Origin of the sequence: Streptomyces sp. NBC_01298 (assembly GCF_035978755.1) — a bacterium.
Lineage (GTDB): Bacteria > Actinomycetota > Actinomycetes > Streptomycetales > Streptomycetaceae > Streptomyces.
Genome location: NZ_CP108414.1, coordinates 3,879,139 through 3,936,809 on the forward strand (window position 1 = coordinate 3,879,139; position 57,671 = coordinate 3,936,809).

At 70.6% G+C, this 57,671-nt stretch carries 50 protein-coding genes and 4 tRNA genes (2 of these 54 only partly in view); 14 read left to right on the plus strand and 40 right to left on the minus strand.

Annotated features, from left to right (window positions below):
* The 3 genes in view from fusA to rpsL are tightly spaced (at most 39 nt apart) and all read right to left on the minus strand, a layout consistent with a single transcriptional unit that may run on beyond the window.
* Window positions 1–493: the start of an elongation factor G gene (gene fusA, locus OG730_RS17385; protein WP_327305095.1), read on the minus strand. 1,637 nt of this gene lie to the left of the window's left edge; only the first 493 of its 2,130 coding nucleotides appear in the window; its start codon is at window positions 491–493; its stop codon lies beyond the left edge, outside the window.
* A gap of 39 nt (window positions 494–532) precedes the next feature.
* Window positions 533–1,003, minus strand: a complete 471-nt coding sequence (rpsG, locus tag OG730_RS17390) for a 30S ribosomal protein S7 (RefSeq protein WP_215023410.1) — start codon at window positions 1,001–1,003, stop codon at window positions 533–535.
* 3 nt (window positions 1,004–1,006) lie between these two features.
* The gene (gene rpsL / locus OG730_RS17395) at window positions 1,007–1,378 is read right to left on the minus strand and encodes a 30S ribosomal protein S12 (RefSeq protein ID WP_007265893.1); all 372 of its coding nucleotides are present in this window, start codon (window positions 1,376–1,378) and stop codon (window positions 1,007–1,009) included.
* Between the two features lie 933 nt (window positions 1,379–2,311).
* On the opposite strand from rpsL, the gene OG730_RS17400 reads away from it, so the two are divergent.
* Window positions 2,312–4,777, plus strand: a complete 2,466-nt coding sequence (locus OG730_RS17400) for a YfhO family protein (RefSeq protein ID WP_327305096.1) — start codon at window positions 2,312–2,314, stop codon at window positions 4,775–4,777.
* Between the two features lie 72 nt (window positions 4,778–4,849).
* On the opposite strand, the gene OG730_RS17405 is transcribed toward OG730_RS17400, so the two are convergent.
* The 10 genes from OG730_RS17405 to OG730_RS17450 all read right to left on the minus strand — a co-directional run bounded on the left by OG730_RS17405 (window position 4,850) and on the right by OG730_RS17450 (window position 18,189).
* The gene (locus OG730_RS17405) at window positions 4,850–8,749 is read right to left on the minus strand and encodes a DNA-directed RNA polymerase subunit beta' (protein WP_327305097.1); all 3,900 of its coding nucleotides are present in this window, start codon (window positions 8,747–8,749) and stop codon (window positions 4,850–4,852) included.
* 97 nt (window positions 8,750–8,846) lie between these two features.
* A complete protein-coding gene (gene rpoB, locus OG730_RS17410) occupies window positions 8,847–12,329 on the minus strand; it encodes a DNA-directed RNA polymerase subunit beta (protein ID WP_327305098.1) in 3,483 nt (1,160 codons plus the stop codon).
* Window positions 12,330–12,918: 589 nt separating this feature from the next.
* Entirely contained in the window at window positions 12,919–13,302 is a 384-nt protein-coding gene (gene rplL, locus OG730_RS17415; protein WP_327305099.1) for a 50S ribosomal protein L7/L12, read from the minus strand.
* A gap of 110 nt (window positions 13,303–13,412) precedes the next feature.
* A complete protein-coding gene (gene rplJ / locus OG730_RS17420) occupies window positions 13,413–13,943 on the minus strand; it encodes a 50S ribosomal protein L10 (protein WP_215023401.1) in 531 nt (176 codons plus the stop codon).
* 281 nt (window positions 13,944–14,224) lie between these two features.
* Window positions 14,225–15,103, minus strand: coding sequence for an SCO4651 family lipoprotein (locus OG730_RS17425; RefSeq protein ID WP_327305100.1), 879 nt, complete (start codon window positions 15,101–15,103; stop codon window positions 14,225–14,227).
* Between the two features lie 166 nt (window positions 15,104–15,269).
* Complete coding sequence (gene rplA / locus OG730_RS17430) at window positions 15,270–15,998, minus strand: 50S ribosomal protein L1 (RefSeq protein ID WP_266905482.1); 729 nt, start codon at window positions 15,996–15,998, stop codon at window positions 15,270–15,272.
* A gap of 83 nt (window positions 15,999–16,081) precedes the next feature.
* Window positions 16,082–16,516 (minus strand): 50S ribosomal protein L11, encoded by a 435-nt coding sequence (rplK, locus tag OG730_RS17435; RefSeq protein ID WP_266905484.1) that lies wholly within the window; start codon window positions 16,514–16,516, stop codon window positions 16,082–16,084.
* 170 nt (window positions 16,517–16,686) lie between these two features.
* The gene (gene nusG / locus OG730_RS17440) at window positions 16,687–17,643 is read right to left on the minus strand and encodes a transcription termination/antitermination protein NusG (RefSeq protein WP_327305101.1); all 957 of its coding nucleotides are present in this window, start codon (window positions 17,641–17,643) and stop codon (window positions 16,687–16,689) included.
* An 84-nt stretch (window positions 17,644–17,727) separates the two neighbouring features.
* Window positions 17,728–18,009 (minus strand): preprotein translocase subunit SecE, encoded by a 282-nt coding sequence (secE, locus tag OG730_RS17445; RefSeq protein WP_030298162.1) that lies wholly within the window; start codon window positions 18,007–18,009, stop codon window positions 17,728–17,730.
* A gap of 107 nt (window positions 18,010–18,116) precedes the next feature.
* Window positions 18,117–18,189: transfer RNA gene (locus OG730_RS17450), tRNA-Trp, on the minus strand.
* A 191-nt stretch (window positions 18,190–18,380) separates the two neighbouring features.
* Between OG730_RS17450 and OG730_RS17455 the strand changes: the two genes are divergently transcribed.
* Both OG730_RS17455 and OG730_RS17460 read left to right on the plus strand, forming a co-directional pair.
* Window positions 18,381–19,607: a pyridoxal phosphate-dependent aminotransferase gene (locus OG730_RS17455; RefSeq protein WP_327305102.1), complete on the plus strand. Its 1,227-nt coding sequence runs from the start codon at window positions 18,381–18,383 to the stop codon at window positions 19,605–19,607.
* 259 nt (window positions 19,608–19,866) lie between these two features.
* A complete protein-coding gene (locus OG730_RS17460; protein ID WP_327305103.1) occupies window positions 19,867–20,886 on the plus strand; it encodes an adenosine deaminase in 1,020 nt (339 codons plus the stop codon).
* A gap of 56 nt (window positions 20,887–20,942) precedes the next feature.
* Here the strand turns inward: OG730_RS17460 and OG730_RS17465 are convergent, their stop codons facing one another.
* The 10 genes from OG730_RS17465 to OG730_RS17510 form a co-directional block, all read right to left on the minus strand.
* The gene (locus OG730_RS17465) at window positions 20,943–21,359 is read right to left on the minus strand and encodes a hypothetical protein (RefSeq protein ID WP_327305104.1); all 417 of its coding nucleotides are present in this window, start codon (window positions 21,357–21,359) and stop codon (window positions 20,943–20,945) included.
* A gap of 17 nt (window positions 21,360–21,376) precedes the next feature.
* A complete protein-coding gene (locus tag OG730_RS17470) occupies window positions 21,377–22,432 on the minus strand; it encodes a UDP-N-acetylmuramate dehydrogenase (protein ID WP_327305105.1) in 1,056 nt (351 codons plus the stop codon).
* Between the two features lie 92 nt (window positions 22,433–22,524).
* Window positions 22,525–22,995, minus strand: a complete 471-nt coding sequence (locus tag OG730_RS17475; protein WP_327305106.1) for a DUF3291 domain-containing protein — start codon at window positions 22,993–22,995, stop codon at window positions 22,525–22,527.
* 108 nt (window positions 22,996–23,103) lie between these two features.
* Window positions 23,104–24,582 carry a DHA2 family efflux MFS transporter permease subunit gene (locus tag OG730_RS17480; RefSeq protein WP_327305107.1) on the minus strand — a complete coding sequence of 493 codons (1,479 nt, stop codon included), beginning with the start codon at window positions 24,580–24,582 and terminating at the stop codon, window positions 23,104–23,106.
* A gap of 157 nt (window positions 24,583–24,739) precedes the next feature.
* Window positions 24,740–25,300, minus strand: a complete 561-nt coding sequence (locus OG730_RS17485) for a TetR/AcrR family transcriptional regulator (RefSeq protein WP_327305108.1) — start codon at window positions 25,298–25,300, stop codon at window positions 24,740–24,742.
* Between the two features lie 266 nt (window positions 25,301–25,566).
* The gene (locus OG730_RS17490; protein ID WP_327305109.1) at window positions 25,567–25,995 is read right to left on the minus strand and encodes a MaoC family dehydratase; all 429 of its coding nucleotides are present in this window, start codon (window positions 25,993–25,995) and stop codon (window positions 25,567–25,569) included.
* 1 nt (window position 25,996) lies between these two features.
* Window positions 25,997–26,473 (minus strand): FAS1-like dehydratase domain-containing protein, encoded by a 477-nt coding sequence (locus tag OG730_RS17495; RefSeq protein WP_327305110.1) that lies wholly within the window; start codon window positions 26,471–26,473, stop codon window positions 25,997–25,999.
* 116 nt (window positions 26,474–26,589) lie between these two features.
* Window positions 26,590–26,754: a 50S ribosomal protein L33 gene (rpmG, locus tag OG730_RS17500; RefSeq protein WP_003956487.1), complete on the minus strand. Its 165-nt coding sequence runs from the start codon at window positions 26,752–26,754 to the stop codon at window positions 26,590–26,592.
* 88 nt (window positions 26,755–26,842) lie between these two features.
* A tRNA-Met gene (locus OG730_RS17505) sits at window positions 26,843–26,915 on the minus strand.
* Between the two features lie 48 nt (window positions 26,916–26,963).
* A tRNA-Thr gene (locus OG730_RS17510) sits at window positions 26,964–27,036 on the minus strand.
* Between the two features lie 921 nt (window positions 27,037–27,957).
* Here OG730_RS17510 and OG730_RS17515 point away from each other — a divergent pair.
* Together OG730_RS17515 and OG730_RS17520 are read left to right on the plus strand one after the other, a co-directional pair.
* Window positions 27,958–29,280, plus strand: a complete 1,323-nt coding sequence (locus OG730_RS17515) for an amidohydrolase family protein (protein WP_327305111.1) — start codon at window positions 27,958–27,960, stop codon at window positions 29,278–29,280.
* Window positions 29,281–29,334: 54 nt separating this feature from the next.
* Window positions 29,335–29,991 carry an SDR family oxidoreductase gene (locus tag OG730_RS17520; RefSeq protein WP_327305112.1) on the plus strand — a complete coding sequence of 219 codons (657 nt, stop codon included), beginning with the start codon at window positions 29,335–29,337 and terminating at the stop codon, window positions 29,989–29,991.
* A gap of 324 nt (window positions 29,992–30,315) precedes the next feature.
* On the opposite strand, the gene OG730_RS17525 is transcribed toward OG730_RS17520, so the two are convergent.
* Window positions 30,316–30,711 (minus strand): DUF3574 domain-containing protein, encoded by a 396-nt coding sequence (locus OG730_RS17525; RefSeq protein WP_327305113.1) that lies wholly within the window; start codon window positions 30,709–30,711, stop codon window positions 30,316–30,318.
* A gap of 191 nt (window positions 30,712–30,902) precedes the next feature.
* Window positions 30,903–30,984: transfer RNA gene (locus OG730_RS17530), tRNA-Tyr, on the minus strand.
* A 198-nt stretch (window positions 30,985–31,182) separates the two neighbouring features.
* On the opposite strand from OG730_RS17530, the gene OG730_RS17535 reads away from it, so the two are divergent.
* The 3 genes from OG730_RS17535 (at window position 31,183) to OG730_RS17545 (ending at window position 34,785) form a co-directional block, all read left to right on the plus strand.
* Window positions 31,183–31,671, plus strand: coding sequence for a YajQ family cyclic di-GMP-binding protein (locus OG730_RS17535; protein ID WP_327305114.1), 489 nt, complete (start codon window positions 31,183–31,185; stop codon window positions 31,669–31,671).
* Window positions 31,672–31,985: 314 nt separating this feature from the next.
* On the plus strand, window positions 31,986–33,413 hold the full coding sequence (locus OG730_RS17540; RefSeq protein ID WP_327305115.1) for a SulP family inorganic anion transporter: 1,428 nt from the start codon (window positions 31,986–31,988) through the stop codon (window positions 33,411–33,413).
* 148 nt (window positions 33,414–33,561) lie between these two features.
* On the plus strand, window positions 33,562–34,785 hold the full coding sequence (locus OG730_RS17545) for an APC family permease (RefSeq protein ID WP_327309306.1): 1,224 nt from the start codon (window positions 33,562–33,564) through the stop codon (window positions 34,783–34,785).
* On the opposite strand, the gene OG730_RS17550 is transcribed toward OG730_RS17545, so the two are convergent.
* From OG730_RS17550 to OG730_RS17615, 14 genes are all read right to left on the minus strand, one after another.
* Window positions 34,769–35,143, minus strand: coding sequence for a hypothetical protein (locus tag OG730_RS17550; protein WP_327305116.1), 375 nt, complete (start codon window positions 35,141–35,143; stop codon window positions 34,769–34,771). The two genes, OG730_RS17545 and OG730_RS17550, sit on opposite strands and share 17 nt — an antisense overlap.
* 68 nt (window positions 35,144–35,211) lie before the next feature.
* On the minus strand, window positions 35,212–36,165 hold the full coding sequence (locus tag OG730_RS17555; RefSeq protein ID WP_327309307.1) for a glycosyltransferase family 2 protein: 954 nt from the start codon (window positions 36,163–36,165) through the stop codon (window positions 35,212–35,214).
* A gap of 183 nt (window positions 36,166–36,348) precedes the next feature.
* Entirely contained in the window at window positions 36,349–36,741 is a 393-nt protein-coding gene (locus OG730_RS17560; RefSeq protein WP_327305117.1) for a YccF domain-containing protein, read from the minus strand.
* A complete protein-coding gene (gene htpX / locus OG730_RS17565) occupies window positions 36,738–37,601 on the minus strand; it encodes a zinc metalloprotease HtpX (RefSeq protein WP_250740894.1) in 864 nt (287 codons plus the stop codon). Before htpX ends, OG730_RS17560 begins: the two co-directional genes overlap by 4 nt.
* A gap of 290 nt (window positions 37,602–37,891) precedes the next feature.
* The gene (locus OG730_RS17570; protein ID WP_327305118.1) at window positions 37,892–39,520 is read right to left on the minus strand and encodes an NADH-quinone oxidoreductase subunit N; all 1,629 of its coding nucleotides are present in this window, start codon (window positions 39,518–39,520) and stop codon (window positions 37,892–37,894) included.
* Window positions 39,517–41,085 (minus strand): complex I subunit 4 family protein, encoded by a 1,569-nt coding sequence (locus OG730_RS17575; RefSeq protein ID WP_327309308.1) that lies wholly within the window; start codon window positions 41,083–41,085, stop codon window positions 39,517–39,519. Before OG730_RS17575 ends, OG730_RS17570 begins: the two co-directional genes overlap by 4 nt.
* Before the next feature lie 38 nt (window positions 41,086–41,123).
* Complete coding sequence (locus tag OG730_RS17580; RefSeq protein ID WP_327305119.1) at window positions 41,124–43,169, minus strand: NADH-quinone oxidoreductase subunit 5 family protein; 2,046 nt, start codon at window positions 43,167–43,169, stop codon at window positions 41,124–41,126.
* Window positions 43,166–43,549, minus strand: a complete 384-nt coding sequence (gene nuoK, locus OG730_RS17585) for an NADH-quinone oxidoreductase subunit NuoK (RefSeq protein WP_327305120.1) — start codon at window positions 43,547–43,549, stop codon at window positions 43,166–43,168. The genes OG730_RS17580 and nuoK overlap by 4 nt, the downstream gene beginning before the upstream one ends.
* Window positions 43,549–44,136 (minus strand): NADH-quinone oxidoreductase subunit J family protein, encoded by a 588-nt coding sequence (locus OG730_RS17590; protein WP_327305121.1) that lies wholly within the window; start codon window positions 44,134–44,136, stop codon window positions 43,549–43,551. Before OG730_RS17590 ends, nuoK begins: the two co-directional genes overlap by 1 nt.
* On the minus strand, window positions 44,133–44,759 hold the full coding sequence (locus OG730_RS17595) for a NuoI/complex I 23 kDa subunit family protein (protein ID WP_327305122.1): 627 nt from the start codon (window positions 44,757–44,759) through the stop codon (window positions 44,133–44,135). The genes OG730_RS17590 and OG730_RS17595 overlap by 4 nt, the downstream gene beginning before the upstream one ends.
* Window positions 44,760–45,722, minus strand: coding sequence for a complex I subunit 1/NuoH family protein (locus OG730_RS17600; protein ID WP_327305123.1), 963 nt, complete (start codon window positions 45,720–45,722; stop codon window positions 44,760–44,762). It abuts the gene before it with no gap.
* Window positions 45,719–47,230, minus strand: coding sequence for an NADH-quinone oxidoreductase subunit C (locus OG730_RS17605; RefSeq protein ID WP_327305124.1), 1,512 nt, complete (start codon window positions 47,228–47,230; stop codon window positions 45,719–45,721). The genes OG730_RS17600 and OG730_RS17605 overlap by 4 nt, the downstream gene beginning before the upstream one ends.
* Window positions 47,227–47,844: an NADH-quinone oxidoreductase subunit B gene (locus OG730_RS17610; protein WP_327305125.1), complete on the minus strand. Its 618-nt coding sequence runs from the start codon at window positions 47,842–47,844 to the stop codon at window positions 47,227–47,229. The genes OG730_RS17605 and OG730_RS17610 overlap by 4 nt, the downstream gene beginning before the upstream one ends.
* Window positions 47,835–48,242 (minus strand): NADH-quinone oxidoreductase subunit A, encoded by a 408-nt coding sequence (locus OG730_RS17615; protein WP_250740903.1) that lies wholly within the window; start codon window positions 48,240–48,242, stop codon window positions 47,835–47,837. The genes OG730_RS17610 and OG730_RS17615 overlap by 10 nt, the downstream gene beginning before the upstream one ends.
* Window positions 48,243–48,398: 156 nt before the next feature.
* Here OG730_RS17615 and OG730_RS17620 point away from each other — a divergent pair, with 156 nt between their 5' ends.
* The 6 genes from OG730_RS17620 (at window position 48,399) to rarD (ending at window position 57,298) form a co-directional block, all read left to right on the plus strand.
* Window positions 48,399–49,592 carry a sensor histidine kinase gene (locus tag OG730_RS17620; RefSeq protein WP_327305126.1) on the plus strand — a complete coding sequence of 398 codons (1,194 nt, stop codon included), beginning with the start codon at window positions 48,399–48,401 and terminating at the stop codon, window positions 49,590–49,592.
* Between the two features lie 932 nt (window positions 49,593–50,524).
* On the plus strand, window positions 50,525–51,895 hold the full coding sequence (locus OG730_RS17625; protein WP_327305127.1) for a sensor histidine kinase: 1,371 nt from the start codon (window positions 50,525–50,527) through the stop codon (window positions 51,893–51,895).
* A 318-nt stretch (window positions 51,896–52,213) separates the two neighbouring features.
* Window positions 52,214–52,873, plus strand: coding sequence for a response regulator transcription factor (locus tag OG730_RS17630; RefSeq protein ID WP_308313410.1), 660 nt, complete (start codon window positions 52,214–52,216; stop codon window positions 52,871–52,873).
* A gap of 144 nt (window positions 52,874–53,017) precedes the next feature.
* Window positions 53,018–55,036, plus strand: a complete 2,019-nt coding sequence (locus OG730_RS17635; RefSeq protein WP_327305128.1) for a 2-oxoacid:acceptor oxidoreductase subunit alpha — start codon at window positions 53,018–53,020, stop codon at window positions 55,034–55,036.
* A complete protein-coding gene (locus OG730_RS17640) occupies window positions 55,029–56,096 on the plus strand; it encodes a 2-oxoacid:ferredoxin oxidoreductase subunit beta (protein ID WP_327305129.1) in 1,068 nt (355 codons plus the stop codon). The genes OG730_RS17635 and OG730_RS17640 overlap by 8 nt, the downstream gene beginning before the upstream one ends.
* Window positions 56,097–56,320: 224 nt before the next feature.
* The gene (rarD, locus tag OG730_RS17645) at window positions 56,321–57,298 is read left to right on the plus strand and encodes an EamA family transporter RarD (protein WP_327305130.1); all 978 of its coding nucleotides are present in this window, start codon (window positions 56,321–56,323) and stop codon (window positions 57,296–57,298) included.
* Window positions 57,299–57,410: 112 nt separating this feature from the next.
* On the opposite strand, the gene OG730_RS17650 is transcribed toward rarD, so the two are convergent.
* Window positions 57,411–57,671, minus strand: the 3' portion of a protein-coding gene (locus OG730_RS17650) for a DUF6193 family natural product biosynthesis protein (protein ID WP_327305131.1). It continues 138 nt past the right edge of the window; 261 of the gene's 399 nt are visible here — the last part of the coding sequence; its start codon lies off the right edge, out of view — the gene reads right to left on this strand; its stop codon occupies window positions 57,411–57,413.

Below are 57,671 nucleotides of genomic sequence, written 5' to 3' on the forward strand. Positions count from 1 at the left end.
TCGGAACCGCACCGAGGCGGTCCTTGATCATGTCGACACAGCGGTGGAACTCGGCGCCGGTGCGGTCCAGCTTGTTGACGAAGCAGATGCGCGGGACGCCGTAGCGGTCCGCCTGACGCCAGACGGTCTCGGACTGCGGCTCGACGCCGGCCACACCGTCGAAGACGGTGACGGCGCCGTCGAGGACGCGGAGCGAACGCTCCACCTCGACGGTGAAGTCGACGTGACCCGGGGTGTCGATGATGTTGATGGTGTGGTCAACATCTTCGAGCGGCCAGTGGCAGGTGGTAGCGGCAGACGTGATGGTGATACCACGCTCCTGCTCCTGCTCCATCCAGTCCATCGTGGCAGCGCCGTCGTGGACCTCACCGATCTTGTAAGACACACCGGTGTAGAACAGGATGCGCTCGGTGGTGGTCGTCTTGCCCGCGTCGATGTGGGCCATGATGCCGATGTTGCGCACCTTGGCCAGGTCAAGCGAAGTGGTAGCCATATCGGCTCAGTCTTCTCTCGGTCTCGATGTGGGTTCGGACTACCAGCGGTAGTGCGCGAAGGCCTTGTTGGACTCGGCCATCTTGTGCGTGTCTTCGCGCTTCTTGACAGCGGCGCCAAGACCGTTCGACGCGTCGAGCAGCTCGTTCATGAGGCGCTCGGTCATCGTCTTCTCGCGGCGGGCGCGGGAGTAACCCACGAGCCAGCGCAGCGCGAGGGTCGACTGACGACCCGGCTTGACCTCGATCGGCACCTGGTAGGTGGCGCCACCGACACGGCGGGACTTGACCTCGAGCGACGGCTTGACGTTCTCCAGCGCGCGCTTCAGCGTGATGACCGGGTCGTTGCCGGTCTTCTCGCGGAGGCCTTCCATGGCGCCGTAGACGATGCGCTCGGCGGTGGAGCGCTTGCCGTTCAGGAGGATCTTGTTGATGAGCGACGTCACCAGAGGAGATGCATAGACCGGGTCGATGATGACCGGGCGCTTCGGGGCGGGGCCCTTACGAGGCATTTTTTACTTCTCCTTCTTGGCGCCGTAGCGGCTGCGGGCCTGCTTGCGGTTCTTGACAGCCTGGGTGTCAAGCGCACCACGGATGATCTTGTAACGAACACCCGGCAGGTCCTTCACACGGCCACCACGCACGAGCACGATCGAGTGCTCCTGCAGGTTGTGTCCCTCACCCGGAATGTAGGCCGTGACCTCGATGCCAGAGGTCAGACGCACACGCGCGACCTTACGCAGCGCCGAGTTCGGCTTCTTCGGGGTGGTCGTGAACACACGCGTGCAGACGCCGCGACGCTGGGGCGAAGCCTCAAGCGCGGGGGTCTTGGTCTTCTCGACCTTGTCCTGCCGGCCCTTACGGACCAGCTGCTGGATCGTAGGCACTACTTCTCCGGTTTCTGTGTGCCGTGTAGTGAAGCTAACCTGGAACATTTGCCGACCCACGCGGTCGGGTGTGTCGGATCCGGCGGACCTCCACGCAAGCGTGGAAACGCATGAATCGCGGTGGCTTGTACGACTCGAGTGCGGTTGATGGACACGCACAGGAGCCCAGGCACACCCCAGGCACAAGGTCTGAGCGTACCCACCGCATCCACTCCGGTCAAAACAAAAGCCCCTGACCCGGAAGCCCGAAGGGCCCTGCGGTCAGTCGCCACAAGGCCGAGGCCGGGATGCAGTCCCTCCGATGTGCGGCCGTGGTGCACATGTGCTACGTGGAGCGCGCCGCCCCTCCCCGGCCCGCGGCGGCTCCCGCGCCCGCGCGGGGCCGTTCCCGCCCGGTGCGACGCCCCCTCGGAGGGCCGCCCGGGAGCTGCGGGAGCGGCGGGAGCTGCGGGAGCGGCACCCCGCGGCTCCGCCGAAGGGGGGAAGCCCCGTACCCGGAGCCGGGGAACGCACCCTGCGCACACGCGTCCGGGAGGCCCCGGCGGCAGCCGCCCCGACGAACGCCCCGCCACCCGCCCCGGCCGGCGCGTCCGGCCCCCCAGCAGCCCGTCCCGGGCCTCCGGCGGCCGGACCCCGCACCCCCGAGGCCGAGCCCGCGCGCCGGACCCGTACACCGCCGACCCGCGCACCCCGGGGCCGCGCTCCGCCGCCGCCGAACCGGAGCGGCCGCGCGGCACCATGAAGGCGGCTGCCGCCCAAGGCCCAACGGCCCTGCGGACGAGGCCCGATGGACCCACGGGCTCGGGCAAAAAACCGGCGCAACACCCCAACGCCGCAACGCCGGGCGGGCCCGCCTCCGACCTAAACTGACGAGTCAGACAAACCAGCCATATGCACCAGTAGTCGGACAGTAGACCAGCAGGGAGCAGACCCTTGGGGACCTTGGCCGTCGAGCACGCGACGCAGAGCAGCCCACCCCCCGACCGGGGCCGGCCCGCACCACGCCGCGCCACCCGCTCCTACGGCCCGCTCCTCGCGTTCCTCATCGCCTCGGGCGCCTTCTGCGCGTCCTGGGCGGCCCGGGGCACCTTCCCCTTCGGTACCACCGGCCGGGCCATCAACGACCAGGCCAACCAGTACGTCCCGTTCCACCGGGCCCTGTGGGACCTGGTCCACGGCCAGTCCGCCGGCGACCTCCTCTTCACCTGGCGCGGCGGCTTCGGCCAGCAGTTCCTGTCCGACTACTCCACCTACCTCGGCAACCCCTTCTCCTGGCTGGCCGTCCTGGTCCCCCGCGCCCACGTGGACCTCGCCGTCTTCGCGATCACCCCGGTCACGATGGGCACCGCCGCCGCCCTGATGGCCGTCTACCTCGGCAAGCTGCAGCCCGGCCCGTGGTGGCAGCGCGGCGTGCTCGGAGCCGCCTACGGGCTGTGTGGCTGGGCCCTCAGCGACGCCTCGTACATCCCCATGTGGATGTGGGGCCTGGTCGCGCTCCCGCTCCTGGGCATCGCCGTCGAGTGGTGCCTGGAGGAGCGTCACTGGCCGGGTGCCGCGCTGCTGGTCGCCCTCGCCTGGTTCGGGAACTTCTACACCGCGATGATGGCGACGATCGCCGCCTGCGTGCTGCTCGCCGTCCGCCTGATCGTCCTCGACCTGACCCGGGCCCAGCGGCTGCGCGCCGTAGGGCGGGCCGGGACCGCCGCCGTGACCGGCGTCCTGCTCACGCTCCCCGTCCTGCTGCCCTCGTTCCTCTCCAGCGGAGCCTCCCAGCCCACCCGGGCGGCCGCCTTCGATCCCGTCCGGATCGAGGTCTTCCTGACCGGCATGCTCCCCGGCACCCACCTGTGGGGCGGCCGCCCGCGCCTGTACGTGGCCTCGCTCGGGCTGATCCTGGCCGGGTCCTTCCTCCTCAACAAGGCCGTCGCCCGCAGGACCCGCCTGGTGTGGGCGGCGGCGGCCCTGCTCGTCGTCCTCTCCTTCCAGTTCCCGCCCACCCAGTACGTGTGGCACGGGCTGGCGGTGCCGAACGGCAACCCCTACCGCGAGACCTTCGTCTTCAGCGGCATCCTCGTGATCATCGCCTGGCTCTCGCTGGCCAACCGGCCCCGCCCGGCGCACCTGGCGCTGACCGCCGGCCTGCTGGTCGCCGCGACCTTCGCGCTCCGCCACACCAACGACTTCGGCGGCGCCACCTGGCCGGCCGTTCTGGGCGGCGGCGCGGTGTCGCTCCTCGCCCTGGTCCTGCTGGCGCTGGGCGAGAAGCGCCGGGCACTGATCCCCGTGGCCGCGGTCCTCATGGTCGGCGTCGTCTTCGCCGAATCCACCGCCGCCGCGGTCAACGCGGACGCCCGCCGCGCCCGCGAACGCTGGGCGAAGCCGATCGCCACCTCCAGCAGGTCGATCACGAACCACTTCGACGCGGTCCGCTCGGTCGACGGCTGGCCCGCCTACCGGACCGACTCCGGCGCCCCGTGGACCTCGTACAACGACCCGCTCTCCCTCCAGGCCGAGGGCCCGCAGTACTACAGCAGCTACCTCCCCGAGAGCACGTACAAGGCCCTCGAACCCCTCGGCTACGGCTACACGAACGACGGCCGCACCTTCTTCGGCGCCGACAACCCCGTCCTGGACGCGATCTTCTCGATCGGCGCCCGAGCCGAACCGGGTCCGGAGAAGAACAGCTGGACGGCCCACAGCTTCCCCGCCCCGCCCCTGGTCACCGTCCGCAGCGCCCCGTACGCCTCCCCCAACCCCCCGGCCAGCGTCTACGCCCACCAGGAGCAGGTCCTCGGCGCCACCGTCTACCAGGTCCCGCCCGTCACCCGGGGCGGCACCGCCTCGAAGCAGCGGTACACCGCCACGTGCACCCCCGGCTCCGAAGCCTTCTGGTACTCGCCGCAGCTGTACGGCACCCTCGGCTTCGCCGGCACCGAGAGGCCCCTGGCGGACCGCGCGGCCGGGGTCCTCCGCCTCGGCGAGGTCCCCGCCTCCGGCCGGGTCGACGTCACCGTACGGACCCGGACCCGGGGCGGCACCGCGGGCGCTCACCCCGTCGGCTGCCTGGACCGGGCCGCGCTCGCCACGACGGTCGGCCGCCTCACGGTCACGGGCGCCGGCCACGTCACCGCGGGCGGCCACAGCATCGAGGCCACCCTCCCGAAGGGAGCCTCCGGCACCGCCGTCTTCGCGATGACCGCCGTCCCCGGCTGGCAGTGCTCGGCCCCGATGAAGAGCTTCCACGGCCTGGTCGCCCTGGACATCCCCCGGAACACGAACAAGCTCTCCTGCACCTTCACCCCCCGGGGCCTCACCCCCGGCCTGGCCGGCGCCACCCTCGCCCTCCTGGCCCTGGCCTCGGTCACGGTGACGGGCCTGCGGCGCCGCCGGCGGGCCTGACGCCGGACGCGAAGAAGCCCCCCGCCTCTCCTCTCGGAGCGGCGGGGGGCTTCTTCGTACTAGCTAACGAGCTCAGCCGTTGTACGGGCCGTAGTCGTAGTCCTCCAGCGGGACAGCCTGGCCGGAGCCGGTGCCGAAGGGCGAGTAGTCGATGTCGTCGTAGCCGACAGCCGAGTACATCGCGGCCTTGGCTTCCTCGGTCGGCTCGACCCGGATGTTGCGGTAGCGGGCGAGGCCCGTACCGGCCGGGATGAGCTTACCGATGATGACGTTCTCCTTGAGGCCGATCAGGGAGTCGGACTTGGCGTTGATCGCCGCGTCCGTCAGAACCCTGGTCGTCTCCTGGAAGGACGCCGCCGACAGCCAGGACTCGGTCGCGAGCGAGGCCTTGGTGATACCCATCAGCTGCGGACGGCCGGAGGCGGGGTGACCGCCCTCGGTGACCACACGACGGTTCTCGGTCTCGAACTTCGACCGCTCGACCAGCTCGCCCGGCAGGAGCTCCGCGTCGCCGGACTCGATGATCGTCACGCGGCGCAGCATCTGCCGGATGATGATCTCGATGTGCTTGTCGTGGATCGACACGCCCTGCGAGTTGTAGACCTTCTGGACTTCGCCGACCAGGTGGACCTGGACCGCACGCTGGCCGAGGATGCGCAGCACGTCGTGCGGGTTGGTGGCACCCATGGTCAGCTTCTGGCCGACCTCGACGTGGTCACCCTCGCTGACGATGACCTTGGCGCGCTTGGAGATCGGGAAGGGCGTCTCCTCGCTGCCGTCGTCGGGCGTGATGACGATCTTCTTCGTCTTCTCGGTCTCCTCGATCCGCACGCGGCCGGCGGCCTCGGAGATCGGGGCGACACCCTTCGGGGTACGGGCCTCGAAGAGCTCGACGACACGCGGCAGACCCTGCGTGATGTCGTCACCGGCCACACCACCGGTGTGGAAGGTACGCATCGTCAGCTGGGTACCGGGCTCACCGATGGACTGGGCGGCGATGATGCCGACCGCCTCACCGATGTCGACCAGCTTGCCGGTGGCGAGCGAGCGTCCGTAGCAGAAGGCACAGGTGCCGACCGCGGACTCACAGGTCAGGACCGAGCGGGTCTTGACCTCCTCGACGCCGTTCGCGATGAGGGCGTCGATGAGCACGTCGCCGAGGTCCACGTTGGCCGGCGCGATGACCTTGCCGTCGATGACGACGTCCTCGGCCAGCATGCGGGCGTAGATGGAGGTCTCGACGTCGTCGGCCTTGCGCAGAACGCCGGTCTCGTCCTTGACGCCGATCTTCAGCTTCAGGCCGCGCTCGGTGCCGCAGTCCTCCTCGCGGATGATGACGTCCTGCGAGACGTCCACCAGACGACGGGTGAGGTAACCCGAGTCGGCGGTACGCAGGGCGGTGTCCGCCAGACCCTTACGGGCACCGTGCGTGGAGATGAAGTACTCCAGAACGGTGAGGCCCTCACGGAAGGACGCCTTGATCGGACGCGGGATGGTCTCGTTCTTCGCGTTCGACACCAGACCACGCATACCGGCGATCTGTCGCATCTGCATCATGTTTCCTCGGGCACCCGAGTCAACCATCATGAAGATGGGGTTCGTCTTGGGGAAGTTCGCGTTCATCGCCTCGGCAACCTCGTTGGTCGCCTTGGTCCAGATCGCGATGAGCTCCTGCGTGCGCTCGTCCTTGGTGATCAGACCGCGCTCGTACTGCTTCTGGACCTTCTCGTCCAGCTCCTCGTAGCCCTTGACGATGGCCTTCTTGGCCTCGGGCACGACGACGTCGGAGATGGCCACGGTGACGCCCGAACGGGTCGCCCAGTGGAAGCCGGCCGCCTTCAGGTTGTCGAGCGTCGCCGCCACGATCACCTTGGGGTAGCGCTCCGCCAGGTCGTTGACGATCTCGGAGAGCTGCTTCTTGCCCACCGAGTAGTCGACGAACGGGTAGTCCTCGGGAAGCAGCTCGTTGAAGAGCGCGCGACCCAGGGTCGTCTTCAGACGGAAGCTGTCGCCCGGCTGGAACTCCTGCTCGCCCTCTTCGGCGATCGGCGCCACCCAGCCGCGCGGCGGGATGGTGCCCACCGGGAAGCGGATGTCGACGGCCGACTGGAGAGCCAGCTCACCGTTGTCGAACGCCATGGTCGCCTCGGCGGTCGAGCCGAACGCGCGGCCCTCGCCCTTGACGTCACGGAGCTCGCCGTCGGTGGTGAGGAAGAACAGACCCAGCACCATGTCCTGGGTCGGCATGGTGACGGGACGGCCGTCTGCCGGCTTCAGGATGTTGTTCGAGGACAGCATCAGGATGCGGGCCTCGGCCTGCGCCTCTGCCGAAAGCGGCAGGTGCACGGCCATCTGGTCACCGTCGAAGTCCGCGTTGAACGCGGTGCAGACGAGCGGGTGGATCTGGATGGCCTTGCCTTCGACCAGCTGGGGCTCGAAGGCCTGGATGCCGAGGCGGTGCAGCGTGGGCGCACGGTTCAGCAGAACCGGGTGCTCGGCGATGACCTCTTCGAGCACGTCGTAGACGACCGTGCGGCCGCGCTCGACCATGCGCTTCGCCGACTTGATGTTCTGCGCGTGGTTCAGGTCGACCAGGCGCTTCATCACGAACGGCTTGAAGAGCTCCAGCGCCATGGCCTTGGGCAGACCACACTGGTGCAGCTTCAGCTGGGGACCGACGACGATCACGGAACGCGCGGAGTAGTCCACGCGCTTGCCGAGGAGGTTCTGACGGAATCGACCCTGCTTGCCCTTCAGCATGTCGCTGAGGGACTTCAGGGGACGGTTACCGGGACCGGTGACCGGACGACCACGACGACCGTTGTCGAAGAGGGCGTCGACGGCCTCCTGAAGCATGCGCTTCTCGTTGTTCACGATGATCTCGGGGGCACCGAGGTCGAGGAGGCGCTTCAGACGGTTGTTGCGGTTGATCACGCGGCGGTACAGGTCGTTCAGGTCGGAGGTCGCGAAGCGGCCACCGTCCAGCTGCACCATCGGACGCAGGTCCGGCGGGATCACCGGCACGCAGTCCAGAACCATGCCCTTGGGCTTGTTGCTGGTCTGCAGGAACGCGGAGACGACCTTGAGGCGCTTGAGCGCACGGGTCTTCTTCTGGCCCTTGCCGGTACGGATGATCTCGCGGAGGCGCTCGGCCTCTTCGTCGAGGTCGAAGGACTCCAGACGCTTCTGGAGCGCCGCGGCGCCCATGCAGCCGTCGAAGTACGTACCGAAGCGGTCGCGCAGCTCGCGGTAGAGCAGCTCGTCGCCCTCGAGGTCCTGGACCTTGAGGTTCTTGAAGCGGGCCCACACCTCGTCGAGGCGGTCGATCTCGCGCTGGGCGCGGTCACGGAGCTGCTTCATCTCGCGCTCGGCACCTTCGCGCACCTTGCGGCGTACGTCGGCCTTGGCGCCCTCGGCCTCGAGCTCGGCCAGGTCGGTCTCGAGCTTCTTGGCACGGCCTTCGAGGTCCGAGTCGCGTCGGTTCTCGATCTGCTGGCGCTCGACGGAGACGTGCGCCTCCAGGGACGGGAGGTCGCGGGTGCGGCGCTCGTCGTCCACGAACGTGATCATGTACGCGGCGAAGTAGATGACCTTTTCGAGGTCCTTCGGCGCGAGGTCCAGCAGGTATCCGAGGCGCGACGGGACGCCCTTGAAGTACCAGATGTGGGTGACGGGAGCGGCAAGCTCGATGTGGCCCATCCGCTCGCGACGCACCTTGGCGCGCGTGACTTCGACGCCACAACGCTCACAGATGATGCCCTTGAAGCGGACACGCTTGTACTTACCGCAGTAGCACTCCCAGTCCCGGGTCGGACCGAAGATCTTCTCGCAGAAGAGTCCGTCCTTCTCGGGCTTGAGGGTGCGGTAGTTGATGGTCTCCGGCTTCTTGACCTCGCCGTGGGACCAGGTTCGGATGTCGTCCGCGGTGGCAAGGCCGATCCGCAGCTCGTCGAAGAAGTTGACGTCGAGCACTGTGCGTCAATCCCTCTTTCGGGGTCGAGTCTCAATCATGGTCTGAACGGTCCCGGGGATGACGGGGGGCTCTTGAGCGAGCCCCCCGTCAGGCCCGTCAGACCTCTTCGACGCTGCTCGGCTCACGCCGGGACAGGTCGATACCGAGCTCCTCCGCCGCGCGGAAGACGTCCTCGTCGGTGTCGCGCATCTCGATGGACATGCCGTCCGAGGACAGCACCTCCACGTTGAGGCAGAGCGACTGCATTTCCTTGATGAGCACCTTGAAGGACTCGGGAATGCCCGGCTCGGGGATGTTCTCGCCCTTGACGATGGCCTCGTAGACCTTCACGCGGCCGGTCACGTCATCGGACTTGATGGTCAGGAGCTCCTGGAGGGCGTAAGCGGCGCCATAAGCCTCGAGCGCCCACACCTCCATCTCACCGAAGCGCTGGCCACCGAACTGCGCCTTACCACCCAGCGGCTGCTGCGTGATCATCGAGTACGGACCGGTCGACCGAGCGTGGAGCTTGTCGTCGACCAGGTGGTGGAGCTTCAGGATGTACATGTAGCCGACCGAGACCGGCTCCGGGAACGGCTCGCCGGAGCGGCCGTCGAACAGACGCGCCTTGCCGGACGGGAGGACCAGGCGGTCACCGTCGCGGTTCGGGATGGTGTGCTCGAAGAGGCCGGAGATCTCGTCCTCGCGGGCACCGTCGAACACCGGGGTGGCGACGTTGGTACCGGGCTCGACGCGGTCGGCGCCGATGACCTTCAGTCGCTCGGCCCACTCCTCCGCCAGGCCGGAGACGTCCCAGCCGCGGCTGGCGAGCCAGCCGAGGTGGATCTCCAGGACCTGTCCCGGGTTCATTCGGGACGGGACACCCAGCGGGTTCAGGATGATGTCGACCGGCGTGCCGTCCTCAAGGAAGGGCATGTCCTCGATCGGAAGGATCTTGGAGATGACACCCTTGTTGCCGTGGCGGCCGGCGAGCTTGTCACCGTCGGTGATCTTGCGCTTCTGGGCGACGTAGACGCGGACCAGCTGGTTCACGCCCGGGGGAAGCTCGTCGCCCTCCTCGCGGTCGAAGACGCGGACACCGATGACCTTGCCGATCTCACCGTGAGGAACCTTGAGCGAGGTGTCACGCACCTCGCGGGCCTTCTCACCGAAGATCGCGCGGAGCAGGCGCTCTTCCGGGGTCAGCTCGGTCTCGCCCTTGGGCGTGACCTTTCCGACCAGGATGTCGCCGGCGACGACGTCCGCACCGATGCGGATGATGCCGCGCTCGTCGAGGTCCGCCAGGACCTCCTCGGAGACGTTCGGGATGTCCCGGGTGATCTCCTCGGGGCCCAGCTTGGTGTCACGGGCGTCGACCTCGTGCTCCTCGATGTGAATCGAGGAGAGGACGTCGTCCTGTACGAGGCGCTGCGACAGGATGATCGCGTCCTCGTAGTTGTGACCTTCCCAGGGCATGAACGCGACGAGCAGGTTCTTGCCGAGGGCCATTTCGCCCTCTTCGGTCGCGGGACCGTCGGCGAGGACCTGGGATTCGACGATCCGGTCACCCTCGTTGACGATGACCTTCTGGTTGACCGAGGTGCCCTGGTTCGAGCGGGAGAACTTGGCGACGCGGTACGTGGTGTACGTGCCGTCGTCGTTGGCGACGGTGATGTAGTCGGCCGAGACCTCCTGGACGACACCGTCCTTCTCCGCACGGATCGAGTCACCGGCGTCGACCGCACAGCGGTACTCCATGCCGGTGCCGACGAGCGGCGCTTCCGCCTTGATCAGCGGAACGGCCTGGCGCATCATGTTCGCGCCCATGAGGGCACGGTTGGCGTCGTCGTGCTCCAGGAAGGGGATCATCGCGGTCGCGACGGACACCATCTGGCGCGGGGAGACGTCCATGTAGTCGACGTCGTCGCCGGCGATGTAGTCGATCTCGCCACCACGACGGCGAACCAGCACGCGGTTCTCGGTGAAGCGCATGTCCTCGGACAGGCCGGCGTTGGCCTGGGCGATGACGAAGCGGTCTTCCTCGTCGGCCGTCAGGTAGTCGACGTCGTCGGTGACGACACCGTCGATGACCTTGCGGTACGGGGTCTCGACGAAACCGAACGCGTTGACGCGGCCGTAGGACGCGAGCGAGCCGATCAGACCGATGTTCGGGCCTTCAGGGGTCTCGATCGGGCACATGCGGCCGTAGTGCGACGGGTGAACGTCTCGGACCTCGAAGCCGGCCCGCTCACGGGACAGACCACCCGGGCCAAGCGCCGACAGACGGCGCTTGTGGGTGAGACCCGACAGCGGGTTGTTCTGGTCCATGAACTGCGACAGCTGGCTGGTGCCGAAGAACTCCTTGATGGAGGCGACGACCGGCCGGATGTTGATCAGGGTCTGCGGCGTGATCGCCTCGACGTCCTGGGTCGTCATCCGCTCGCGGACGACGCGCTCCATACGAGCCAGACCCGTACGGACCTGGTTCTGGATGAGCTCGCCGACGTTGCGCAGACGACGGTTGCCGAAGTGGTCGATGTCGTCGGTCTCGACGACGATCGAACGACCCGACTCACCGACGGTCTCGGTCTCACCGGCGTGCAGCTTGACCAGGTACTTGATGGTCGCGATGACGTCGTCGGTGGTGAGCACGCCGGCGTCCAGCGGCTCATCCGCGCCGAGCTTCTTGTTCACCTTGTAGCGGCCGACCTTCGCGAGGTCGTAGCGCTTCGGGTTGAAGTAGAGGTTCTCGAGCAGCGTCTGAGCGGCTTCGCGGGTCGGCGGTTCGCCCGGACGCAGCTTGCGGTAGATGTCGAGCAGCGCGTCGTCCTGGCCCTGGGTGTGGTCCTTCTCCAGGGTGGCGCGCATGGACTCGTACTCGCCGAACTCCTCGAGGATCTGCTCGGTGGTCCAGCCGAGAGCCTTCAGGAGCACGGTGACGGACTGCTTGCGCTTGCGGTCGATGCGAACACCGACCATGTCGCGCTTGTCGATCTCCATCTCGAGCCAGGCACCCCGGGAAGGGATGATCTTGGCGGCGAAGATGTCCTTGTCGGACGTCTTGTCGATGGAGGAGTCGAAGTAGACACCGGGGGAACGGACGAGCTGCGACACGACGACACGCTCGGTGCCGTTGATGACGAAGGTGCCCTTGTTGGTCATGAGCGGGAAATCGCCCATGAAGACCGTCTGAGACTTGATCTCTCCGGTCTCGTTGTTCGTGAACTCGGCAGTGACGAAAAGCGGCGCCGCGTACGTGAAGTCGCGGTCCTTGCACTCGTCGACCGAGTTCTTCGCCGGCTCGAAACGGTGGTCGCGGAACGTCAGCGACATCGACCCGGAGAAGTCCTCGATCGGCGAGATCTCCTCGAAGATCTCTTCCAGACCGGACTTGGTGGGAACGTCCTGTCCGCTCTCAAGCGCCGACTCGACGCGAGACTTCCAGGCGGCGTTGCCGAGCAGCCAGTCAAAGCTCTCGGTCTGCAGCGCCAGGAGGTTCGGAACCTCGAGGGGCTCCTTGATCTTTGCAAAGGAGATGCGCAGCGGGGCGGTGCTGGCACCGTTGTTCGTATTGGTCGAGGCGTTGCGCGAGGCGGCCAAGAGGGGGTCCTTCCGAGGGCTCGGACTCACTACGCGCGTACCGGTCCCAGCTGACACAGAAGACAAGCGCCCCCCATCTGGTCAAAAGGACCAGCTCAGGGCCGTTCAATCAAGTGTGCTCATGCGTGGGCATGCCCCTGGCGACGGGCAGGGGGCAGCTAACAGGCAGCGCAAAGGGTCAGTGTAGCCACTAGGCTCACTGATGTCCAGACCAGGTTTCCGGAAACCGGCAACAGGCCTTCCCCATGTCGTTGAAACAACCTTGCGTCCCACCCGGCTCCGCATACGGAGCGCGTAGCAGTACTGCCCTCTTCGTAGTCGATCCATGCCCGATGCGGACCCGATCCATGCCTCGGATCTCGGATCGGGCCTGCCGATCTCACGACGGATCTGAGAATTGCGCGCCGCGTCCCGTTCGTCAAGGCCCCCTGCTCCGAGCGGATCATCGAAGGACCCTGCCGCAGAGCAACGAAGATCACCCTACTCCCCAACGAGACTGGGGCAAGTCAGGCACTCCGGGTACGCCAAAGGGCGACCACCCTTACGGGTGATCGCCCTTGGTTGAGGCCTCAGAGAGGCCCCAGAGGCTTTACTTGACGGTCACAGACGCGCCGGCAGCCTTGAGGGACTCGGCAGCCTTGTCAGCGGCCTCCTTGGCGACCTTCTCGAGGATCGGCTTCGGAGCGCCGTCGACGAGGTCCTTGGCCTCCTTGAGGCCCAGGGAGGTGAGCTCGCGCACGACCTTGATGACCTGGATCTTCTTGTCGCCAGCGCCCTCGAGGATGACGTCGAACTCGTCCTGCTCCTCGACCTCGGCGGCAGCGGCACCGGCGCCACCGGCGACCGGGGCGGCGACGGCCGCGGCGGCGGTGACGTCGAACTTCTCCTCGAACGCCTTCACGAACTCGGAGAGCTCGATGAGGGTGAGCTCCTCGAACTGAGCGAGCAGGTCTTCCTGGCTGAGCTTCGCCATGATGGGCGATCCTTCCACTAAATCGGCAGGTGCCGGATGTATATAGAGGCGGGCGTAACGGCCCGCTTTGACCCACGCACTAGGCGGCGTGGATCAGTGCGCGAGCCGAATTACTCGGCACCGCCCTGCTCGGCGAGCTTGACGCGAAGCGCTTCCGCAGTGCGGACGAACTTCGACGGCAGCGCCTGGAAGAGCGAGGCAGCCTGAGACTGCTTGCCCTTGAACGCGCCGGCCAGCTTGCTGAGCAGAACCTCGCGGGACTCGAGGTCCGCAAGCTTCTTGATCTCATCGGCGGTGAGCGCCTTACCATCAAGGACACCCGCCTTGATGATGAGGTTCGGGTTTTCCTTGGCGAAGTCACGCAGGCTCTTCGCCGACTCCACCGGGTCACCGGTGATGAAGGCGACCGCGGTGGGACCAGCGAAGTGCTCGTCCAGCGCGGTGATCCCGGCCTGGTTGGCCGCAATCTTGGTCAGCGTGTTCTTCACCACGGCGTACTGGGCGTTCTCACCGAGAGAGCGACGCAGCGTCTTGAGCTGCGCGACGGTGAGACCCCGGTACTCGGTCAGCACGGCGGCGTTCGAGTCGCGGAACTGGTCCGTGAGCTCGGCTACCGCGGCAGCCTTGTTGGGCGTCGGCATAGTGCGTCGGCCTCCTTCCGGGTGATGAGGACCGCTCAGAAGGGGCATAAACACGAAACGCCCCGGCGCAGGCGCCAGGGCGTAGCTCAACCGGAACGAGTCCGGGAACTTTCCTTGAACACCTGCGCAGGACGTCCGCGGTTAGCGGATCCTTCGGCCACCGCCCTCTTGCGAGCACGGCAACGACCAGCGGTCTTTGGCTTCTCCGGAAGAGTACGGGACCGGTGCCGCGCAGAGCAAATCGGTCACCCGACGGCCCCGCGCGGCCCTGAACTGCCAGGTCAGCCCTGGTCTTCGGCCGCGCCCTTCATCATCTCGGCCAGGTCCACGACCTGGTCGGCGGGCGGCGCGGCCACATCGACCGGCTGGTTGTAGTCCAGGAACTTGATGGTCGTGTCCACCGGGCCCTTGGCCGCCTCACCGCGGGTGCGGACCTGCTTGGTGTGGTCCGACTCGTCGATCCACATGTCCAGGGTCAGGTTCTTGACGCCCTGCGCCTCCAGGGCCGTGACGGACTGCTCCTGGCGCTTCTTGGCGTCGGGGGCCGAGGAGGCCAGTGCGGCCCGCAGGTCGTCGAGGGTGACCGTGCCGCTGAGGTGCTTGGTCTTCACCCCGTCGATGGTCTCCTCGCCGACGTACTTGAGGTCCTTGGCCTTGAGCAGCTCGCCCGCCCGGTCACCGGGGTTCTCGCCGCCCTTGTTCGCCGTGCCGCCGGCGCTGTTCAGCTTCTCGGCCATGGCCGGGTCCAGGCTCTTCATGTCGAACTTGATCCACTTGCCCTCGGCGCCGATGAACATCGCCTCGTCGACGAGACGGATCTCGGCCTTCTGGCCGCCCTCGCCCGAGGTGCCCATCTTCATCGACATGGCCAAGGACGGCTTGATCCGCATGGAGACGTCACCGGAGAACTGCGCGCCCTCCGCGGTACCGGTCATCGAGTAGCGCAGGGAGGTGAGTTCCTCCGACTTCGCCTTCACCTTCTCCAGGTAGGCGGCCGGGACCACCTCCACCGCGCCCTTCCCGGCGCCCTGGCCGGCCGCTGCCTTCCCCGTGCCGTCCTTCCGGCCGCTCTCGCAGGCCGTGGCCCCACCCACGAGCAGTACGGCGGCCAGAACGGCCCCAGTGGCCTTCGTACGGTTGCTGTTGCGGTACGCGAACAAGAGTCCCCACCCCTGATGTGATCGTTTGATGAGATCCGACCCTACTGGCCGGGCCGCCGATCGCTCCGGCATTTTCCGGGCGAAACGCAGAACGGGCCCTGCTCCCCCGTGCAGGGGGAGCAGGGCCCGTTCGGGCAACTCAGGCGGGCCGTCAGGCCCGGCTCAGTCAGACCGCGGCCGGGTCTTCCTCGACGAGGAGGTTCCGGGTGCGGTTCTGGTCCAGCAGGATGCCGGGGCCCATGGTGGTGCTGAGGGCGGCCTTCTTGATGTAGCGGCCCTTCGCGGCGGACGGCTTCAGACGAAGGATCTCGTCCAGGGCCGCGCCGTAGTTCTCGACCAGCTGCTCATCGGAGAAGGAGACCTTGCCGATGATGAAGTGCAGGTTCGAGTGCTTGTCGACGCGGAACTCGATCTTGCCACCCTTGATCTCGGTGACAGCCTTCGCGACGTCCATCGTGACGGTGCCGGTCTTCGGGTTCGGCATCAGGCCACGGGGACCGAGCACGCGGCCGAGGCGGCCGACCTTGCCCATGAGGTCCGGCGTGGCGACAACGGCGTCGAACTCGTTGAGGCGGTTGCCCTTGGCGATCTCGTTGATGAGCTCGTCGTCGCCGACAATGTCGGCGCCGGCGGCTTCCGCGGCCGCAGCACGGTCACCGGTCGCGAAGACCAGGACCCGGGCGGTCTTGCCGGTGCCGTGCGGGAGGTTCACGGTGCCGCGGACCATCTGGTCGGCCTTGCGCGGGTCTACACCCAGGCGGAAGGCGACCTCGACGGTGCCGTCGAACTTCGTGGCGGAGGTCTCCTTGGCGAGACGGACGGCCTCGAGCGGGGCGTACAGCTTCTCCCGGTCGACCTTGGCGTCCGCAGCGCGGAGAGTCTTGCTGCGCTTCACTTCTGCTCCTGTGTTGTGATCAGGCATGGAGTCGTGGTGCGGACCAGCGCTTGGCCCTACCACTGTGGTGCTGGGTGGCTGAATCAGCCTTCGACGGTGACGCCCATCGAACGCGCGGTGCCGGCGATGATCTTCATCGCGGCGTCGACGTCGTTGGCGTTGAGGTCGGGCATCTTCAGCTCGGCGATCTCGCGGACCTGGGCGCCGGAAAGCTTGGCGACCTTGGTCTTGTGCGGCTCGCCGGAGCCCTTCTCGATGCCTGCGGCCTTCAGGATGAGGCGCGCGGCCGGCGGCGTCTTGGTGATGAAGGTGAAGGAGCGGTCGTCGTAGACCGTGATCTCCACCGGCACGACCATGCCACGCTGCGACTCGGTCGCGGCGTTGTAGGCCTTGCAGAACTCCATGATGTTGACGCCGTGCTGACCGAGCGCGGGGCCGACCGGCGGAGCCGGGTTGGCCGCACCGGCCTTGATCTGGAGCTTGATAAGCCCCGTGATCTTCTTCTTCTTGGGAGGCATTGCTCTCTCCGGGTCCTAGTGAGAGTTTTCGCCGCCAATCCGGTCATCCGGATGGAGGCATACCGCACCACGATAACGGGTATCGGTGCGAGGCTGAAAACCGAGCAGGTCAGACCGCCCGCGAGGGGGCAATCTGACCTGTCCGGAAGCGTGTGCCAGAAGGCTGTGGATCAGTTCTTCTGGATCTGGTCGAAGCTGAGCTCGACCGGGGTCTCGCGGCCGAAGATCTCGACGAGACCCTTGACCTTCTTCGAGTCCGGGTTGATCTCGTTGATGGTCGCCTGCAGCGTCGCGAACGGGCCGTCGGTGACGGTGACCGAGTCGCCGACCTCGAAGTCCAGGACCTCGATGGCGCGCTTGACGGCGGGCGCCGGCAGACCGGCCTCTTCCGCTGCCAGCTTGGCGGCCTTCTCCTGCAGCTCCGGGGCGAGCATCTTGACGATCTCGTCCAGGGTCAGCGGGTACGGGTCGTACGCGTTGCCCACGAAGCCGGTGACGCCCGGGGTGTTGCGGACGACGCCCCAGGACTCGTTCGTCAGATCCATGCGGACGAGAACGTAACCGGGCAGCTTGTTCTGCCGGACGTTCTTGCGCTCGCCGTTCTTGATCTGGACGATCTCTTCCTCGGGCACCTCGGCCTGGTAGATGAAGTCCTCGACGTTGAGCGAGACGGCGCGCTGCTCCAGGTTGGCCTTCACGCGCTTCTCGTAGCCGGCGTACGTGTGGATGACGTACCACTCGCCGGGCAGGAGGCGCAGCTCTTCGCGCAGGGCCTGGATGGGGTCGACCGGCTCGGCGGGCTCGGCGTCGGCGGCCTCGATGGCCTCCGCGTCGTCCTCGTCCTCGTCCTCGTCGGAGACCTCTTCGTCGGCGTCGTCGGCGTCGTCCTCATCGGACTCGTCCTCATCGGACTGGTCGTCGGCCTCTTCGGCCTCCGCGTCGTCCTCGGCCTCGGCGTCGACCTCACCCTCGACGTGCAGCGCGGCCTCTTCGGCGGCGACACCCGCCTCGGCGTCGGCGAGCTCGGCCTCGTCGGGGTCCACAGCGTCTGCAGCCTCGACGATGTCGAGCGCGTCCTCGACGGACTCGACGGAGTCGGGGCTCGCGTTCAGGTTCGGGTCAGACACGGTGGCTGCTTCTTCCTGGATACAAAAGGTGGTCGAACATGCGAAAACGGGCGGCACCCATCAAGGCGCCGCCCTCCGCGGGGATCAGCCGAAGACGAACTTGATGGCTTCCTGGAACCCATAGTCAATCACGGTCACCAGACCGATCATGATGACGACGAAGACAATCACCACAGTGGTGTACGTCGTCAGCTGGTTGCGAGTGGGCCATACAACCTTGCGGAGTTCCGCGACGATCTGGCGGTAGAACAGCGCGAGACGACCCAGAGGGCCCTTCTTGCCGCGCTTGCCGCCCTTGCGGGCCTTCTTCTCGCGAGTGTCATCCTCGGCGTCAGGCATGTCGATGGAGCCCAGGGCGTCCGTCACGTCTCTCACCTGAATCCGGGTCGTGGCCGTAGCCGCGCCCGGTTGCGCCGCACGGCACTGCATCTAAGTACGTACCTGCGCACACACGTCCGAGAAGGAGTGTGGAGCAGGGCCGGAGGGACTCGAACCCCCAACCGCTGGTTTTGGAGACCAGTGCTCTACCAATTGAGCTACGACCCTTTGCGTGTCCCAACCTACCGCATCCAGACGAGTGCACGGTGTGCTCACGCTCTGCAGCGGTTGACTTGGGCCAACGACGGTTGAGTGTACGTGGTCCGGGCCCTGACGTCGAACAGCGCCGTCCTGACAGAGTCCGTCCGGTAACTGAAACGGAGTGCGTCGCTCGTTTCGCGTCTGGGACGATTGGCCGCATGACCTCTGAAACGCCTTCCACTGAGCGCCGCGTATCCGCCCGTATCGGTGCCATCTCCGAATCCGCCACCCTCGCCGTCGACGCCAAGGCCAAGGCACTCAAGGCCGCCGGGCGTCCGGTGATCGGTTTCGGAGCGGGCGAGCCCGACTTCCCGACCCCGGACTACATCGTCGACGCCGCGGTCGAGGCCTGCCGCAACCCCAAGTACCACCGCTACACGCCGGCCGGCGGTCTGCCCGAGCTGAAGGCCGCGATCGCCGCGAAGACGCTGCGCGACTCCGGCTACGAGGTCGACGCGTCCCAGGTCCTGGTGACCAACGGCGGCAAGCAGGCGATCTACGAGGCGTTCGCGGCGATCCTGGATCCGGGTGACGAGGTCATCGTCCCGGCGCCGTACTGGACCACGTACCCGGAGTCGATCCGTCTCGCCGGCGGTGTCCCGGTCGAGGTCGTGGCGGACGAGACCACCGGCTACCGGGTCTCCGTCGAGCAGCTCGAAGCGGCCCGCACCGAGCGCACGAAGGTCGTCCTCTTCGTCTCCCCGTCGAACCCGACCGGCGCCGTCTACTCCGAGGCCGACGCCGAGGCGATCGGCCGCTGGGCCGTCGAGAAGGGCCTGTGGGTCCTGACCGACGAGATCTACGAGCACCTGGTCTACGGCGACGCGAAGTTCGTCTCCCTCCCGGCGATCGTTCCCGAGCTGGCCGACAAGTGCATCATCGTCAACGGCGTCGCCAAGACGTACGCCATGACGGGCTGGCGCGTGGGCTGGGTCATCGGCCCGAAGGACGTGGTCAAGGCCGCGACCAACCTCCAGTCGCACGCCACCTCCAACGTCTCCAACGTGGCCCAGGTCGCGGCGCTGGCCGCCGTCTCGGGCAACCTGGACGCCGTCCACGAGATGCGCACCGCCTTCGACCGCCGCCGCCAGACGATGGTGCGGATGCTGAACGAGATCGACGGCGTCTTCTGCCCGACCCCCGAGGGTGCCTTCTACGTCTACCCGGCGGTCAAGGACGTGCTCGGCAAGGAGATCCGCGGCAAGCGCCCGCAGACCTCCGTCGAGCTCGCGGCCCTGATCCTGGACGAGGCCGAGGTCGCGGTCGTCCCGGGCGAGGCCTTCGGCACCCCCGGCTACCTGCGCCTCTCCTACGCCCTGGGCGACGAGGACCTGGTCGAGGGCGTCTCCCGCATCCAGAAGCTCCTGGCGGAGGCCAAGGCCTAAGCCTGCGGCGACTCCCCAGCCACACCTGAGCGGCGGTTCCCATGCGGGGAGCCGCCGCTCAGGCATATCCAGCCCCGCCGGCGTGTGAGGCGCGAGGTCTGGGGCGGAGCCCCAGGGAACGGGGGAAGGGCGGGTAGGGGACAAACCCGGCGTCGCGGCAGCCCCCGCACCCCTCCGACCCCGCGGATTTACGTTCGAGCAAGGACCCGTTCAGGGAATCGGGCTGCCGATCGGGTGACAAGTGCGGCAGGATCAACAAATGGAGCACGTACGCGACCTCACGCTTCTGCCGAAAGCCCACCTCCACCTGCACTTCACCGGCTCGATGCGCCCGTCGACCCTGCTGGAGCTCGCCGACAAGTACGGCGTCCGCCTCCCGGACGCCCTCACCTCCGGCGAGCCGCCGAAGCTCCGCGCCACGGACGAACGCGGCTGGTTCCGCTTCCAGCGGCTCTACGACGCCGCCCGCTCCTGCCTCCGCGAGCCCGACGACATCCGCCGCCTGGTCCGCGAGGCCGCGGAGGAGGACGTGCGCGACGGCAGCGGCTGGCTGGAGATCCAGGTGGATCCCACCTCCTACGCCCCCCTCCTCGGCGGGATGATCCCGGCCGTCGAGATCATCCTCGACGCCGTCGACGCCGCCTCCCGCGAGACCGGTCTCGGCATGCGCGTCGTCATCGCCGCCAACCGCATGAAGCACCCCCTGGACGCCCGCACCCTGGCCCGGCTCGCCGTCCGCTACGCCGACCGCGGCATCGTCGGCTTCGGTCTCTCCAACGACGAGCGCCGCGGCATGGCCCGCGACTTCGACCGGGCCTTCGCCATCGCCCGCGAGGGCGGACTGCTCGCGGCCCCGCACGGCGGCGAGCTCACCGGCCCCTCCTCCGTCCGCGACTGCCTCGACGATCTGCACGCCGCCCGGATCGGGCACGGCGTACGGGCCGCCGAGGATCCCCGCCTGCTCAAACGGCTCGCCGACCGGCAGATCACCTGTGAGGTCTGCCCCGCGTCCAACGTGGCCCTCGGGGTCTACGAGCGCCATGAGGACGTGCCGCTGCGCACCCTCTTCGAGGCCGGGGTCCCGATGGCCCTGGGCGCGGACGACCCGCTGCTCTTCGGGTCCCGGCTCGCGGCCCAGTACGAGATCGCCCGCCTGCACCACGCCTTCACGGACGCGGAGCTCGCCGAGCTGGCCCGCCAGTCGGTGCGCGGCAGCGCGGCGCCCTCCGACGTACAGGACAAGCTGCTGGCCGGGATCGACCACTGGATCGCTTCGTAGGGGCGCCTCGTAAGGGGGGCCTCGTAAGGCGGGCCTCGTAAGGAAGGCGGCGCGCCTCAGCGCGTGAGCCGCAGGTCGCCCTCGTGGCAGTCGGCCCGTACCCGCGCGCCGTCCGGGAAGCCGATCTCCAGGTGGGTGCGGCCCTGCGCGGGCAGCGCGAACTCGGCCACCGATTCCACGGTGTCGCCGAGGTGGCGCAGGAAGGGGTGGTCCCCGAGGTCCTCGCCGACCTCGATGCGGCCCCACTCCCCCATGTCGTAGGGCTCGTGCGGTGTCTCGGATTCCACGATGAGGCAGGCGTCGGACCCGGTGGTGATCCGGGTGGACTCCCCGTCGCTGTCGAAGAGCCAGACGTCGAGGGGTGCCTCGGAGCGTTCGCCGTCGCTGATGTGCCAGGACGCGACGACCTTATCGATCGTGCGTCCCACCAGCCGGGTGGGGTCCGTACCGGCCCCGTGCAGGGGACAGAGCATGGGCGGGCCGGGACTCCTCAGATGCTGACGCCGACCGTCACCGGCTCGTTGACCAGGGTGACGCCGAAGGCCGCGTGGACGCCCGCGACCACTTCGCGGGCCAGGGTCAGGAGGTCTTCGGTGGTGGCCTCGCCGCGGTTGGTGAGGGCGAGGGTGTGCTTGGTGGAGATGCGGGCGGGGCCGTCGCCGTAGCCCTTGGTGAAGCCGGCCTTGTCGATCAGCCAGGCCGCGCTGGTCTTCGTACGGCCCTCGCCGGCCGGGTAGGCGGGCGGGGCGGCGTCGGGGCCGAGCCGGTCCTGGGCGCGGGCGAGGAAGGCGGAGTACGCCGTGTCGCTCAGGATCGGGTTGTGGAAGAAGGAGCCGGCCGACCAGGTGTCGTGGTCGGCGGGGTCGAGGACCATGCCCTTGCCGGCGCGCAGCCGCAGGACGGTCTCGCGGGCCTGGGCGGCGGGCACCCGGTCGCCGGCCTCGACGCCGAGGGCGCGGGCGGTCTCGGGGTACTTGATCGGCGCGGACAGGCCGCCCGCGTCCTCCAGGGCGAAGCGGACGCGCAGGACGACGTAGCGGTCGGGCCGGTGCTTGAAGAGGCTGTCGCGGTACGAGAACGCGCAGTCGGCGGCCGAGAGCGTGACGGTCTCGCCGCTGGTGCGGTCGTAGGCGACGACCTCGGTGATCGTGTCGCAGACCTCCTGGCCGTACGCCCCGACGTTCTGGATCGGGGTGGCGCCGGCCGAGCCGGGGATCCCGGCGAGGCATTCGATGCCCGCGAGCCCGGCGTCGACCACGCGGGCGACGGCCTCGCTCCAGTTCTCGCCGGCCGCGAGCTCCAGCCGGGTCCCGTCGAGCGTGAACCCGGTGGTCGCGATCCGCAGGGCGGTGCCGTCGAAGCCCTGGTCGCCGATGACCAGGTTGCTGCCGCCTCCGATGACCAGGAGCGGGGTGCCGCTCGCGTCCGCGGCGCGCACGGTGGCGACGACCTCGGCGTCGGTGGTCGCGGTGACCAGCCGGGCGGCCGGGCCGCCGAGCCGGAAGGTGGTCAGCGGGGCGAGGGGGGCGTCGTGGAGTTCCTGCACGTGGACAAGAGTACGGTCCGCGTCCCGCCGAGCAGGCGGGGCCACGGACCGTAGGCGTATCGCAGGGCCGTACGGGGCCGGATCGGCCCCTCTCAGCCGCGCCCCTCCCTCTCCTCTTCCTTCTTCCCCTCTTGCTTCTTCCCCTCTTGTTGCTTCTCCTTCTCTTCCTTCTCCTTCTCCGCCTCGGCGAGGCGGCGCTCCGCCTCGGCCCAGCTGATGGGGAGCGCGCTCGCCGGGACGGTCCAGAAGACGAACCCGGCCTCCTTCATGTAGGCGGCGGCCGCCCGGGAGCTGGAGCGGTGCGGTTCGCTGCCCGCGAAGCGGTAGAGCGCGCCGCGGTCCTCCCAGGCGGACAGGGTCAGGAAGGTGCGGCGCAGGACCCGGGCCCGCAGGGCGACCCCGTGGGCGCCGGAAGCCTTGCGCGTCTGCAGGACGATGCCGGGCGACTTCAGGAAGAACCGCAGTGCTCCGCCCAGACTCGCGGTCTCGAAGCGTGAGGCCATGACGTAGACCTCGGCTCCGGGGGCGGGCCGGGTGGGCGTGGACCAGGGAATGTCGGGCATGACGGGCCTCTCCTCTCGCGGACGTGTCGTACGGAACTTCGTGCCGGGCGGCGGCTGCGGTCCCCCCGCCGGCCGCCGCCCGGGCACGGGCCGGCGAGCGGGACCCGCTCAGACGGCCACCTTCTCGGTGTCGCGCCCGTCGGCCGGGGCCGCGCCGAGGCCGTCCGCCGGCCGGTCCGCCGTCGGCAGGGACTCCGCGGCCCGGGCCTTCTCCGCGGTCCGGCCGGGGAGCAGCAGCGCCAGGACCGCCGCCACGGCGACGGCCGCGCCGCCGATCCAGAGGGCGGGGACGGTGCCGTCGGTGAAGGTCTGCCCGGACTCGTAGCCGCCCCGGGAGGAGAAGACGGAGGCGAGGACGGCGACGCCGAGGGCTCCGCCGACTTCGCGCAGGGCGCTGTTGGCGCCGGCGGCCTTGCCCTGGTCGGCGGGGGCCACGGTGGACATGAGGGCGTTGGAGGCGGGGGCGAAGAACAGGCCCATCCCGATGCCGCTGATGATCAGCGCCGGAAGCTGGGCGGCGTAGGAGACGTCGGTGCTCAGGATCATGGCGAACCAGCCGAGGCCGAGGGCTTGGAGCGCCAGCCCGGCGACCACGACGGGGCGGCTGCCTATCCGGTCGGAGAGGATCCCCGAAATCGGGGCGGCGATCATGGGCATGGCAGTCCAGGGAAGCATGCGCAGTCCGGCCTCGGTGGGCGAGTAGCCGAGTACGCCCTGGAGGAACTGGCTCAGCAGGAAGATCGACCCGAACATCCCGACGAACATCAGCAGGCTCGCCATGTTGATGCCGAAGAAGCCCCGGTCGCGGAAGAGCCGCATGGGCAGCACCGGGTTGGCGTGGCGGAAGCCGTGGTGGATGAATCCGCCGACGAGCGCGACCCCCACGAGCAGGGCGGTGAGCACGGAGGGGCTGGTCCAGCCGTGGGCGTTGGCGTTGACCAGCCCGTAGACGATGCCGAAGAGCCCGCCGCTGATGAGGAGGGTGCCGGGGACGTCGAGCTTCGCCTGGGGGGCGGTGGACTCGCCGAGCCGCATCCGGGAGAGCGGGATGAGCGCCAGTCCGATCGGGACGTTCAGCCAGAAGATCCACTGCCAGGAGATGTGCTCGGTGAGGCTGCCGCCGATGAGCGGCCCGCTCGCCACGGCGAGGCCGGTGAGGGCTCCGTAGATGCCGAGGGCCATTCCGCGCCGGGCGGCGGGGACGGCGACGGTCAGGAGGGTGAGCGAGAGCGGCATCATGATCGCCGCACCCACGCCCTGGACGGCCCGGGCGGCGATGAGTTCGTTGATGCCGGGCGACAGGGCCGCGGCGGCGGAGGCGACGGTGAAGACGGCCGTACCTGCGATGAAGAGCCGCCGGCGGCCGAACCGGTCACCGAGGGCGGCGCCGAACATGAGGAGGACGGCGAAGGTGAGCGTGTAGGCGTTCACCGTCCACTCCAGGTCCTCCAGCTTCCCTCCGAGGTCCTCGCGGATGGAGGGGAGGGCGGTGGTGACGACGAGGTTGTCGAGCGCGGCCATGAAACTGGCGGCTCCGGTGATGACGAGCGCCCAGACAGCGGGCCCACGCAGCTTGGTGTCTTGCACGTTTCCCCCAAAACTAGTTATTGATCACTAACTTCAACGGGCATGACCGTGCCCCGCACTGCCGGGGTGGCAGCCCCGGCCGGAGCAATCGGCGCACCGGTCCCTACTCGGCCCCTGATCGGCCCCTGATCGGCCCCTGATCGGCCCCTGATCGGCCCTACTGGGGCCGCAGGCCCGGATAGCAGCCGTCCCAGACTCGGTGCTGGGCCGGGAATCCCATGGCGGACAGGGTGTTGATCAGCATTCCGTAGGCAAGGAAGGTGGTCGTCTCGGCCACGTCCGCCCCGAGCGGCACGTGGACGGTGTCCCACAGCTCCATCCAGGCGGCCCGCACCATCTCGCCGAATTCCGGCTCCCCGGCGGCTTCGGCGGCGGCGACGGTCACGTACGTCTGGAGCTGCATCTGCAACTTCTCGGGTTGATCGGCGATCAGCTTCATGTAGGCCGCGCCGAGCACCTCGACCGCATCCTCGCCCTCGACCGGAAGGGCCTTGGCGGCCTCTTCGAAGACGAGCCGGATGTCCTCCATGCACCGCGCGGCGGCGGCCAGGAAGATGGCTTGCTTATTGGGGAAGAGCCGGAACAGGTACGGCTGTGACACCCCGACGCGCTTGGCGATCGCCTCGGTGGAGGTCCCGTAGTACCCACCCCGAGCGAACTCGCGCATCGCCGCCAGGATGACGCTCTCGCGCCGCTCTTCCGCACTCATCCTTGCCATGCTTCAAAGTTAGTGCTCAATCACTAACTTGGCAAGCGTGATTCGAACCCGCCAACCCAAAAGGCCCTGACCTGCGAGTTTCCTCGCCGGCCAGGACCTTTGGGGATCTGGCGGGACCCCGAGGGGGTCCGGGGGGTCTGGGACCCCAGGACGGAATCCCGAGCGGGGACCCCCGCGGGACCCAGCGGGCCCCAGGAGGCACCCCAGCGGGGCCGAGAGGAACCCAGGAGACAACCCCAGGGGGCATCGCACCCCAGGGGGCATCCCTACGCGAGAGCAACCACCGCGCGGGACATCCCCAGCACCTTCTGCCCGGCGCTCATGGCCGTCAGGTCGACCCGCACCCGGTTGTCGTCGAGCTTGGCCGCGACCTTGGCCGTGACCTCGATCAGCGCACCCTGCCCGTCGTTCGGAACGACGACCGGCTTGGTGAACCGCACCCCGTACTCGACGACCGCGCCCGGGTCGCCCACCCAGTCGGTCACCACGCGGATCGCCTCGGCCATGGTGAACATGCCGTGGGCGATCACGTCGGGCAGCCCGACCTCGGTGGCGAACTTCTCGTTCCAGTGGATCGGGTTGAAGTCACCCGACGCACCCGCGTACCGCACCAGCGTCGCCCGCGTGACGGGGAAGGACGCCGCCGGCAGCTCGGTGCCGACCTCGACTTCGTCGTACTGGATCTTGGCAGCCATCTCAGGCCTCCTCGGGGGCGGGAGCGGCGGCGGGCTCGGGCGCCCGGGAGACGAGCTTCGTCCAGGCGGTCACCACGTGCTCGCCGGACTCGTCGTGGACCTCACCGCGAATGTCGATGATGTCGTTGCCCGCGAGCGACTTGATGGCCTCGATGGTCGAGGTGACCGTCAGCCGGTCACCGGCGCGCACGGGACGGGTGTACGCGAACTTCTGGTCGCCGTGCACGACGCGGCTGTAGTCCAGCCCCAGCTGGGGGTCGTCGACGACCTGGCCGGCCGCCGCGAACGTGATGGCAAACACAAAGGTCGGCGGGGCGATCACGTCCTGGTGACCGAACGCCTTGGCTGCTTCGGGATCCGTGTACACCGGATTGGCGTCACCCACGGCGACCGCGAATTCGCGGACCTTCTCCCGGCCGACCTCGTACGGATCGGTGGGCGGGTAGCTCCGCCCCACGAAGGACTGGTCGAGCGCCATGACTCCCTACCTCCTTGTTGAAACGATCTGTCGAAACGACACAAGGCCGCCCCCCAATGAAGGGGACGACCTCATGACGGTAAGACTGTGCCTGTTGTACGAGACTTCGCCAGTTGTTAGCGGGTCTCGCGGTGCGCGGTGTGCGAGTTGCAACGCGGGCAGTGCTTCTTCATCTCAAGACGGTCCGGGTTGTTACGCCGGTTCTTCTTGGTGATGTAGTTCCGCTCCTTGCACTCCACGCAGGCCAGCGTGATCTTCGGGCGGACGTCGGTGGCAGCCACGTGAGTGCTCCTTGACGGACAATTGGACGGATGAACGCATAAAAGAGTAGCCGATCGGGAGACCGACCCCGCAATCGGCTACTGTGTGTAGCGGCGACCGGACTTGAACCGGTGACACAGCGATTATGAGCCGCTTGCTCTACCGACTGAGCTACGCCGCTTTGATGAGATCCGCCCCCCACCCGAGGGTGGGGAACCTCTCTCACCAGAGCCCCAATGCGGAATCGAACCGCAGACCTTCTCCTTACCATGGAGACGCTCTACCGACTGAGCTATTGGGGCGAGCGAGGAAGACATTACACGGTTGCCCGCCGATCGCCCAAATCCTTTGCGGCGCCTGGGCTCGGAGCACCACCACCGACTTTCTTGATCCGCGGGAAACGCGCCTCGGACCCCTCTCTGGGCGCCTTTCACCCCGAAAGGTGTCAGGCATCACACCCGCGCCCACCCGCCCCCCACCCTGAGTCACCAGGCCGGAATGGCGGCGCTCCGGGCCATCCAGCCCGCCGCGGCCAGATCCTGCCCCTCCGGCGTTTGAGGAGCGGCGGTCCCGGGAGCTGGCCCCCCGGGAACGGCGCCGCGCGCGACAGGGGTCCGGGCGCAGCCCGGCTGGGGGTCCCCCCGGACGGAGTCTGGGGGGATGGTGGAAGGGCGGGTAGGGGATAGCCGCCCCTAAGGCCTGCCCGGTCCGGGGCCGGGCACGGGACCCGGTTCCCTGCGGGGGGATCCCGGGAGGCCCGATGCGGCTCCAATCGGGCCCCGGTCCGGCTCCGGGTGCCGGTCCCGGTCTGGTTCCGGGTGCGGCCACGGTCCCGGTCGGACTCCGGGTGCGGCTCCGGTCCGTCCTACGGGCGCGACTCAAGCCCGACTACGACCCCCGGCGGACTCCGGGGGCGCCCCCGGCCCGACTCCGGCCCGACTCCGGCCCGGCTCCGGCCCGGTTACCGCCCCGGTTACCGCCCCGGTCCGACTCCGGGCGCGCCCCCGGCCCGGCTCCGGCCCGGCTCCGGCCCGGCTACCGCCCCGGTCGGCCCCTCCGGGGTGGCCTCGCCGGCGCGGTCCACCCAGACGCACCGGTACGACTATTGCCCTCTTCCGCGAAGCGAGCACCCCCGCCCCCTAGGCTCTGAGCACGCTGCGTGATCTTGGGCCGCGGGCCGCGGCCACGGCCCCAGGAACCGCCCGAGCCACCGCAGGAGCGCGATGTCCGACAGCCCGCCGCAGCAGCCGTCCCACTCCCCGCGCAACCGCCCCGGCAGCGGCCAGGGGCAAGGGCAGGGGCCCGGCCCCGAGGGCACCCAGGGAAGTCCGGGCCCGGCGGCCCCCGAGGCCTCGGGCCTGCTCCTCACCGGCGCCCGCCTCACCGACGGCCGGAGCGTCGACGTCCGCCTCGGCGGCGGCCGGATCCAGGCCGTCGGCACGGCCGGCAGCCTGCACGCCGCCTCGGGCGCCCGCGTCGACCTCACCGGCTACCTCCTGCTCCCCGCGCCCGCCGAACCCCACTCCCACGGGGACACCGCCCTGACCGCGGACAGCGAAGGGCCCGTCTCGTACTCCCCCGACGAGGTGCAGCGCCGCGCCACCGAGGCGGCCCTGCTCCAGCTCGGGCACGGCGCCACGGCCGTCCGGTCGCACGTGCGCATCGGCGACGTACACGGCCTCGGCCCCCTGGAGGCCGTGCTCCAGGCCCGCCGCTCCCTGCGCGGACTCACCGACCTCACCGCCGTCGCCGTTCCCCGCCTGCTGACCGGGGTGGCCGGGGCCGACGGGCTCGCCATGCTGCGGGACGCCGTGAAGATGGGCGCCTCCGTCATCGGCGGCTGCCCCGACCTCGACCCCGACCCCACCGGCTTCCTCGAAGCCGTACTGGAACTCGCCTCCGAGCACGGCTGCCCCGTCGACCTGCACACCGACGGCGACGACCCCGCCCGCCTGTCCCGGCTCGCGGCCATGGCCGGCGGACTGCGGCCCGGGGTCTCCATCGGGCCCTGCGGCGGTCTGTCCCGGCTCCCGCTGGACGTGGCGACCCGGGCCGCCGACCAGCTCGCGGCCGCCGGCGTAGGGGTGACCTGCCTCCCCCAGGGCGATTGCGCGGCCCTGGAGCGGCGGGGCCTGCGCACCGCCCCCGTACGGCTCCTGCGCGCCGCCGGGGTGCGCGTGGCGGCGGGCAGCGGGGCCCTGCGCGACGCGGGCAACCCGGTCGGGCGCGGGGACCCGCTCGAAGCCGCGTACCTCCTGGCCTCCCAGGGCGGGCTCCGCGCCACCGAGGCCTACCACTCGATCGCCGGCGCGGCCCGCGAGGCGATGGGACTCCCCGAGGTGCGGGTGGAGGCCGGCTTCCCGGCGGAACTGCTCGCCGTGCGCGGCGACCGGATCGCGAGCGTGCTGTCCCTCGCGTACAGCCGGATCGTGATCCACCGCGGGCGGGTGGTAGCCCGGACGAGTGCCGTACGGGAGTACTGCGACTCCGCCGTCGCGGTGGCCCTGGACCTGCCACGGCAGGGCCGTATGGAGCCCGGCCCCTGAAGGTTCACCGCATGTTCCCGGGCGCGGGCGCCCGGCTCGTCGTACGGTCGTGGCATGCGCATCGTCATCGCGGGTGGACACGGTCAGATCGCGCTGCGGCTGGAGCGCCTGCTCGCCGCGCGCGGGTACGAGGTCGCGGGCATCATCCGCGATCCGGCTCAGGGCGACGACCTCAGGGAGGCGGGCGCCGAACCGGTGCTGTGCGACCTGGAATCGGCGTCGGTCGAGCACGTCGCGGGCATTCTGCAGGGCGCGGACGCCGCGGTGTTCGCGGCGGGCGCGGGTCCCGGCAGCGGGGTCGGACGCAAGGACACGGTGGACCGGGGCGCGGCCGTGCTGTTCGCGGACGCCGCCGAACGGGCCCGGGTACGCCGCTTCCTGATGGTCTCCTCGATGGGCGCGGACACCCGCCGCGAGGGCGACGAGGTGTTCGACCACTACCTCCGCGCCAAGGGCGAGGCCGACGAGCACGTCCGCACCCGGCTGGGCCTGGGGTGGACGATCCTGCGCCCGGGCTCGCTGACCGACGACGCGGGTACCGGACTGGTCCGCCTGGAGGCACAGACGGGTCGCGGGCCGGTCACCCGCGACGACGTGGCGGCGGTCCTCGCCGAGCTGATCGAGACGCCGGCGACCGCGGACCTCACCCTGGAACTGATCGCGGGCTCGACCCCGGTCCCGGTGGCGGTCAAGGACGTGGCGGGCAACTAGCCCGGCCCTCCCCACCCGTCGGCCCCCGGCCGGAAGCCGGCCGGGGAACAGGGGTCCGGGAGGCACGGCTCCCCCGGGTCTTGGGAACGGGGGTCTCGGCAACGGGGATCTTGGGAACGGGGGCCGGGGAAGCAGGGGCCGGGGCGGCTAGGCCGTCTCTTTCGGATCTTGTCGGGCCCGCGACGCCTGGCACCGCGCCTGGCCGCACTGCCGAGGCGACCACGTACGCCCAGTACGCGAGCGCCCCGACAGCACGCCCAGGCACGGCACCAGACGCCGCGGACTCGGCCGACAAGATCCGAAAGAGACGGCCTAGCCGGCCGGTCAGAAGTCGGCGGTCAGGCGGTCGTCGGACCGGCCGACCGAATCCTGCTGGAACCGCCGCTCGTAGGCCTCCCGGATCCGCTCGATGCGCGCGCCTCGCTCATCGGCCTCCTTCTCCGGGTACAGCAGCACGACCTCGTAGGAGATCTCCCGGATGATCTTCCCGTCCCGCTGCCACTGGCCGCGCCCGTCCTGGAGGGTCAGCCCCTCGGGGAAGGCGGGGGTGATCTCCCGTTCGAGGAATCCCATGAACTCCCGCTCCCCGACCGGTGGACGGCCGTCCGGCCGCTCGGTGCCGAAGTAGAGCCGGGTCTCCTGGTAGGGATCCCCCACATCGGCGTTCAGTGCCGCGCCGACCAGAGCCGGGATCCCCGCTCCGAGCAGGGCGATGAGCACCCCGCCGCCGACCTTTCCACGCCTGTCAGAAGTCCATTTCACGCCGGATGAACGACCGGAGCCCCCCATCGGCACGCCCGATCCGCCCGATGGGCTCACGCTGCCGACCGGCCCGGACGGCGTGGGTTTCCCGGCATACGAGAAAACCCCCGCCCATTGCATTTCTGCAATGAGCGAGGGTTTCACTCGCGTGGCGGCGCCAGGGTTCGAACCTGGGTAGGCTGAGCCGGCAGATTTACAGTCTGCTCCCTTTGGCCACTCGGGCACACCGCCATGATCGCTGCCTTCTTTCCGCCTTGCGGCGGCGCTCCTTGGCAACGACGTAAACGATACCCGATGACCGGGGGTGCTTCGCCACCGGATTGATCAGCACCGCACGTGGGCGCGGTGGCTAGGCTTTGCGGAGCGGTCCGGGGATGTCCGGCCGCGCCCTTCGGGGCCTCCACCACCGACTTCAAGGAGCCACAGCACATGGCCGACTCCAGTTTCGACATCGTCTCGAAGGTCGAGCGGCAGGAGGTCGACAACGCCCTCAACCAGGCCGCCAAGGAGCTCTCGCAGCGCTACGACTTCAAGGGCGTCGGCGCCACGATCGGCTGGTCCGGCGAGAAGATCCTGATGGAGGCGAACTCCGAGGAGCGCGTCAAGGCCGTCCTGGACGTCTTCGAGACCAAGCTGGTCAAGCGCGGGATCTCTCTCAAGGCGCTCGACGCCGGTGAGCCGCAGCTGTCCGGCAAGGAGTACAAGATCTTCGCCACGATCGAGGAAGGCATCTCCCAGGAGAACGCCAAGAAGGTCGCGAAGATCATCCGCGACGAGGGCCCCAAGGGCGTCAAGGCCCAGGTCCAGGGCGAGGAGCTGCGCGTCAGCTCCAAGAGCCGCGATGACCTCCAGGAAGTCCAGGCCCTCCTCAAGGGCAAGGACCTGGACTTCGCGATCCAGTACGTGAACTACCGCTGATCACCGGCTTCGGCCCAGCTTCAGCCCGTACGCCGGCCCGGCGGTCCTTCGAGGACCGCCGGGCCGCGGTCATTACGGCGCGGGCATTACGGCGCGGTCATTACGGCGCGGCCGTCGCGGCGCGGTCGTTGTCGCCCGGCGCGGTCGTTGTCGCCGGGCGCCGCGCGCGGTGACGTGGGACCGGCGCTCGGTGGGTGTGTGCCGGGCGTGAGCGGCGTACGCGCTCGCGGCGCCCTCCGTGTGCACTTGGGCGGCGGGCAGTGCGCCCACCAGGGTGAGGGGTGTCCGTCACCGCCTCGACAGGGGGTTCCCGTATGCCTGGGGCCGGCACGTTACGTGAAGACTTCGGGGCGTCCCTGGTGGTCGCCCTGGTCGCGCTACCGCTCTGCGTCGGAGTGGCCGTCGCCTCCGGAGTGCCGGCCGAACTCGGGATCCTCACCGGGGTGGTGGGCGGGCTGGTCACCGGCTGGTTCCGGGGAAGCTCCCTCCAGGTGAGCGGCCCGGCAGCCGGGCTCACCGTGCTCGTCTACGAAGCCGTGCGGACGTACGGGCTGCCCGCGCTCGGCGTACTCGTCCTGGCCGCCGGCCTGGTGCAGCTGGCCATGGGGGTGCTGCGGCTCGGACGGTGGTTCCGGGCGATCTCCGTGGCCGTCGTGCACGGGATGCTGGCCGGGATCGGGCTCGTGCTGATCGCCGGTCAGCTGTACGCCCTGGCCGGTGTGGAGGCCCCGGGGCGGACCCTGGAGAAGCTGGCCGGGGCGCTGGAGCTCGGCGGGCGCGCCGACTGGACCGCAGTGGCGCTCGGGGCCGGGACCGTCGCGGTCCTGGTGGCCTGGCGGCGGATGCCCGACCGGCTGCGGCTCGTTCCGGGGGCGCTCGTCGGGGTCGCGGCCGCGACCGCCGTGGCCGTGCTGCTGCGGCTCCCCGTGGAGCGGGTCCGGGTCACGGGCGTCCTGTCGGCCGTGACGCCGCCCGGCTGGGAGGACTTCGGGGTGCTGGCCTCCGTGGGGGCCGTCGGGACCGTGGTGGCGCTCGCGCTGATCGCCTCCGCCGAGACGCTGTTCAGTGCGGCGGCCGTGGACCGCATGCACGACGGGGCCCGGACCGACTACGACCGCGAACTCGTCGCCCAGGGCGTCGGGAACACCCTCTGCGGGCTGCTCGGGGCTCTGCCGATGACCGCCGTCATCGTCCGCAGCGCCGCCAACGTCGAGGCCGGCGCCCGCACTCGGGCCTCCCGGATCCTGCACGGCGGCTGGCTGCTGCTGTTCGCCGTGGCCGTCCCCGGACTGCTGGAGTCCGTCCCGCTCGCCGCGCTGGCCGGGGTACTGCTGCACGCCGGCTGGAAGCTGCTGCCGGTGCGGGCCGTGGCCGCCCTGTGGCGCTCGCACCGGGGCGAGGCGGTCGTCCTGGTGGCGACGGCCTCGGCGATCGTGGCCACGAACCTCTTCGAGGGGGTGCTCGCCGGCCTGGGGCTCGCCGTCGCCAAGGCGGCCTGGGAGACCTCGCACGTGCACATCGAGCCGGTGTGGGAGGGCGACGAACTGCGCGTGCGGATCCTGGGGAACGCCAGCTTCCTGCGGCTGCCCAAACTACTCGACGAGCTGGAAGCGCTGCCCCGCGGCGGAGCCGTCCGCCTCGACCTGAGCGGGCTGCGCCATCTCGACCACGCGTGCCTGACCGCCCTGGAGGGCTGGGAACGCAGCCGCACGCCGGTCCCCGGCCGGGAAGGCGTCACCTAGGCCGCCTGTTTCGGATCTTGCCGGGCCCGCGACGCCCGGCACCGCGAACTCGGCCGCCAAGATCCGAAAGAGACGCCCTGTCTCGGACCCGCACGGTCGCGTCACCCGGCCCGGGTACCCTCCGGCCGTGAACGCCTTGAACAACGAGATGAAGCGCACCCTGGGAGTCTTCGACGCCGTCGTCGTGGGGCTCGGCGCGATGATCGGCGCCGGGATCTTCGCCGCGCTGGCCCCGGCGGCGCGCGCGGCCGGCGGGGCGCTCCTCGTGGCGCTCGCGATCGCGGCCCTGGTGGCTTACTGCAACGCGCACTCCTCGGCTCGGCTGGCCGCCCGTTACCCCTCCTCGGGCGGCACCTACGTGTACGGGCGCGAACGGCTCGGGCCCTTCTGGGGCTATCTGGCCGGCTGGGGCTTCGTCGTCGGCAAGACGGCCTCCTGTGCGGCCATGGCCCTCACGGTTGGGGCCTACGTATGGCCCGGGCGGCAGCACGCGGTGGCCGTGGCTGCGGTGGTGGCACTGACCGCGGCGAGCTACGGCGGGGTGCAGAAGTCCGCCCGGATCGCGCGGGTGATCGTGGCGGCGGTGCTGGCCGTCCTGGCCGGGGTCGTCGTGGCGTGCCTGTCCTCCGGCGCGGCCGACGCCGGCCGTCTCGGCGGCTCGGACTGGGCGGCGGCCGGGCTGCTCCAGGGCGCCGGGCTGCTGTTCTTCGCCTTCGCGGGCTACGCCCGGATCACCACCTTGGGCGAGGAGGTGCGCGACCCGGAGCGCACGATCCCGCGGGCGGTCCCCCTCGCCCTGGGGATCGCCCTGTTCGTCTACGCCGCGGTCTCGGTGGCGGCGCTGTCGGTGCTCGGCGCCGACGGTCTGGGGCGCTCGGTGGCCCCGCTGGCCGACGCCGTGCGCGCGGCCGGGTGGCCCGGGCTGACTCCCGTCGTCCGGGTGGGGGCGGCCCTGGCGGCGCTGGGCTCGCTGCTGGCGCTCGTACTCGGGGTGTCGCGGACCACCCTGGCGATGGCGCGGGACGGCCATCTGCCGCGCGCGCTGGCCGCCGTACATCCACGGCATCAGGTGCCGCACCACGCCGAGCTCGCGGTGGGAGCGGTGGTGGCGGTGCTCGCGGCCACCACCGATCTGCGGGGCGCGATCGGCTTCTCTTCCTTCGGCGTGCTCGCCTATTACGCGATCGCGAACGCCTCCGCGTGGACGCTCGATTCAGGTGTCAAGGACCGGGCCGTGGCAGCGGTGGGACTGTCCGGCTGTGTGGTGCTGGCCTGTTCACTGCCCGCCGCGTCGACGGTCACGGGGGCCTCGGTGCTGGCACTGGGCGCGCTGGTCTACGGTGTGCGCCGGCGGCTCACACCCGGGCTCTGAAGCCTTCCGAGTGGCAGTCCGCGCGGGCGCGCAGGGCGCATCCGAAGTCGGCTATGGGCGGGACTCCCCCAGGCCGGCGCCGGGCCGAGGGGCGCCTCGCGGTGTACTCGCAGAGGGCGCGCTCCAGGGGTAGCGGGCCGCCCTCCGGGCCGAAGCCGCCGTCCGCCACACGGGTGCGGAGGGCCGCAAGAAGGGGTGGCGGGGCGAAGCCCGGGGCGGCTTCGGCCCGGTGCGGCTCCGCGCGGGACAGGGGCGCCGGAAGGGGCGCGGTCGGGGTGCTGGTGGCCTCGTACCGCCCCTGACGGGAACTGCGCGCGCGGCCGGCGACCCTCTTCGGCAACTGCTCGGTGTTATTCATGCACACAGAGTGACATCCCCCACTGACAATCGCCCTGACCTGCGGTTTCAGCAGCAACGGCCGGGCTCTCAGTCCGCTTCGCGCTCCGCGTTCGGCGCCGGGGCGTGCGAGTCGTACCCGACGAAAAATGTGGGTCGGCGCTGCACCGCCGTGTAGATGCGGCCGATGTACTCACCGAGCAGGCCGACGCAGATCAGCTGCACTCCGCCGAGGAACAGCATCACGATGAACAGCGAGGTCCAGCCGGGGACGGTCTCGCCCTTCAGGTAGATCGCCAGGGTGGCCCCCACCATCAGCAGGCAGCCGAAGAAGCTGGCCACGCCCAGCCAGGTCGCCAGGCGCAGCGGGGCGGCGGAGAAGTTGATGACGCTGTCGACGCCGAGCCGGAGCATCTTGCTCAGCGGGTACTTGGTCTCGCCCGCCACCCGCTCCTCGCGCTGGTAGGTGACCTGACCGCTGGGGAAGCCGAGCCACGGCACGAGCAGGCGGTACACCTGGTGCTGGTCGGGCATCGCCTTGACCGCGTCGACCGCCGCGCGGCTGAGCAGCCGGAAGTCGCCCGCCTGCGCGGGCACCTGCTTGCCGACCAGGCGGCGCACCAGCCAGTAGTACGCGCCGGCCGTGTGCCGCTTGAACCCGGTGTCCGTGCTCCGGTCCGCCCGGACCCCGTAGACGATGTCGAGGCCGTCCGCGCGGGCCAGGTCGAGCATCTCCGGGATCTTCTCCGGCGGGTCCTGGAGGTCCGCGTCGATGCTGGCCACGTACGCGCCCGAGGCGCCGTGCAGGCCCGCGGTGAGGGCGGCCTGGTGGCCGGAGTTCCCGCGCAGCCGAACGACGCGCAGCTCGGGCCATTTGGCCTGGAAGTCGGTGAGCAGCTCCGCGGTGCGGTCCTTGCTGCCGTCGTCGACGGCGACGACCTCGTAGCGGACGGCCATGGCGTCGAGCACCGGGCGCAACCTGCCGACCAGGGCCGGCAGCGCGTCCTCCTCGTTGAACATCGGCACGACCACCGAGAGGGTCATGGGGTGCTCGGAGAACTCGGAGGGCTCGGAATGCCCGGAGGGCTCAGAGGGCTCAGAGGGCTCAGAGGGCTCAGTCGACATCGGTTCTTCCCTGCCCGTTGTGCGTGCCGCTCGTCCGCGCCACTCGTCCGCAACCCGGAACCTTAATACGAGCGGATGAACCGGTTCCTGGACCAGCGCGGGTCAGCGCGAGGCGAACGGGGCGTCCGTGGGGACGATCTCGCGGCCCAGCGGGAGCAGGGAGAGCGGAACCATCTTGAAGTTCGCGATGCCGAACGGGATGCCGATGATCGTGAGGCACAGCGCGATGCCGGTGACGATGTGGCCGAGGGCCAGCCACCAGCCGGCCAGGACCAGCCACAGCACGTTTCCGACGCAGGACGCGGCGCCCGCGTCACGCCGCTCTACGGCGGTGTACCCGAAGGGCCACAGGGCGTACACAGCGATGCGGAACGAGGCTATGCCGAAGGGGATTCCGATGATGGTGATGCAGAGGATGACGCCCGCCAGGCAGTAGCCCAGGAAGAGCCAGACTCCGCTGAGGACGAGCCAAATGACGTTCAGGATGGTCTTCACTGGCTGCGTCCTGCCATCTGTTCGAGCCGGGCGATGCGCTCGGCCATCGGGGGGTGCGTAGAGAACATCTTGGACAATCCTTCGCCGGGACGGAAGGGATTGGCGATCATCATGTGGCTCGCGGTCTCCAGCCGCGGCTCGGCCGGCAGCGGGAGCTGCTTGGTGCCCGCGTCCAGCTTGCGCAGGGCGCTGGCGAGGGCGAGCGGGTCACCGGTGAGCTGGGCTCCGGAGGCGTCCGCCTCGTACTCGCGCGAGCGGCTGATGGCGAGCTGGATCACGGAGGCCGCCAGCGGCCCCAGGATCATGATCAGCAGCATGCCGAAGAGGCCCGGCCCCTCGTCGTCGTTGGAGCGGCCGATGGGGATCAGCCAGGCGAAGTTGACCAGGAACATGATCACGGAGGCGAGTGCGCCCGCGACGGACGAGATCAGGATGTCGCGGTTGTAGACGTGGCTGAGCTCGTGCCCGATGACCCCGCGCAGCTCGCGCTCGTCGAGTATCCGCAGGATGCCCTCGGTGCAGCAGACCGCGGCGTTGCGCGGGTTGCGGCCGGTGGCGAAGGCGTTGGGGGCCTCGGTCGGGGAGATGTAGAGGCGGGGCATGGGCTGGCGCGCGGATGTGGAGAGCTCGCGCACCATGCGGTAGAGCTCGGGTGCCTCGAACTCGCTGACGGGGCGGGCCCGCATCGCGCGCAGGGCGAGCTTGTCGCTGTTCCAGTAGGCGTACGCGTTGGTGCCGAGGGCCACGAGGACGGCGACGATCAGGCCCCCGCGGCCGAAGAAGCTTCCGATGAGGATGATGAGGGCCGACAGACCACCGAGGAGTACGGCGGTCTTCAGCCCGTTGTGCCGGCGGTGCACGGTGCGCCCTCCAAGTGGTGCGGCAGGGGGACCCGTCCAGGATCTGGGGATCGGTAGGGCCTACGGTCCAGTGGACCCTTCCTTCCTGGTCAACGCGAGGTGAGGGCGGCAGGTTCCCCGGGCGCGCCCGTGCCCGCCGCCCCGGTCGGCCGGGGGGCGGGGCTGTGGCGGGCGTGGTGGGGATTAGGCCGTACGGGTTACGGGCGCGGGGCCGGGCACGGCTCCGACCGGGCCCGGCGGGGCTCCGAGGGGGCTCGGGCGCGGCTCCGGCGGCCCGCCGTCGGCGGGGTCTACAGGTGGAAGAGGCTGCCCGTTGCGAAGCGCAGGACGAGCTGCGGGGCACCCGAGAGGACCAGGGCGGTGGCGGCGGTGAGCACGATGGCGGCCGTGACCGGCCAGGGGGTGGCCGTACGGGGCTGCGCGCCCCCTTGTGCGCCCTCCTGAGCGCCCTCCTGCGCCGTGTCCGCGTCGGGGCCCCGGAAGAGCAGGGCGGTCCAGCGCAGGTAGTAGTACAGCGCGACGACGACGTTGACGGCCATGACCACGGCGAGCCAGCCCAGCCCCGCGTCGACCGCCGAGCGGAAGACGGTGACCTTCGCGAAGAGCCCGATGATGCCCGGCGGCAGACCGGCCAGGCAGAGCAGGAAGAAGGCCATCGCGAGGGCGGCGAGCGGGCTCTCGGCGTAGAGCCCCCGGTAGTCGGAGAGCCGGTGCAGCGGCTTCGTACGGGCCACCAGGGCGGCCACGGCGAAGGCGCCGAGGTTCACGGCGGCGTACATGAGGGCGTAGGCGACCGTGGAGCCGATCTGGTCGCGGCCCGCGTAGGCGGCGGCCGCGATCGGGACCAGCAGGTAGCCGGCCTGGCCCACGGAGGACCAGGCGAGCAGCCGTACGGCGCCGCCCGGCCGGTCCGCGGACTGGCGCAGGGCCGCCGCGTTGCCGAGGGTCATGGTGAGCGCGGCGAGGACGGCCAGGGCCGGGCCCCAGACGTCGGAGTACGCGGGGAAGGCGATCACGGTGACGAGGATGAGGCCGGTGAAGCCGACGGCCTTGCCGATGACCGACAGGTACCCGGCGACGGGCAGCGGGGCGCCGACGTAGGTGTCCGGGACCCAGAAGTGGAAGGGGACGGCGGCCGTCTTGAAGGCGAAGCCGACCAGGGTGAGCGCGACGCCTGCCATGGCGAGGGTGTCGAGCTGCCCGGGGACGTTCCCGAGCCGGTCGGCGACCTGGGTCAGGTGCAGGGAGCCGGTGGCGGCGTAGACGAAGCTGACGCCCATCAGGGACACGGCGGTGGCCGTGACGGAGGACAGGAAGAACTTGAGGGCGGCCTCGGAGGAGAGCCGGTCGCCGCGGCGCATGCCGACGAGGGCGAAGGCGGGCAGCGAGGCGACTTCGAGGGCGACGATCAGGGTGGCGAGGTCGCGGGAGGCCGGCAGCAGGGCCGCGCCGGCGGCGGAGGAGAGCAACAGGAACCAGTACTCGCCGGCCGGCATGCGCGCCTCGCGGACGGCGGTGACCGACAGCAGCGCGGTGACCAGGGCGCCGCCCAGGACGAGGAACTGCACGACGAGCGCGAAGTGGTCGGCGGCGTAGCTGCAGGCGGCGGGGTCGGCCGTACCGGGTCCGGTGAGGCAGAAGGTGGTGCGGTCACCGGCGCGCAGCGGCAGCAGGGTGGCGGTCGCGGCGGCCAGCCCGGCCACGGAGATCCAGCCGAGCAGGGGCTTGCGGCGCTCCGGTACGAAGAGGTCGAGGACCAGTACGAGGAGGCCCACGGCGGCGGTGATGACGACCGGCGCGATGGCGAGCCAGTCGACGGACTGGACCAGGTTCGGGGCGTCGGCGTCGGCCGCGGCGATGACGAGCGGCTGGACGAGCGGCTGGGCGAAGGGCTGGGCGAAGGGCTGAAGGACCGTCATGAGTTCCCTCCCGCGAGGAGCTTCTGGACGGCCGGGTCGGTGAGGCCGAGGAGGACCGCGGGCCACAGGCCTGCGAGGAGGGTGAGGGCGACGAGCGGGCTCCAGGCGGCGTACTCGTAGCGCTGGATGTCCGCGAGGACCACCGGGGCGGCGGCGTTCTCGCGCGCGGCCTTCGGGTCGCCCATGCACACCCGCCGTACGACGATCAGAAGATAGGCGGCGGTGAGCAGGGTGCCGAACGCGCCGAACGCCATGTACGTGAGGAACGCGGGCCGCGGCAGGCCCTCGGCGGGGTCGAACGCGCCGAAGAGCGCCAGCATCTCGCCCCAGAATCCGGCCAGGCCGGGGAGGCCGAGCGAGGCGATGGCGGCGAAGGCGAGGAGCGCTCCGAAGCGGGGGGCGCGGCCGTAGAGGGCCGCTCCGGTGGCTCCGGCGAGGGTGTCGAGATCGGCCGTGTTGTAACGGTCTTTGAGCGAACCGACAAGAAAGAAGAGAAGGCCGGTGATCAGACCGTGCGCGACGTTGGCGAACAGCGCGCCGTTCACGCCGGTGGGGGTCATGGACGCGATGCCGAGGAGGACGAAGCCCATGTGGCCGACGGAGGAATACGCGATGAGGCGCTTGAGGTCGCCCTTGTTGCCCTTGCGGGCGAGGGCGAGGCAGGCCAGGGACCCGTAGACGATGCCGACGGCGGCGAAGGCGCCCAGGTACGGGGCGAAGGTCGCCATGCCGTCGGGGGTGGCGGGCAGCAGGATCCGGACGAACCCGTAGGTGCCCATCTTCAGCAGGACGCCCGCGAGGAGGACGGAACCGACGGTGGGGGCGGCCGTGTGGGCGTCCGGCAGCCAGCTGTGCAGAGGCCACATCGGGGTCTTCACGGCGAGGCCGATCCCGATGGCGAGAACGGCCAGGACCTGGGTGGTGTGGGACAGTTCGCGGCCGTTGTCGGAGGCGAGTGCCACCATGTCGAAGGTGCCGCTGTTCAGCCCGATCAGCAGCAGACCGAGCAGCATCACCACGGAGCCGAGGAGGGTGTAGAGGATGAACTTCCAGGCGGCCGCCTGCCGCTGAGCACCGCCCCAGCGGGCGATGAGGAAGTACATCGGGATGAGGACCATCTCGAAGGCGAGGAAGAACAGCAGCAGGTCGAGGACGGCGAAGGTGGCGAGGGTGCCGGACTCCAGGACCAGGAGCAGGGCGACGAAGGCCTTCGCGGAGGGGCCCGCGGGGAGCTTGAAGTAGCTGTAGAGCGCGCAGAGGAAGAACAGCAGCGCGGTCATCAGGAGGAGGGGGAGCGAGATGCCGTCGATGCCGAGGTGGATCCGGACGTTCAGGGCCTGGATCCAGCTGATGTCCGTCGTCGCCTGGAAGCGGGACGGGGCGTCGTGGTCGAAGCCCACGGCGAGGACGATCGCCGCGGCGAGGATGGCACCGGTCACGGTCACGCCGTGGCGCAGTACGGCCTGTTCGGGGCTCTTGCCCTTCAGTCCGGGCGGGGCCGGCAGGAGGGCGGCGACGGCGCCGACGAGCGGGCCGGCCACGACGAACGCCAGAAGGAACTGCATCACGGACGGGCTGATATCAATCACGGCTGACTCACGGCTCACGATCCGGCGTTGACGTTGGCGAGGACGGCGGTGGCGATCGCCAGGACCACGGCGCCGGCGAGCAGAGCGCTCAGGTAGCTCTGCACGTTGCCGGTCTGGGCGCGGCGTACGAGGCCGCCGAGCAGCCGGGGGCCGAGGCCGGCGCCACGGACGTACGAGTCCACGACCTCGCGGTCGAGGAAGCGTACGAGGGCTGCGGCGGCTCGGACGGGGCGGACGAACAGGCGGTCGTAGACGGCGTCGAGGTGGAAGCCGACGGCGGCGTGCCGGTGCAGCGGGCCGAGCAGGGCGCGGCCGGGGTCGGCGGCGGGGGCCGTGGAGACGACCGGGTGGTCGTGGGTGACCTCGGCGACTTCGGGGCTCTCCGCGGCGGACTCGGCGGCGGCGACGGACGCGGGCACCGCGGCGGTGGCGGGCACCGCGGCGGAGCCTGCTCCGGACGGGGCCTGGGCGGCCTGGGCCTGGGTGGCGGCCTGGGCCTGGGCTCGTTGCCACAGGGCGTAGGTGAGCACCGCGCCGACGGCGGCGGCGCCCGTGCCGAGGACCGAGGTCGTCAGCGACGGGGTGAGCTCGCGGCCGTCGAAGAAGTCGGAGAGGGGCCCGGCCAGCAGGCCGAAGCCCACGGACGGGACGGCCAGCAGCCACAGCACGCCGGTCATGGCGACGGGCTCCTTGCCGTGGTCGGGGGCCGCGGCTCCCCGGCCGCGGAAGGCCATCAGCCACAGCCGGGTGGCGTAGGCGGCGGTGAGCAGGGCGGTCAGCACGCCGGCGACGAGGACCAGCCAGCCGGCCGCGCTCGGGGCGAGCTCCGAGTGGCCGCCGGCGGTGTGCTCGGCGGCGACGAGGACGGCTTCCTTGGAGAAGAAGCCGGCGAAGGGCGGGAAGGCGGCGAGCGCGAGGAGCGCGATCGTCATCGTCCAGAAGGCGTCGGGGATGCGCTTGGCCAGGCCGTCCATGCGGGACATGGCGGCCAGGGAGTTCGTCCCCGCGGCATGGATGATCACGCCGGCGCCGAGGAACAGGAGCGCCTTGAAGGCGCCGTGCGACAGGAGGTGGAAGACGGCGGCGGCGCGGTCGCCGACGGCCAGGGCCCCGGTCATGTAGCCGAGCTGGCCGATCGTGGAGTAGGCGAGCACCCGCTTGATGTCGTCCTGGGCCAGGGCGGCGAGGGCGGAGCCGACCATCGTGACGGCCGCCATGACGGCCAGGACCACCAGCGCGGCCCGGGAGGCCGCGAAGACGGGGAGGAGGCGCGCGACGAAGTAGACACCGGCGGCGACCATCGTCGCGGCGTGGATCAGTGCGGAGACCGGGGTGGGGCCCGCCATGGCGTCCGGAAGCCAGGTGTGCAGCGGGAACTGCGCGGACTTGCCCGCGACTCCGGCCAGCAGGAGGAGCGCGATGAGCGTCGGGTGGTCGAGTCCGCCCGCGGCGACGGTGCCCAGGATCTTGGTGATCCGGAAGGACCCGGCGTCGGTGGCGAGCGCGAACAGGCCGATGAGGAAGGGGACGTCGCCCAGCTTGGTGACGAGGAAGGCCTTCAGGGAGGCGGATCGGGCCGCCTCGGTCTCCCAGTAGTGGCCGACCAGGAAGTACGAGCAGATGCCCATGATCTCCCAGCCGACCAGCAGCACCATCAGGTCGCCGGAGTAGACGACGAGCAGCATGGCGGAGGTGAACAGTGAGACCAGAGCGGCGTAGGACGGGTAGCGCGGGTCCTCGCGCAGGTACGCCGTCGAGTAGATCTGCACGCAGGTGGCGACGAGGCCGACGAGGACGGCCACCATGACGGCGAAGCCGTCCAGGTGGAGCGAGAGCTCGATGGGTACCGAGCCGGTCGGGGTCAGCTCGGTCGCCGTGTCGATCGCCTTGCCGCCGCCCTGGCGGAAGGCGACCAGGACCGCGAGGACGCCGGCGGCCAGCGTCGGCAGGACGGCGAGCGGCTTGACGAAGCCGGGGGCGGTGCGGCCGAGCAGCAGTCCCGCCAGCGCGCCCAGGAAGGGCAGGAGGGGGACCAGTACGGCGAGGGTCGGGGTGCTCACGCGGCGGCTCCGGTCGCAGGGTTCGCGCTGTCGGCGCTGTCCGCGCTTGTTGGGGTCCTGCCGTCCTGCTCGTGGCCCTCGGCGGTGTCACGCAGTCGGTCGACGTCCGCGGTGCCCCGGTTGCGGTAGACCATCAGCACGATCGCGAGGCCGATGCCGATCTCGGCGGCGGCGATGGCGATGGTGAAGAGGGTCAGGGCCTGGCCCGCGTGCAGGCTGTCGCGCAGCCAGACGTCGAAGGCCACCAGGTTGAGGTTGACGGCGTTGAGCATCAGCTCGACGGACATCAGGACCAGGATGGCGTTGCGGCGGGCGAGCACTCCGTACAGGCCCGTGCAGAAGAGGAGCGCCGCCAGCACGGCGGGGTAGGCGAGGTGCATCAGCGCTGCCCCTTCTTGTCGGTGGCGGGCGCGGTGTCGGCGCTCTCGGCGGGTTCCTTGCGGGACAGCACGATGGCGCCGATCAGGGCCGCGAGGAGGAGGACGGAGAGCGCCTCGAACGGCAGCACCCAGTGCCGGAAGAGGATCTCTCCGGAAACCTTGGTGGAACCCTGGGCGGGGCCGTCGAGGTCGATCCAGGTGGTGCGGAAGGCGTCGACGACCACCCAGACGAGCGCGGCGGCAGCGACGAGGGCGACGCCGAGCGCGACCGGACGGTTGCCGGAGTCGGCGTCCGGCGAGCGGCCGATGGGGGCCTTGGTGAGCATCAGCCCGAAGAGGAGGAGGACGACCACGGAACCGAGGTAGATCAGTACCTGGACCCAGGCGATGAACTCGGCGGTCAGCAGCAGGTACTCGACGGCGATCCCGCCGAGGGCGACGACCAGCCACAGGGCGGCGTGCACGAGCTGCTTGGTGGTGACCGTGACGGCGGCCGCGCCGAGGGTGGCGAGGCCGACGAGGACGAAGGCGATCTCGACGCCGGTCGGGGAGAGGAAGCCGTTGCCTTGGGCGGCTGCGGTGATCACGCGTCTCCTTCCGGGGCCGGGGCCGGGGGCGTGGTATCGGGGTTCGCCTCGGCGGCGGCCGCGGCCGCGGCGGCGGCTGCCGCGGCAGCGGCTGCCGCGGCAGCGGTCTCCGCCTTCTCCACGGCCTTGCGGGCGGCCGCGATCTCCTTGGGCTCCTCGGCGGCCGGGTCCAGGGCGGGCGGGGCCGGGACGGTCCACATCCACTCGCGCAGCTTGTCGCGCTCGTGGGTCAGTTCGTGGATGTCGGTCTCGGCGTACTCGAACTCCGGCGACCAGAACAGTGCGTCGAAGGGGCACACCTCGATGCAGATGCCGCAGTACATGCAGAGGGAGAAGTCGATGGCGAAGCGATCGAGGACGTTGCGGCTGCGCTCACGCCCACCGGGGGCGGCGGCCGGGAGCGTCTCCTTGTGGGAGTCGATGTAGATGCACCAGTCGGGGCACTCGCGCGCGCACAGCATGCAGACCGTGCAGTTCTCCTCGAACAGGCCGATGACCCCGCGCGAGCGCGGCGGGAGTTCGGGCTGTACCTCGGGGTACTGGGCGGTGTGCGAGCGCTTCGTCATCGTGCGCAGCGTGACGGCCAGGCCCTTGGCGAGGCCTGAGCCGGGGATGGGAGGCATTTACTGGATCGCCACCTTCACGATGCCGGTGAGCGCGATCTGGGCGAGCGCGAGGGGGATGAGTACGGTCCAGGCGAGCTTCTGCAGCTGGTCCTCGCGGAGCCGGGGGTAGCTGACCCGGAGCCAGATCACCACGAAGGAGAGCGCGGCGATCTTGAGCAGGGTCCAGGCCCAGCCGTCGCCGCCGAAGGGGCCGTGCCAGCCGCCGAGGAAGAGGACGGTGGTCAGGGCGCACAGGACGACGATGCCGGCGTACTCGGCGAGGAGGAACAGGGCGAAGCGCAGGCCGGTGTACTCGGTGTACGCACCGAAGATGATCTCGGAGTCGGCGACGGGCATGTCGAAGGGGGGCCGCTGGAGTTCGGCGAGGCCTGCGGTGAAGAAGACGAGCCCGCCGACGATCTGCCAGGGCAGCCACCACCACTCGAAGGCGCCGACGATGCCGGGGAGTGACACCGTTCCGGCGGCCATGGCGACCGAGGCCGCCGCGAGCAGCATGGGGAGCTCGTAGGCGAGCAGCTGGGCGGCGGTGCGGAGGCCTCCGAGGAGGGAGAACTTGTTCGCGGAGGCCCAGCCGGCCATGAGCGAGCCGAGCACGCCGATGCCCATGACGGCGAGCGCGAAGAAGAGCCCGGCGTCGATGACCTGGCCGACGGCTCCCTCGCCGGGGCCGATCGGGATGGCGAGGAGGACGAGGAGGTACGGGAGGAGCGCGACGGCGGGGGCGAGCTGGAAGACGCGGCGGTCGGCGTTGGCCGGGACGATGTCTTCCTTCTGCACGAACTTGACCCCGTCGGCGACGAGCTGGGCCCAGCCGTGGAAGCCGCCGGCGTACATGGGGCCGAGGCGGCCCTGCATGTGAGCCATCACCTTGTGCTCGGCCTGCCCGACGACGAGCGGGAGCACGAGGAAGACGGCGAAGACGACGATCAGCCGCAGGGCGACGTCGAGGACGTCGTTCACGCGGCGCCTCCGGTGGGGTCGTTGGGGGTGGGGTCCCCCTTGGTCGGATCCGCGGGGTCCGGCTTGGGGGCGGACTTGGACCCGGGTCCCTGCTCGGACTCGGGCTCGGGCTCGGACTCGGCGGAGCCCGCCGGGGCTGCGGCCGGAGCGGCCGGAGCTACGGGGGCAGCCGAAGCTGCCCGGTCCGCCGGGGTGGCGGGAGCTTCGGGGGTGGCCGGAGGGGCCGGTTCCCTCGGAGGCTCCGGGGTAGCCGGGTCAGCCGGAGATGCCGGAGCGGGCGGTTCGGCCGCCGGGGTGTCGAAGGCGGGCTTCGGGTTGTGCCAGGGGGCGTCCGCGCTGCCGCGTACCAGGCGCACGGGGGCCTGGGGTTCCGGGGCGGGCGCGGCCTCGGCTTCGGCCGGAGTCGCGGCGTCCTGGCTTGCCGAGCCGTCCGCTACCGAGCGGGAGCGGCGGACCGGGCGGGCCGGAGCCGCCGGGGCGTCCGCCGACGACGGGGTCGCTCCGGAGTCCGGGGCTTCCGCCTGGCTCGCGGAGCCTTCCGTCACCGAGCGGGAGCGGCGCACCGGGCGGGCCGGGGGCGTCTCGGGCGGGGCGGGGGGCGTCTCAGGTGCCGCCGGCGTGGCTTCGGCTTCGGCCGGGGCGGCTGCCGCCCGGGCCGGAGCCGCCGAAGGCGGGGTCGCTCCGGAGTCCGGGGCTTCCGCCTGGCTTGCCGAGCCGTCCGCTACCGAGCGGGAGCGGCGCACCGGGCGGGCCGGGGCGGCTTCCGCCGCGGCGTCCGCCGAAGGCGGGGTGGCTTCGCGCGGGGTGCGCGCCGGGCGGTCGCCGGGGGCTCCGGCCGCGGCGCGCGGGGTGCGCGCCGGGCGGTCGCCGGCCGCGGCGCCGGCCGCCGCGCCTCGGGGGGTGCGGGCCGGGCGGGCGGGGGCAGGGGGGAGCTGGCCCTTCATCGGGCCCCAGTCGTTGGGGTCGGGTACGCCCGGCGGGAGCATCTGGCGGCGCTTCGGGGCGTCCGGGTCGTGCGCCTCGCCCGGCTCCTTCGCGCCCGGCCAGGCCTTGGCGACCCGCGCCGCGAGGACGAAGTCCTTGCGCAGCGGGTGGCCCTCGAAGTTCTCGGGGAGGAGCAGCGGGACGAGGTTCGGGTGGTCCGTGAACGCGACCCCGAACATCTCCCAGGTCTCGCGCTCGTGCCATTCGGCGCCCGCGTACACGGCGACGGCCGAGGGCAGGGAGGGCGCCGAGTGCGGGACGGTGGTCCGCAGCAGGAGGCGGCGTACGCGGTGGTTCTCCAGGGAGACGACGTGCGCGCAGACGCGGAAGCCCGTGCCCGGCTCGTCGACCGCGCTCAGCCAGTCGAAGTAGGTGCAGCCCAGCTTGTCGCGGGCGATCTCCAGCGCGGGGATCCAGCTCGCGGTGGGGACGTCGACCGTGAGGACGGAGTAGGAGAGGGTCGCGACCGCTTCCTCGCCGAAGACCGTTCCCGCCGCGTCGGGGAGGGAGTCGTAGAGGTTCACGCGTTCGTCCCGGGAGCAGGGGGAGGAGACACCAGTCCGCTCGTGAGCTGCGCCGCGGACGGCGCCGGCGTGTTCGTGTAGCGCTCCGCCAGCGATTCGCGGGCGATCTTCTCCTGGAGCTTGAGGATGCCCTGGAGGAGGGCCTCGGGGCGGGGCGGGCAGCCGGGGACGTAGACGTCGACCGGGATGATCTGGTCGACGCCCTTGGTCACCGAGTACGAGTCCCAGTACGGGCCGCCGCAGTTGGAGCAGGCGCCGAAGGAGATGACGTACTTGGGCTCCGGCATCTGCTCGTACAGCCGCTTGACCGCCGGGGCCATCTTGTCCGTCACCGTGCCGGAGACGATCATGAGGTCCGCCTGGCGCGGGCCGGGGGCGAAGGGGATGACGCCGAGCCGGATGAAGTCGTGCCGGGCCATGGAGGCCGCGATGAACTCGATCGCGCAGCAGGCGAGGCCGAAGTTGAAGACCCACAGGCTGTAGCGGCGGCCCCAGTTGAGGACCACCTTCATGGGCTCGGGCGCGAGGCGGGACAGGACGCCCAGCCGCTTCGGCTCCGGGAGCAGCTGCGGCTCCGACGGCACGGCCGGAGTACCGGCCGGGGTCACAGCCATTCGAGGACGCCCTTCTTGTACGCGTAGAGCAGGCCGACGGCCAGGAAGCCGAGGAAGATGAACATCTCCACCAGCGTCGTGGCGCCGTAGCCGGCGGCGGCGAACACCGTCGCCCAGGGGAAGAGGAAGATCGAGTCGACGGCGAAGATGACGTAGAGGAAGGCGTAGACGTAGTAGCGGACCTGGGTGTGCGCCCAGCCCTCGCCCACCGGGTCCACCCCGCACTCGTAGGTCAGCAGCTTCTCGCGGGTCGGGACGGACGGGCTCAGCAGGCGGTTGGCGCCGAACGCCACCGCCACGAAGAGCACACCGAGCGCGGCCAGGAGACCGACGACCGAATACGTCCGGAAGTAGTCCGCGGCGAGCACGGATACGGTCGATACCGTTGGTTCGGGCACGTCCGTTCCTCGTTCCTCGGCCACTGTCGACGATCAGGTTGATCTGGTACGGACGGGAGTCTAGGGCCTGGGCTCCACGGGGTGGGGTTATCCCCCGTTTACCTCGGCCCGGCTACCCCATGGCACGAGGGGCCGCGGGCTTGGCAGGGTAGGCGCATGACCGCGACCAAGCACACCCCCGACGACGGCGCTCCTCCGCCCGTACGCGCACCCTTCGATGCCGTGACGTGGAAGGAAATCGCCTACCTGTTGAGCAATTTCCCGGCCGCCCTCATCGGGTTCGTCTACACGGTGACGATGGTGGCGACCGCGGGCGGTCTGTCGGTGACCGCGATCGGTCTGCCGCTGTTCGCATGCGGGCTGTTCGTGTCTCGCCAGTTGGGACGGCTGGAACGGGCGCGGGCCCGCGACCTCTTGGGCGTACGGGTCGACGAGCCGACGCCGATGCCGGGGCCGCGGCGGTCCGGCGGGTTCTTCCCCTGGTTGTGGGCGACCCTCAAGGACCCGGTGGCGTGGCGGACCGTGCTGTTCGAGCTGATCCGGCTGCCGTGGGCGATGGTCACCTTCACCGTGGCGCTGACCGGGCTGTTCGTGCTGTGGCCGGTGCTGCCGTGGGTGGTGCGGGGGCTCGCGAACGTGGACCGGGCGATGGTACGGGGCCTGCTGTCGCCCTCCGACGAACTGGAGCGGCGCATCGCCGAACTGGAGTCCGACCGGGGTGTCGTGGTCGACACGGCGGCGGCGGACCTGCGGCGCATCGAGCGCGACCTGCACGACGGGGCGCAGGCGCGGCTGGTGGCGCTGGCGATGGGGCTGGGCCTGGCGAAGGAGAAGCTGCTGGAGGACCCCGAGGGGGCGGCGGCGATGGTGGACGAGGCGCACGGAGAGGTGAAGATCGCCCTCCAGGAGCTGCGGGACCTGGCGCGCGGGATCCACCCGGCGGTGCTGACCGACCGGGGGCTGGACGCGGCGCTGTCCTCGGTGGCGTCGCGGTGCCTGGTCCCGGTGAAGGTGTCGGTGGATCTGCCGGCGCGGCCGGCGGAGGCGATCGAGGGGATCGCGTACTTCGTGGTCTCGGAGCTGCTGCAGAACGTGAGCAAGCACGCGGGGCCGGGGGCGCGGTGCGCGGAGGTCGAGGTCTGGCGGGCGGGTGGCTCCGCGGACGGGCGGCTGCTGATCCGGGTGTCGGACGACGGGCGGGGCGGGGCGGATGCGGCTGCCGGGTCCGGGCTGGCGGGGCTGGGCGAGCGGCTCGACGCGGTCGACGGCGTGCTGGTGGTCGAGTCTCCCGAGGGGGCGGGGACCGTGGTCACGGCGGAGTTGCCGTGGCGGGAGCGGGCCTCGCGATAGCGCGGGGGCCGGCTCTTGGCCGGCCGGGGGCCGGGGGCCTGGGGGCGGCTGCGCCGGCGGGGCCGGGGCGGTGCCCGCCGCGGGCCGGCGTGCGGCCCCGTTGCCGGGGACCGGCCCCCGGACCCCCGCGCCTCAAGCGCCGGCGGGGCTGGATTTCGGCCGCGCGGCCCGGATGCCCGACAGGGCCGGAGTTGCCCGAGCGGCCTCGCGGTGCCCGACAGGGCGGAGCTGGCCGAGGGGCCTCGCGGTGGCCCGCCGGGCCGGATGGAGTCCCCGCCGTGAGCGGGTGCGGCACCGTACCCGGGGACCAGCCCCCGGACCCCCGCTCCTCAAACGCCGGAGGGGCTGGATTCGGCCGGCGGCAGCGCGCATGTGCGGGCTCGTGAAGGTGGATTCGGGCCGCGTGAGCGCGCAGGTGTCGCGGCCGGCGGGCCTGGATTTGGCCGGCGGTAGCGCCCGGGTGCGGGCTCGTGGAGGTGGATTCGGGCCGCGTGAGCGCGCAGGTGCGGCGGCCGGCGGGGCTCGGTTTGGTCGGCGGTGGCGCCCGGGTGCGGCCCTCCGGGGGCGGGTGTGTCGGGCAGGGGCTGGATCGTCCTCAGGGCGATCCAGCCCCGTCGGCGTTTGAGGCCCGGGGCTGGGCGGAGCCCAGGGAACGGGCGGCCGGGCCGAGCCGGGGCCAGGGCCGGGGGCCGGGACCAGGGCCGGGGGCCAGGGCGAAGGCCGGGGACCGACTCGCCGTGTTGGAGCAGCATCCGCATTGGGGCTGGGGGGGGCCGGGGTGGGGCCAGGCCGGGGCCACCCCTGGTGCCGGCCGCGGGTCCGGTCCAGGGGTGGGGTTAACCCCCCGGGGAGAGGCCTACCTGCCGGATGGTTTGGGGGGACGGGGCGCGGGAGGGTTGGGGGACACAGTGGAGGAAGGGCGGGTCGGCGACATGGGTAGCAGTGAAGCGGGCGGTAGTTCGTTCGGCAGGGTGGTGCGGGCTCCCTTCGAGGGGCGGGCCTGGCGGGAGTTCGGGTACCTGATGCTCGGGCTGCCGCTCAGCACGCTGTACTTCTCGCTCGCCATCACCGGCGTCAGCCTCGGCGCCGGACTGCTCGTCACCTTCCTCGGAGTTCCGGTGCTGGCGGGGGTGCTGGCCATGTGCCGCGGGTTCGGGCGCGTGGAGCGGGCCCGGGTGCGCGGACTGCTCGGCCACGACATCGCCGAGCCGGCTCCGATCCGGGCGGCGAAGGGCGGGGCGATCGCCGGGATGGCCGCGCTGCTCAAGAGCGGGAGCGCCTGGCGGCACGTGCTGTACTCGGTGATCCACTTCCCGTGGGCGGTGTTCGCCTTCTGCGTGGCCCTGACGTTCTGGGCCTACGGGTGGGCCATGCTGCTGTACCCGCTCTGGTTCTGGGTCTTCCCGGCGTTCACCGATCAGCCGGGGCTGGAGCTCTTCCAGAACGGCGACACCTACACCTTCTACCTGGACTCCCCCCTCGCGATCGTGGCGACCTGCGCGACCGGGCTCGCCCTCACGCTCGCCACCCCCTGGGTGGTCCGCGCCCTGACCACCGTCGACCGGGTGCTCGTCTCCGGGCTGCTCGGGCCGTCGCGGCTCGCGAACCGGGTCAGCGAACTGGAGTCGGACCGGGGCGTCATGGTCGACACCGCCGCGGCGGACCTGCGGCGCATCGAGCGCGATCTGCACGACGGGGCGCAGGCCCGGCTGGTGGCGCTGGCCATGGATCTGGGGCTGGCGAAGGAGAAGCTGGCGCGGGACCCGCGGGCCGCCGCGCAGATGGTGGACGAGGCGCACGGGGAAGTGAAGATCGCCCTCCAGGAGCTGCGGGACCTCGCCCGCGGGATCCACCCGGCGGTCCTGACCGACCGGGGGCTGGACGCGGCGCTGTCCTCGGTGGCCTCCCGCTGCGCGGTGCCCGTACGGGTGGCGGTGGATCTGCCCTCGCGGCCGGCGGCGGCGATCGAGGGGATCGCGTACTTCACGGTCTCCGAGCTGCTGCAGAACGTGAGCAAGCACGCGAGGGCCCGTACGGCCGGGGTCGACGTGTGGAAGTCCGGCGAGCGGCTGCTGATCCAGGTCGCCGACGACGGCGTGGGCGGAGCAGGAGTGGGAGTGGGAGTGGGAGCAGGAGTGGGCGACGCAGTGGGCGGCGGATCCGGGTCCGGAGCCGTCGCCGGTTCCGGGCTGGCCGGGCTGGCCGAGCGGCTCGACGCCGTGGACGGGGTGCTGGTCGTGGACTCCCCCGCCGGTGGCGGCACGACCGTCACCGCGGAGCTCCCCTGGCGGACCGCCGTCTGACCCCGCACCCCTGCCGATCGACCGGCGACCGCACGGATGCCCCGTACGTGGGTGTCCGTGCCGTCGCATGCCCCCCCACCCCCCGGCTCCCCGACCGGCCCCGACCCCGTGCCCTTCGTCCCGTCGCGCCCGGGGGCCAAAGGCCCGACTTTCCGGGCCGGGGGCGCCGAGGGGCCTCCAGGGGCCGGAAACAGCCGGTCCGGGCGTACGCGTTGATCGCGCTCCGGCTATATCCGGGCTCAAGACTGGGATGCTTGGCTGAGTCAGCGAACACGGGGTTTGAGCGAACGCGGGAGCAGCGAAGTCGTGGAAGACAGGGTGCGGGTGGTCATCGCCGAGGATTCAGTGCTGCTGCGTGAGGGCCTGACCCGGTTGCTGACCGACCGGGGGCATGACGTCGTCGCGGGCGTCGGGGACGCGGAAGCCCTGATCAAGACGGTGGCGGAGCTGGCGGCGGAGAACGCGTTGCCGGACGTGGTGGTGGCCGATGTGCGGATGCCGCCGACGCACACCGACGAGGGCGTACGGGCGGCCGTGCGGCTGCGGCGCGATCACCCCGGGATAGGTGTGCTCGTGCTGTCCCAGTACGTGGAGGAGCAGTACGCCACCGAGCTGCTGGCCGGCTCCAGTACCGGGGTGGGGTACCTGCTGAAGGACCGGGTGGCCGATGTGCGCGAGTTCCTCGACGCCGTCGTCCGCGTGGCCCGGGGCGGCACCGCCCTGGACCCGGAGGTCGTGGCGCAGCTGCTCGGCCGCAGCCGCAAGCAGGACGTGCTGGCGGGGCTGACCCCGCGCGAGCGCGAGGTGCTCGGGCTGATGGCCGAGGGGCGGACCAATTCCGCGGTGGCCAAGCAGCTGGTGGTGAGCGACGGCGCGGTGGAGAAGCACGTCAGCAACATCTTCATGAAGCTGGGCCTGTCGCCCAGTGACGGGGATCACCGGCGCGTGCTGGCCGTTCTCACCTACCTAAGATCTTGATCAACTGACACTCTGTCAGGTAAGGCCGGATTCGGACAGACCGCCGAAGGGGCGGTCCAGAAAATGAGCAGCCCGGGGAAGCGATCCCTACGGTCGTAGGGTGGAACTCGGGCAGTGCTCACGCCTCGAAGGAGGTCCAGTTCAGTGACCAGCCAGGTTAGTAGCCCAGCCGAACAGTCCGACGGGGCCGAAGGCGCAGTCGTCGGCGAGCAGCGGACGTCCCCGGGCCCGAACGGCGAACCCGCGGGCCATGCGGGCCACGCGGTTCCTGAGGGCCACACGGGCCCCGCGGGCCCGGGCGACGCCGCGTCGAAGGAAGTGCGCCAACTCGATCGGGTGATCATCCGCTTCGCGGGTGACTCCGGTGACGGCATGCAGCTCACCGGTGACCGTTTCACCTCGGAAACCGCCTCCTTCGGCAACGACCTCTCGACGCTGCCGAACTTCCCGGCCGAGATCAGGGCGCCCGCCGGCACCCTCCCCGGTGTGTCGTCCTTCCAGCTGCACTTCGCCGACCACGACATCCTGACGCCGGGCGACGCCCCGAACGTCCTGGTGGCGATGAACCCGGCGGCGCTGAAGGCGAACATCGCGGACGTGCCGCGCGGCGCGGAGATCATCGTCAACACCGACGAGTTCACCAAGCGCCCGATGGCCAAGGTCGGCTACGAGACCTCCCCGCTGGAAGACGGCTCCCTGGACGCCTACAACGTCCACCCGGTGCCGCTGACCACCCTCACGGTCGAGGCGCTGAAGGAGTTCGGGCTCTCCCGCAAGGAGGCCGAGCGCAGCAAGAACATGTTCGCGCTCGGGCTGCTGTCCTGGATGTACCACCGGCCCACCGAGGGCACCGAGAAGTTCCTGCGGCAGAAGTTCGCGAAGAAGCCGCAGATCGCGGAGGCGAACGTCGCCGCCTTCCGGGCGGGCTGGAACTTCGGCGAGACCACCGAGGACTTCGCCGTCTCCTACGAGGTGGCCCCGGCCACCCGCGCCTTCCCGACCGGCACCTACCGCAACATCTCCGGGAACCTGGCCCTGTCCTACGGCCTGATCGCAGCCGGCCAGCAGGCCGATCTGCCGATCTACCTGGGCTCGTACCCGATCACCCCGGCCTCGGACATCCTGCACGAGCTGTCGAAGCACAAGAACTTCGGCGTACGCACCTTCCAGGCCGAGGACGAGATCGCCGGCATCGGCGCGGCGCTGGGCGCGGCCTTCGGCGGCGCGCTCGGCGTGACCACCACCTCGGGCCCGGGCGTGGCGCTGAAGTCCGAGACGATCGGCCTCGCGGTCTCCCTGGAGCTGCCGCTGCTGATCGTGGACATCCAGCGCGGCGGCCCCTCGACCGGTCTGCCGACCAAGACGGAGCAGGCCGACCTGCTCCAGGCCATGTACGGGCGCAACGGCGAGGCGCCGGTGCCGATCGTGGCCCCGCGCACCCCGGCGGACTGCTTCGACGCCGCGCTGGACGCGGCCCGGATCGCGCTGACCTACCGGACCCCGGTGTTCCTGCTCTCCGACGGGTACCTCGCCAACGGCTCCGAGCCCTGGCGGATCCCGGACGTGGCGGACCTGCCGGACCTCAAGGTCCAGTTCGCCTCCGGCCCCAACCACGAGCTCGCGGACGGCACCGAGGTCTTCTGGCCGTACAAGCGCGATCCGCAGACCCTGGCCCGCCCCTGGGCGGTCCCGGGCACGCCGGGGCTGGAGCACCGGATCGGCGGCATCGAGAAGCAGGACGGCACGGGCAACATCTCGTACGACCCGGCGAACCACGAGTTCATGGTCCGCACCCGCCAGGCCAAGATCGACGGCATCCTCGTCCCCGACCTGGAGGTCGACGACCCGGACGGCGCGCGGACCCTGGTGATCGGCTGGGGTTCGACGTACGGGCCGATCACGGCCGCCGTACGCCGGCTGCGGCTCGCCGGGCTGCCCATCGCGCAGGCCCACCTGCGCCACCTCAACCCGTTCCCGAGGAATCTGGGCGAGGTCCTGAAGCGTTACGACAAGGTAGTGGTGCCGGAGATGAACCTCGGGCAGCTCGCGACCCTCCTGAGGGCGAAGTACCTGGTCGACGCACAGTCGTACAACCAGGTGAACGGCATGCCGTTCAAGGCCGAGCAGCTCGCCAACCATCTCAAGGAGGCCATCAATGACTGAGGTGACCGACAGCCCCACCCTGCTCTCGCTGGTGCCCAAGGCGGCCGCCAAGCAGTCGATGAAGGACTTCAAGTCGGACCAGGAGGTCCGCTGGTGCCCCGGCTGCGGCGACTACGCGGTGCTCGCCGCCGTCCAGGGCTTCATGCCGGAGCTGGGACTGGCGAAGGAGAACATCGTCTTCGTCTCGGGCATCGGCTGCTCCTCGCGCTTCCCGTACTACATGGACACCTACGGGATGCACTCGATCCACGGCCGCGCCCCGGCCATCGCCACCGGGCTCGCGACCTCGCGCCGCGACCTGTCGGTCTGGGTGGTCACCGGTGACGGCGACGCGCTCTCCATCGGCGGAAACCACCTGATCCACGCCCTGCGGCGCAACGTCAACCTCAAGATCCTGCTGTTCAACAACCGGATCTACGGGCTGACCAAGGGGCAGTACTCCCCCACCTCCGAGGTCGGCAAGATCACCAAGTCGACCCCGATGGGCTCGCTCGACGCCCCCTTCAACCCGGTCTCGCTCGCGATCGGCGCGGAGGCCTCCTTCGTGGCCCGTACGGTCGACTCCGACCGCAAGCACCTCACCGAGGTGCTGCGCGCGGCGGCCGCCCACGAGGGCACGGCGCTGGTGGAGATCTACCAGAACTGCAACATCTTCAACGACGGCGCCTTCGAGGTCCTCAAGGACCACGAGCAGGCCCAGGAGGCCGTGATCCGCCTGGAGCACGGGCAGCCGATCCGCTTCGGAGTGGCGGGCGCCAAGGGCGTCGTGCGCAACGTGGCCACCGGTGACCTGGAGGTCGTGACGGTGACCGCGGAGAACGAGTCCCGGATCCTGGTCCACGACGCCTCCTCGGCCTCCCCGACCAACGCGTTCGCGCTGTCCCGGCTGGCCGACCCCGACACGCTGCACCAGACGCCCATCGGGGTGTTCCGCAACGTGCGCCGGCCCGTCTACGACACGCTCATGGCCGACCAGCTGGAGACGGCCGTGGACCGCGGCGGCAAGGGCGACCTGGGCGCGCTGCTGAGCGGGAACGACACCTGGACCGTCGTCGGCTAGTCGGCCGTACGGCGCCCGGCGAAGCGCACCGAAGCCCGGATCCGCAAGGAGGGTCCGGGCTTCGTCGCGTCCCGGCCGCCGCGTCCCGGCCGCCGGGCCGCCACCCAGGTGTCACGGACAGGCGCCACGGACAGGTGTCATGAGCATCTCGCCTGAGACTAATGACTTTCCGCGTGTACGGCGCTACCGTCGTCAGGTTGGCTTGAAGTAGCTCTGGAGGTCCCGTGAAGGCACAGAACGACCAGCGCACGGGGTTGCTCTACGGCTTCGCCTCGTACGGGATGTGGGGGATCGTGCCCCTCTTCTGGCCGCTCCTCCAGCCCGCCGGAGCGATCGAGATCCTCGCCCACCGCATGGTGTGGTCCCTGGCCGTGGTCGGCGTGGCGCTGCTGGCCCTGCGCCGCTGGGGATGGGTCTCCGAGCTGCTGCGCCAGCCGCGCAAGCTCGCCCTCACGGCGGTGGCCGCCGCCCTGGTCACCGTGAACTGGGGCGTGTACATCTGGTCGGTCAACAACGGCGCGGTCGTCGAGGCGAGCCTCGGCTACTTCATCAACCCCCTGGTCACCATCGCGCTCGGCGTCCTGGTGCTCGGCGAGCGCCTGCGCCGCACGCAGTGGGCGGCGGTCGGCATCGCCGTCGCGGCCGTGCTGGTCCTCGCCGTCGGGTACGGGCGGCCGCCGTGGATCTCGCTGATCCTGGCCTTCTCCTTCGCCCTGTACGGGCTGATCAAGAAGCAGCTCGGCATGGGCGGCCTGGAATCGCTGACCGCCGAGACCGTGATCATGTTCCTGCCCGCCCTCGGCTACCTGCTGTGGCTCGGCTCGCGCGGCGAGTCCACCTTCACCGCGCAGGGCCCGGGCCACGCCGCCCTGCTGGCCTCGGCCGGGCTGGTCACGGCGATCCCGCTGATCTGCTTCGGCGCCGCCGCGATCCGGGTCCCGCTGTCCACCCTCGGGCTGCTCCAGTACATGGCCCCGGTCTTCCAGTTCGGCCTCGGCGTCCTGTACTTCCACGAGGCCATGCCGGCCGCGCGCTGGGCCGGTTTCTCCCTGGTCTGGGTCGCCCTGTCGATCCTCACCTGGGACGCCCTGCGCACCGCCCACCGCTCCCGCGCCCTGCGCCTCGACGGCCTGACGGCGCCGCTGGCGGCTCCGCTCCCGACCCCGCTCCCGACCCCGGCCCCGGCGCGCGAGACCGCGTAGGGCCGGAGCCGGGGCCAGGGCCACCAGCACCGACGGGCGCGTCTTCGGACGCGCCCGTCCGCGTGTCCGCCGGACCCGGGGCGGCCTGCGCTCCGCCGGACCCCCGGGCGGCCTACGCCTCCATCGGCAGCCCCGTGGCGGCGAGCCGGAGGCGGGGCGGTACGTGCGTGACCACCAGGGTCACGGCCTCCCCGGCCGTGGCCACCTCGCCGAGCTCCGCGGAGGGATCGCGCCGCATGACGCGGAACCGTCCGTCGGGCAGCGGGATCACGAAGGGGACCGCCACCTCGTAGGGGAAGCGGGTGGTGCTGCTGAAGTTCACGTGGCCATGGCTCGTGTACGGGTACAGCTGCCGCAGGATCGGGTCCTCGTA

Coding starts and splice junctions, on each gene's coding strand:
- rpsG (WP_215023410.1), bottom strand. CDS start 1,003: ATGCCTCGTAAGGGCCCCGCCCCGAAGCGCCCGGTCATCATCGACCCG.
- rplL (WP_327305099.1), bottom strand. CDS start 13,302: ATGGCGAAGCTCAGCCAGGAAGACCTGCTCGCTCAGTTCGAGGAGCTC.
- rplJ (WP_215023401.1), bottom strand. CDS start 13,943: ATGCCGACGCCCAACAAGGCTGCCGCGGTAGCCGAGCTCACGGACCAG.
- rplK (WP_266905484.1), bottom strand. CDS start 16,516: ATGCCTCCCAAGAAGAAGAAGATCACGGGGCTTATCAAGCTCCAGATC.
- OG730_RS17455 (WP_327305102.1), top strand. CDS start 18,381: ATGACCTCTGAAACGCCTTCCACTGAGCGCCGCGTATCCGCCCGTATC.
- OG730_RS17460 (WP_327305103.1), top strand. CDS start 19,867: ATGGAGCACGTACGCGACCTCACGCTTCTGCCGAAAGCCCACCTCCAC.
- OG730_RS17465 (WP_327305104.1), bottom strand. CDS start 21,359: ATGCTCTGTCCCCTGCACGGGGCCGGTACGGACCCCACCCGGCTGGTG.
- OG730_RS17475 (WP_327305106.1), bottom strand. CDS start 22,995: ATGCCCGACATTCCCTGGTCCACGCCCACCCGGCCCGCCCCCGGAGCC.
- OG730_RS17485 (WP_327305108.1), bottom strand. CDS start 25,300: ATGGCAAGGATGAGTGCGGAAGAGCGGCGCGAGAGCGTCATCCTGGCG.
- OG730_RS17490 (WP_327305109.1), bottom strand. CDS start 25,995: ATGGCTGCCAAGATCCAGTACGACGAAGTCGAGGTCGGCACCGAGCTG.
- OG730_RS17495 (WP_327305110.1), bottom strand. CDS start 26,473: ATGGCGCTCGACCAGTCCTTCGTGGGGCGGAGCTACCCGCCCACCGAT.
- OG730_RS17515 (WP_327305111.1), top strand. CDS start 27,958: ATGTCCGACAGCCCGCCGCAGCAGCCGTCCCACTCCCCGCGCAACCGC.
- OG730_RS17520 (WP_327305112.1), top strand. CDS start 29,335: ATGCGCATCGTCATCGCGGGTGGACACGGTCAGATCGCGCTGCGGCTG.
- OG730_RS17535 (WP_327305114.1), top strand. CDS start 31,183: ATGGCCGACTCCAGTTTCGACATCGTCTCGAAGGTCGAGCGGCAGGAG.
- OG730_RS17540 (WP_327305115.1), top strand. CDS start 31,986: ATGCCTGGGGCCGGCACGTTACGTGAAGACTTCGGGGCGTCCCTGGTG.
- OG730_RS17545 (WP_327309306.1), top strand. CDS start 33,562: ATGAAGCGCACCCTGGGAGTCTTCGACGCCGTCGTCGTGGGGCTCGGC.
- OG730_RS17550 (WP_327305116.1), bottom strand. CDS start 35,143: ATGAATAACACCGAGCAGTTGCCGAAGAGGGTCGCCGGCCGCGCGCGC.
- OG730_RS17555 (WP_327309307.1), bottom strand. CDS start 36,165: ATGACCCTCTCGGTGGTCGTGCCGATGTTCAACGAGGAGGACGCGCTG.
- OG730_RS17570 (WP_327305118.1), bottom strand. CDS start 39,520: ATGACGGTCCTTCAGCCCTTCGCCCAGCCCTTCGCCCAGCCGCTCGTC.
- OG730_RS17575 (WP_327309308.1), bottom strand. CDS start 41,085: ATGCAGTTCCTTCTGGCGTTCGTCGTGGCCGGCCCGCTCGTCGGCGCC.
- nuoK (WP_327305120.1), bottom strand. CDS start 43,549: ATGCACCTCGCCTACCCCGCCGTGCTGGCGGCGCTCCTCTTCTGCACG.
- OG730_RS17595 (WP_327305122.1), bottom strand. CDS start 44,759: ATGCCTCCCATCCCCGGCTCAGGCCTCGCCAAGGGCCTGGCCGTCACG.
- OG730_RS17610 (WP_327305125.1), bottom strand. CDS start 47,844: ATGGCTGTGACCCCGGCCGGTACTCCGGCCGTGCCGTCGGAGCCGCAG.
- OG730_RS17620 (WP_327305126.1), top strand. CDS start 48,399: ATGACCGCGACCAAGCACACCCCCGACGACGGCGCTCCTCCGCCCGTA.
- OG730_RS17625 (WP_327305127.1), top strand. CDS start 50,525: ATGGGTAGCAGTGAAGCGGGCGGTAGTTCGTTCGGCAGGGTGGTGCGG.
- OG730_RS17640 (WP_327305129.1), top strand. CDS start 55,029: ATGACTGAGGTGACCGACAGCCCCACCCTGCTCTCGCTGGTGCCCAAG.